This window comes from Streptomyces sp. A1136 (assembly GCF_004795055.1).
Classification (GTDB): domain Bacteria; phylum Actinomycetota; class Actinomycetes; order Streptomycetales; family Streptomycetaceae; genus Streptomyces.
Genome location: NZ_SSBJ01000042.1, coordinates 1 through 56415, shown reverse-complemented (window position 1 = coordinate 56415; position 56415 = coordinate 1). Strand labels below are relative to the sequence as shown.

Sequence of the window (56415 nt, the reverse complement as noted above, 5' to 3'; positions counted from 1 at the left end):
AACGGCTCGATGAACTTCCACTGGGCATTGGTGAGTTGCCTGCGCGTCACGACCACAGTCCTACCGGATTCCACCCCGCGCAGAGGACAGAACTCAGGAACTGATCACGACATCACACAGGCCCTAGCCGGGGCGACGGGTGCGGCCTTGAGTACCTCGCCGGTCGCCACGCGGACAACTTTGCCGAAGTGGTTGGCGGTGACCGGGGCATCGCTGACGTACCAGGTCGAAGGTACGCCGCCCGCCCCTTCGATGCCCAGAACGTTGGCCGGGGGCACGAGATGCGTCCACACCGTCCAGTAGCGGGCGGGCGCGGCCGGGGAGAGGGATATCCGGATCGCGGTTCGGGCCGGGTCACAGAGACCAGTGTCCGCTGGGGTCTCGCTGTCCGTGAGCCAGATCAGAGGCTTCGGGCCGTCGGCGTGATCGGCGGCATTGGACTTGGGCTCGATAGACTCGGCGGCCTCGATGGCCGTCCAGCCGTCCTCGCAAGTGAAGTGAAAGAACATGCTCAGCTCCGTCATGGAAGACACTCTGTCCCCCGTACGGCCGAAGCGGAGGGTCTGGCAGGAAGAACGGGGCCGTTTGGCATTCATGAGGGTTTGACCTCAACGCAGCTTGCTGGAAACACCTCTTGGTAGTCGCCCAGGCGCTTGCAGAGGATCTCGGCGGCCTGCTTCGGGCAGGTGCCGAGGAGGGCAGACCTCCTCGATGGGGTGGGGCTCGACATCGTGGTGGCGGAGGGCGCCGTAGCCGGTCAAGGCATCGAGGCGACGGAGTTGGGGCCGATCGACCTTGCTGAGCAGGTGGAAGGTGCCGATACCTGGGCGTCGTGGGCGCCGTGGGCGCCGACGCCCAGTTCGCCGGAGAACCTTGGTCGGCGTGCCAGCCACGGCGTGCCGGCGTGGTCCGGAAGGGGTTCTGGGAGCTGGTCGGCACCCAGATGGCCTCCAGCAGCCGACGTTATCCGAACGCCTGCTCGTCAGCGTGCCGCAATGGCAGACGGATGTGGAAGGAAGCGCCTCCGAGCTCCCCGTAGGCATCTACTGAGACGCCGCCCTCGTCAACGCCAGCCTGCATTTCGCGCATGTCGGCCACTGCATCCCGGACAACTGTCAGCCCGAGCCCAGCGCCCCTGGACCTTCCGCCACTCACGCCCGGACGCCACATCTGCACGATGTCGACGTCAACGATTCCGGGGCCCGAGTCCGAGAAGTCGACCAGTGCGTGGTCGTCATCCACCCGAGTGCGAACCAGTACCGCTCGCTCCCCCAAGAGGTCACCAGCATCTGCCAACGAGCTCATGGCGTTGGCAGCCAGGTTGAAAACGATCGCCTCCAGGTCCGAAACTGCACCCGCTACGCGGATCGGGTCGCCCCAGAGCTCCTCATTGAGGGCGATGCCACGCCGCTCTAGGTGGGGCCGCACGACGTTCAAGGCACTCCCGACCACGTCGTTCAGATCCAGAACCGTAACTAGGCAGCGTTCTGCCTGGGTGGCGCGAGCCGCGATTCCTGCAAGCTCGCCGGCCCTGAAACCAGCCTCGCCGCCCTCGCCTACGGCTGCTGTCTCATACGCGAAGGCGGTGGCAAGGATCCCGGTTGTGGCGAGCGCCCGGTAGAGAAGACGCTCCTTCGGCACCAACGGCAAGCTGGCTTCATGGCGCTGGGCGGGCAAACTAGTTGCCAAAGTCGGCAGTTCCGGCTGGGCCACTAGCTCGACGACCCCATCGTCGCCTGAGGGGTCGGGGTCCCTGGGTGCCTTGGCGGGTTCAACGGTAGGGACGGGTCCAGTGCGCCGAGTTGGTGCAGGCTTGACCAGTCGCTCGCCGTCGCGAATCCGCTTCCGTTCCCTCGCCGCCCAGTCTGTGGCGCTTCGGGCAAACTCTCGAAGTTCGATGAACGCGGCGTTCTCCTGGAACCCCATCCGGTCGGTCTTGGGGATGAGCAAGCCCTCCGGGTCCTCGACTGACACCCGCCCGACGCTTGTGTTGGTCGAAGGGCGCAGCTCCGGGCTCCGTGCTCGGAGGAGGTTCAGGTCTAGCCAATCGAAACCCTGGTCCCCATAAGGATGCACACGCAACCCCCGGTGGAACAGGTGAACTCCTCCGACTACGCGCAGCCAGGGCCGAAGGTCAGTAAACCTCCGCTTCGACTTGCGCAGTTCGAACGAACGCTTGTTCAGTAGGAACATGCACAGCTCGAAGGATGCAGCCGGCGCCTGATATCGGAGAGGGGATTGCAAGCGACCGCCGCGGTCATCTGGTGCTACGTCGATGTGATCGCCGCGCGTGATTACCTGACCCTTCCAGTCGTAGAGGACCGCGCTCGCATAGCCCTGTTCATCAAGGTGGGCTTCGAGCCTGTATTCGTACTCATCGAAGAAGCTCCGGTTCACCGCGTCGGAAACCTGCTCGAATTGCGGGGCGACAAGGGTCGCGGTGAAACCTGTGTCCTCGTCGTCGAAGAAGCCCGTGAGCAGTCGCATGGCCCGGGCGAGACGCTCCATCTGGTCCTTGTCGAAGCCCTGCTTCAAGCGGTGAACAGTCAACGACGTACCCGGGGTCTTTGTGGTTGGCCGGCTGACAATCGTGAGCTCGACCTCCTCAACGGACCGAACCGTGTCGTAGTCAGACCAGTCGATGACGAGCGTGTGCTCTACGCCGGGCTCGCTTCGAGGGCGCGACACCACCTCTACTCGGCGCCCGAGGCGTAGCGCCGCCAGCCGGCCCAGGCCCTTCTCTCCAATCCGACGGCGGTTGGACGTGCTATCCGGCGTTCCCGGCTTCGACGACCTCCCGATGAGGAGGAAACCCTCACGGATCTCCTCAGCCGTCATGCCGTCACCGTCATCCTCGACGACAAGGGTGCCACCGGGCTGTGTGGCGTTGTGTAGCCGGACGATGCTCTTCGTCGCGTCCGCGTCGTACGCGTTGCGGACCAGCTCGATCACTCCGAGGTCTGGATGGGGGATCAGCTCCTCACCCAGGCGGATCAGGATCTCCGGTGCAAGGCGCAGATGAGTGCTCAAGCGTCCTCCTTCGGGTCAGATCCGCCTGTGTCACAAGATCTCTGGAGGTCCGCCAGCGTAGCTACGCGCAAGAGCGGTACATGGCCAGTGGCTGGATGATTGCCTTCGTGGGGGGCAATCTTGGCTGGTTCGCACCCACGCACCTGCCGGTGCTGTGGCCTGGCTGGGCGACCTGCTGTGGCGCCCGGTGACTCGGCAAGTGGGTCGTACAGGTGTCGGAGCAGCAAGTTCGTGGCTCATGGCCTTTGCTCCCGTGACCATGACTCCCGCCGCCCGATACGTGGGCGGGCATCGCGGGTGGCTCTCCGTACCAGCGGGCTCGGTCAAACGTTGACCCTGTATGCTTGCTTCTCGAAAGCGCTTCTCCGCTAGGAGGCGCTCACCAGTTTTCGGTGACCATAGCGGTGGGGAAACGCCCGGCAACATTCCGAACCCGGAAGCTAAGCCTGCCAGCGCCGATGGTACTGCGAGGGGGACCTCGTGGGAGAGTAGGTCGTCGCCGATATCTTCTTTGAGGGCCGCCCCACCTTGTGGGGCGGCCCTCGTTGCTTATTCGGCCTTGTCGTATGGTCCGAGGAAGCGCTCGCCGTTGAAGTGCACCATGTGCGTCTCTTCTTCTGCGACCCAAGCCTCCGTCTCCCAGGCGATCTCGGAAGCGAACTTCCGGAACATCCTCTTTGTCTGGAAGGCGGTAACGAAGACCAGGCCCGGGCGCGCTCCCGCGAAGAGTTCCTTCAGCTGGGCGACCCGCAGGCCGTTGACCGGTCCGGTGGACGTGACCGCCTCCACGAGGACAAGCCAGTCCCGCTCGGTGTAGTGGATCACTACGTCAGGCATCTTGCCGTGAGCATCCACCACGACGCCGAGGTCAGCGAGGTACTTCGGCTTGTTCACGATCCACTTGGAGCCCGTGTCGCCCAGGTAGACGATGGTGCCCCCGGGCGTGAACTGCGATGCGAAGCGCTCGACGACAGCTCCGATAAGTTCGCTGTGTTCCCCAGGGCTGAGCTTGACCTCGGTCCCGTCGGGAAGCTTGACGGGGACTCGATGGACCGACCTTTCGGCGGCCCATACCTCGGTCAACTTTTCCCACTCGGCATGAAATTCGTCCAGGGAATTCTGCCACGCCGGCGTGTCGAAATTCGCCAGTGCCTTTATGGCCAACTCGCTGGGGTGGTATCGATTATTCTTGTCGTTCGTTGCTCGGCCTGGCGCGTCAGAGTTCTTGACGAGGATTCCGGCGTCGATGAGCTGGTGGACCGACTCCTTACGCACGGACTCGCGGCTGTTCGGGGCGTACCTGCTCGGGTCCTTCGTTCCCTTTGGGATGTCCGGGTAGTGGATGGCCATCCAATCCATGCACTCGGTGATCCCGAGGGTGTTCGAGCTCACCTCCGCCCATTCCTGCGTCGGGCCGAGGTTGCACATCGAGAGCAGCACGAGTGCGGTCCGGGTGTTCTGCTGCCTCGGGGGCATCCCTATCGCAGCGAGAATTTCCTTCGCCTCGTCGAGCTTCTTTTCTTGCTGTGCCTTCGTCACTCCCTGGGCCTCCCCAGCCACATCGATGCAGTGAGTGAGGGTCAGGCTACAGGGCGTCCGAGCGGGTGCTGTTGCCCTGCTGACCGGCGGCTTCTAACGGGATGCTTCCGCCAGGACGTCGGTAATCAGCCGGTCGGCAGCCGTGCTCGCCGAACTATGCCTCGCCGGGCGACGGGGGCTCGGCCGACTCCAGGTGGCGTTCGACTAGGTCATCGAGCTTCTCCTGGTCGGGCCATCCACCCTCTATCCACTCGCCGCCAATGGCTTGAAGCTGGTCCTTGCCTGGGTAGCGCAGGTTCCGCAGGTCTGTTGCGTTGACCTGGGTGTGGCCGCTGAATCGTCGGATGAGTCGGTCCAGCAACGTGGAGTTGAGCCAGAGGCAAAGACCGCGGGCGAGTTCCTTGGGGAGGCCGGCACCTGCGCTGTGGAACACGTTGACGTGGTTTTCGAAGCCGATTCGCGCGCAAGGTGTCACATCGGGGTCGAATACAGCGGCAACCACACGACGCTTTTCCTCCTTGGAGGACAGGCGCTTCACGACGACGTAGTACCCAGAGGGGAACGTCATCTTTTCGGTGTCTGGGTTAAGCGCGATTGCGTTGTTCTTCTTAGCGCCAGGAACTGGCCAGCGGATTCCGCCATCGCGCATGTGCAACGGGTAGATCAGTGGAACTGCACCTGCCTCCGGATCGGGCCGCAGGTGTTCCTTGGAGCGGAAGTCCACAACTCGGCCGGTCGAAACCTGGCACTCGATCGTGGCGAGGGTGGCCGGAAGGCTTGCATGAGTCGCCGCGAGCTGTGCGTCTTCCTCGTCGGCGCTGATGTGGATGAAATGCTCGCTGTCTTCTGGCTGCACCATCTCCCGGTACTCCACCGCACGGCTGCGTGTTTCGCCGCCGTAGCTGTGGCTGGAGGACATGACGATTGGCCCTCGGTCGGGAGCGTCGGTGCGTGTCGCGGAGAAGATCACGTTTTCCTGGAGCACGTCTGTGTCCGCGAACACCTTGTTCCGCGCCTCGAACAGGTGCACTCGGTCGATATGCATCCGGTCAAGGAGGTACTTGCGGAACGGTCGGAAGTAAGGGCCGTTCGCGAAGCTCCTCGGGGTGATTGCGACGAGCTGCCCACCGGGGGCGAGAAGGTGGATCCCAAGTGCCATGAACGCGGAGTACAGGTTGGAAGTTTCTGTGCATGCCGTTGTGACGGCCATGCGCTCGCGGGAGCCAGCGGCGAGCTTCTTGTACGGGGGGTTCATGATCACGATGTCGAACGGCCCACGTGCTTCGCCGAACAGCCCTTCCGCCTGTGTTGCCCAGGCGATGAAGTCGTCCTTAACCAGGGTGGTCTCCACCCGTCCGCCGAGCGCTTCGACCGTGCGCGCGCAGTCCTCCAGGGTCGCCGACAGGGTCTCGTGTAGCTGGGGGTCGTTCTCGCAGGCCGTCACGCTGAGGTGCACTTCTGGCTGGCCTTGGAGGATGCGCGACACGAGCGAGGCGGTCAGAGAGCCAGCCCCAGCGCCGGGGTCCAGGATCCGGATCGGGCCTGTGCTGGCCAGTCTCGCCAAGGAGGCAATGAAGTCAGCGGCAGGGGCAGGCGTGAAGTACTGGCCGCGCTTCGCGCGCTCCTTGGGGTCAAGGGCCGAAGACGACTCCTGACGCCGCACTTCCGTGCGCGCCACAAGGTCCGATACCGCTGCTGCTACCTCTGCTGCCATGGGCACAGCGTAGCCAGATTGCCCCCGAGCTGATGAGCCTGTGGAAAACGCTGTCGGTGAACTCTTCCAATGGGATCACCGGCTCCCGCCGAGAGCCGCGACGTGCAGCGCGAAGCTTTCCGTCAAACTGGCGAGCACAGCCTTCCCCTTCTCTGCTGTGCCGAGGGCTGGAAAGCCGATCACCCCGATTCGGTGTACGCCTCCATTCCCTGGACCAAGAGAAACGGGCGTGCGCCGCCCTCGTGGTCTGCCTCGTTGTATCCGTCGCGGACCAGCTCGGGGGCCGCATGGAGAAGTACGTGCACGGCGTTGCGGGCGCGTGAGCGTTCCTCCAGTTTCTGGGCTGCGGCCTTGGCTTCGATCCGGGCCGGAGCGAGGGTGAACTCCTCGACCTCCGGGGTGGAATAGACCTTGGTGAATCCGGCGACGAGCTGTCCCTTGACTCTCCAGAGGCCGACCTCGATGAGGTCGATGTCGAGGTTCATCTCCGACAGCCACACGACGGTGTGGGTGACTTGTTTGGGGAAGCCGGCCGCGATGATCACCTGCCGGGGGGGGCTGGAGCAGTTCCGGACTCCAGTCCCCGTCCACGTGGTTCGAGAGGCGCTGTCGGCACTCGTCGAGTTCGACGCTCTCGCCCCTGCCCTTCAGGAAGTCGCGGTGTGCCTGGGCCAGGGTGTCGAGGTCGAAGCGGGACACCAGGGCGGCGTAGGTGATCGGCTGGAGGTGTACGTCTCGGTTGGCCGTTCCCCGCTTCAGCTCGACCACCACGAGACGACCCGTGGCATCCAGGCCCAGGACGTCCAGTCGGTCCCGCGCCGGTACCCCGTCCGTGTCGGCCCACCGGTCGAACTCGGCGGTGATGACGAGCACCGACTCTCCGAGGACCTGGGGGTGCGCGATCACCCACTCCTGGAGGTGCTGTCGTTCGAGGAGCCCCTCCGCTGCGAGCGCGGTCGGTGCGACGGGTGCGGCCGAGGCCCCTTCGACGGTGAAGAGATGATCCACGCTGTCCCCCTTCCCCAGTCCGTCAGCCAGGCGCTCCCACGCCGACCGTCCCGAGCCTACGTGCGGGTTGTGACACGGGGCACTTGCTTTGCGGTAGATCACGGACGGCCTCGGAGGCGATTCCGACGTCGGTTCCCCGGCGAGATCTCGTTGATGGGCACCCGGCGGTGCCGTCGGCCTGGCTCAATGGAGGCATGGAGATCGGGGAGCGCTGGGCCTATCGGGCCAAGCCGAAGGAGTTGGGCGGCGCTCTGCGCCAGGTGGAGATCGTCCGGGTGGGCGCCTCCGGTAGGTCCGGCATCCACGTGCGGTTTCTGGACGGCGATGAGGCCGGACTGCAGGAGTGGGTCAGCGCCGGCTGTCTGGTCGCGCTCTGGGCTGATGTCGACGTCTTCCGTGCGCACGACACGGCGGAGCTCGCCCTGACCGAGGCGTCGAGGGAGGTACGGGGGAGCGCCGAGTTCGAGGCGGCGCGGATGATCCTGGGCTCCGTCCGCCCCAGGGGGCGACTGCGTCTACGCAAGGCGGTAGTGGACGCGGGCGTGCTGCGGAGGCGCGGAGCGGTCTGGATGCCCTGAGCCGACGCCTGGAAGAGAGCATCCAGGCGGTACCGCTGGTGTCGCCCGAGGCGGCGAGCCCCTTGGTTGTCGGCGCCCCGGCCACTACCGAGTCCGATGTGCAGCCGCCCGCTGGGCCGGACCCAGCCGAGCCCGAGGTACTCGGAGAGCCGGCCGAGCTGACCGAACGATCCGACGGGAAGGAACCCCGCGTGCTGGAAGAAGTCCGCAATGCCCACGGTCATGGGAACACGGCAGGAAAGCCGGAAACCGTGCCGCACCTGACACCCGTGGCGGAGCCGGTCCAGGAGCCCGCTCACGCTGACCAGGAGGACCAGCGCGCCCACCTGCAGTGCCTTCTGTCGGCTGCTGCGATCGCCTCCGCGACGCTGATCTGTCACCGGGAGACGTGGGACTTCATCGCAGAGCACACCAGCGGGCACACCCACTTCCGGCTCCCCGAGCGGATGCGAAGACGCGGATGGCGGCCGTGTCGAGATAGCCCTGTCGGGAAGGTCCCTGCTCGCCATGCTCACCACGATGTGGAAGGTGACCCGGGGGCACGAGGCAGGCGGGGCGCCCGGTGAGGAGCAGGACCTGGCCACGTGGGCGCTGGCTGCGGCGGTCTACCGCAGGACGGCGCTCGCTGTGGACCGTGTGACAGATCAGGCCGAGAAGGCGAACGGCTCAGCCTTGATCGTCCTCGACGACCGGAGCACGCGCACGACTGCCCCGGACCCCGGCGCCGCCGCTGCCTGACCGGCTCCCCGGGGAGCCGGATTCCGAAGTCGGCTCCCAGATGGCTCCCAGATGGCTCCCAAGACAGGGGCAAACGCCAAACAGGGGCCTGATCCGCGATGCGGATCAGGCCCCTGACCTGGTCTTACGAAGTCGGGGTGGCGGGATTTGAACCCACGACCTCTTCGTCCCGAACGAAGCGCGCTGCCAAGCTGCGCTACACCCCGATCGCCGCCTGTGCAGCGTGTGCTGTCCTGGCGACATCGATTACTTTAGCGGACCGTCGGCCGGAGACGAAATCCGGTTTTCGTGGGGCGCCCGCAGGGCGGTCAGGCGGGTTGCCGCGGGGTCAGCGTCAGGAGGGTGGCCTCCGGCGGGCAGGCGAAGCGGACCGGGGTGAAGCGGTTGGTGCCGCAGCCGGCCGAGACGTGGAGGTACGCGCGGTTGCCGTTCGCCGTGTGGGTCGACAGGCCCTTGACCCGGTCGGTGTCCAGGTCGCAGTTGGTCACCAGCGCCCCGTAGAACGGGACGCACAACTGCCCGCCGTGGGTGTGCCCGGCCAGGATCAGCGGGTAGCGGTCGGCGGTGAACGCCTCCAGGACGCGCAGGTAGGGGGCGTGGACCACCGCCATCGAGAAGTCGGCGTCCGCCTCCGGTCCGCCCGCCACCATCGCGTAGCGGTCCCGCTTGATGTGCGGGTCGTCCAGACCGGTGAAGGCGATCTCCAGTCCGTCCAGCTTCATCCGCGCCCGCGTGTTGGTCAGGTTGAGCCAGCCGGCCGCGTCGAAGGCGTCGCGCAGTTCCTCCCACGGGTTGTGGACGGCGCCGACGACCGGCTTGTTGCCGTTCAGCCCGTGCCGGCCCTGGGCCTTCTCGATCAGATAGCGCCCGGGGTTGCGCAGCCGCGGCCCGTAGTAGTCGTTCGAGCCGAATACGTACACGCCGGGGAAGGACATCAGCGGCCCGAGGGCGTCCAGCACCTCCGGCACGCCCTCCGTGTCGGAGAGGTTGTCGCCCGTGTTCACCACGAAGTCCGGGCGCAGCCCGGCGAGGGACTGGAGCCAGGCGCGCTTCTTGCGCTGACCGCCCACCATGTGGATGTCCGACACCTGCAGTATCCGCAGGGGCCGCATACCGGCGGGGAGGACGGGGACCGTCACCCGGCGCAGCCGGAAGGACCGGGCCTCGAACCCGGCCGCGTAGGCCACACCCGCGGCCCCCACCGCCGCGATCCCGGCGCCGACCTTCAGGGGAACTCCGTAACGCGCACGCATGACCCCATCGTCGCACCCCGGGTCGCCCCAGCGGAAAACCGGCGGGCGCCTATGGCGCCGCACCTGGCAGACTCGGGGCATGACCACGCTCAAGGCCAAGCTCCAGGAAGACCTCACCACTGCCATCAAGGCGCGCGACGAGCTCAGCTCGTCCACGCTGCGACTGACCCTCGCCGCCATCACCAAGGAGGAGGTCGCCGGCAAGGAAGCCCGGGTGCTCTCCGACGAGGAAGTCCTCAAGGTGATCGCCAAGGAGGCGAAGAAGCGCCGCGAGGCGGCGGAGGCGTTCAGCCAGGGTGGTCGCGCCGAGTCGGCCGCGCGGGAGCTCGCCGAGGGCGAGTTCCTCGACAGGTACCTGCCCAAGCAGCTCACGGACGATGAGCTCGGCGAGATCGTCGCGCAGGCCGTGGCGGAGGCGAAGGCGGCCGGGGCCGAGGGGCCGCGGGCGATGGGTGCCGTCATGAAGATCGTGAACCCGAAGGTCGCCGGGCTGGCCGACGGGGGCCGCGTCGCCGCCGCCGTTAAGCAGCGGCTCGCCTAGGGGTTCCGGACCGCGCGCAGGGGCTCCCGGACAGGGAAGGCCCGGACACGCGTAACGCCCGGACACGTGTAACGCCCGGACACGCGTGAAGAGGGAGGCCCCCGCCGGAATCCGGCGGGGGCCTCCCTCTTCACGTGCGGGCTACTGGACGTCGCCCCCGCCGCCGATCACGCCCGGCGGGATGGAGATCCCGGGGAAGGGGTCGACGGGTGCGCCGCCGCCGGTGGGCCCGGCGATCGTGGCCCCGCCCGGGTCGCCGTCGCCCGGCTTGCCGTCGCGTCCCGGCTTGCCCTTCCCCGGCTTGCCCGGGTTGGGGTTGCTCGGCTGGGTCGGGCGGTTGCCGCGGGCGCCCCCGGTCGGGGAGGCGGCGTCCCCGACGAACACCGTCTGGAAGCTCTGGTTCTCCCGGCCGGCCAGCGCGCCCGTCACCGCCTGCTTCCAGATCGGGCCGGGCAGCCCGCCGCCGTAGACCTTGTCGTAGAACTCGCCGCCGATGGTGATGTTCTCCATCGACACCTGCTTGAGTCCCGCCGAGCCGACCCACGTCGCGCCGGACATGTTCGGCGTGTACCCGACGAACCAGGCGTTGTAGCGGTTCTCGGTCGTACCCGTCTTGCCCGCGCTCTGCCGGTCGGTGAGACCCGCCTGGGCACCCGTACCGGAGTCGACCACGCCGAGCAGCAGGGTGTTGATGGTGTCGGCCGTCTTCTCCGACATCACCCGCTCGCACTGCGACTTGGGGACGGCGAGCGCCTTGCCGTGCGCGTCCGTGATGGACTCTATGGCGATCGGGGTGCAGCGCACGCCCCGGTTGGCGAAGGTGGCGTAGGCGGTGGCCATGGTCAGCGGGGACATGCCCTGGGTGCCGAGCGCGATGGCGGGGACCTCCGGCAGCTTGGCGCCGTCGGCCGGGACGACACCGAGCTTCGTGGTCATCTCGGTGACCGGGCACAGCCCGATGTCGCTGATCATCTCGACGAAGTAGGTGTTGACCGACTTGGCCATCGCCTCCCTCATCCCGTACGGGCCGCTCTCGGACTCCGACTCGTTCTCGACCCGGTCCTTGGGCTTGCTGTCGTTGACCCAGGGCTTGTCGCCGCAGGTCTGCACGCCGCTCGGGTACTCCATGTCGTGCGGGGAGGCGTACACCTTCGTGGGCGACATGCCCTGCTCGATGGCCGCGGCCGCGACGAAGGGCTTGAAGGTGGAGCCGGTCGGGAAGCCGAAGTTCGAGCCGCCCATCCGCTTGTCGACGGAGTAGTTGATCTGCGTCTCGTCCTTGCCGAAGCCGTACGGCTTGGACTGGCCCATCCCGAGCACCCGGCCGGTGCCGGGCTGGACGAGGGTGACGGCCGTCGCGACCTTGTCGTCTTGGTGGACGTGGTCCTTGATGGACTCGTTGACCGAGTCCTGCGACTGCGGGTCGAGCGTCGTACGGACCGTCAGGCCGCCGCGGTTCCAGAGCTTGGCGCGCTCCTCGCGGGTCTTGCCGAACACCGGGTCGGTCAGGAAGGTGTTGCGCACGTAGTCGCAGAAGAAGCCGGCGCCCTTCACGGCGGTGATGCAGCCGTTCTTGGGTCGGGTCACCTTGAGCGTGACCGGCTTCTGCTTCGCCTCGTCGGCCTCGGTCTGCGAGATGTCCTTCATGTCGGCCATCCGCTGGAGGACGACGTTGCGGCGCTTCATCGCCTCCTGGGAGTCGTTGACCGGGTCGAAGCGGGTCGGCGACTGCACCACGCCGGCCAGCAGCGCGGACTCCTCCAGCGTCAGGTCCTTGGCGGGCTTGCTGAAGTAGCGCTGGGAGGCGGATTCGATTCCGTACGCCTGCTGACCGAAGTAGGTGATGTTGAGGTAGTTCTCGAGGATCTTCTTCTTCCCGAGTTCCTCCTCGACCTGGATCGAGTACTTCAGTTCGCGGATCTTCCGCCCGAGGCTCTTCTCCTGCGCCTCGCGCACCTTCGACTCGTCGTCACCGGCTTCCTCGACGAAGACGTTCTTCACGTACTGCTGGGTCAACGTGGACGCGCCCTGAGCGGCTCCGCCCTCCTGCGCGTTGCGGTTCACCGCGCGCAGGATGCCCTTGAGGTCGACCGCGCCGTGCTCGTAGAAACGCGAGTCCTCGATGGCGACGATCGCCTTCTGCATGTACGGGGAGATGGCCGTCAGCGGGACCACTTGGCGGTCGCGCGAATAGACGGTGGCGATCAAGCCACCCTCCGCGTCCAGAATCGTGGTGCGCTGGCTCAACGGAGGTGTCTTGAGATTGGCCGGGATCTCGTCGAATCCCTCTACCGTTCCCTTGGCGGCGAGGCCCAGGGCGCCGGCGCCCGGGATCGCGATGCCGGCCAGTACGACTCCGGAGAGGACCGACACCCCGAGGAACTTGGCGGCCTGTTGCGGCCCCGTGAGCCCGCCGCCCGAGCGCTTCTTTCCCATGGAGGGCAGCCTACGTTCTCATTCACCGGACACGCGCGAATGCCTTGGCCTAAGCTGGCCCCAACTGTCACAGCAGTGCGGCGCGACATCAACCCCTCGGCTTGATTTTCACCCTTGCCGAATGCGGTGGACTGATGTCCGAATCCCGCCGTTCACTCGGATGGTGTCCGGTGGTGAATCTCCGATTTCACCCGAATCGCCGGAATGGTCGGGCATGTCGTCCGATCACTCCGTCGGGTGATCTGCCGCTTACCCATAGTCCGTTCGGACCATTCAAGATTGGGCCCGTCGGGGGTGTTGCGCTGTGCTCGCCTTCCGTAACGTCCTCAACTGGCAGCGGTGAATATGCCGCTGCCGCCGTGGGGGAGCCTCGATTCGGGAGAGGACGGCGCCGGGATGGGCTGGGTTACCGACTGGAGTGCGCAGGCAGCCTGCCGCACTACCGATCCGGATGAACTGTTCGTTCAAGGAGCGGCACAGAACAGGGCCAAGGCGGTGTGCACCGGGTGTCCGGTGCGGACCGAGTGCCTGGCCGACGCGCTCGACAACCGTGTCGAGTTCGGAGTATGGGGCGGAATGACCGAGCGGGAGCGTCGCGCGTTGCTGCGCCGGCGTCCCACCGTCACCTCGTGGCGACGGCTGCTCGAAACCGCCCGCACGGAGTACGAGCGCAGTACGGGCATCCTCACCATGGATGTCGACGCGGAGATCGACGTTCCGTACGAGACGTACGCGGCAGCCGGGTAAACCACCCGCACCGCACGTACGCGAACGTCTACGCTCCGGCCGGAACCCCGGTCGCGAGCCGTTCTCCGATGGCCCGTAGCCCGGCGAGGTCGTGCACATCGCCGGGCAGGGCGGCCACTTCGGCCACCGCCACCTCGGGATGCAGTGAGGTGAAGCGGTCACGCGTGCGTTGCTCGCGCGCGATCACCTGCATCCGCTCGGCATGCAGACGCAGCAGTCCCGCGGTGATCTCGTCCACGTCGGCGTCGACGGCGCTGGGGGAGCCGGTCTCGGGAGTGCCGGTGTCCGCGTCCGAGTCACGAAGTCCAGCTTTCCCGGACTCCTGATCGACAATGCCCGCCTCTTCAAGATTCTCTGCGGCGGCCAACGCCCGCTCCGCGGAGAGCTGTTCGGCGGCACTGTCATGGACCCGGTTCAGCACCAGGCCGGCCAGTGGCATCCGCTCCGCCGCCAGCCGCTCGACGAAGTACGCCGCCTCGCGCAGGGCGTCCGGCTCGGGCGCGGCGACCACCAGGAAGGCCGTGCCCGGGGCCTGGAGGAGTCGGAAGGTCGCGTCCGCGCGGGTGCGGAAGCCACCGAACATCGTGTCCATCGCGGCCACGAAGGTCTGTACGTCCTTCAACAGCGAGGCGCCCATCAACTTGCTCAGCGTGCCGGTCATCAGCGACATGCCGACGTTGAGGAACTTCATCCCGGCCCGCCCGCCGACCTTCGCCGGAGCCATCAGGACCCGGATGAACTTCCCGTCCAGGAACGATCCCAGGCGCTTCGGCGCGTCGAGGAAGTCCAGCGCGGACCGGCTCGGCGGGGTGTCGACCACGATCAGGTCCCAGTCGTCCCGCGCCCGCAGCTGTCCCAGCTTCTCCATCGCCATGTACTCCTGCGTGCCCGCGAAACCGGCCGACAGGGACTGGTAGAAAGGGTTCGCCAGGATGGCCCGGGCCCGCTCGCCGTCCGCGTGCGCCTCGACGATCTCGTCGAAGGTGCGCTTCATGTCGAGCATCATGGCGTGCAGTTCACCGCCGTCGCCCGATACGCCCGCGACCTTGCGCGGCGTGTTGTCCAGCGAGGCGATCCCCATCGACTGGGCCAGTCGGCGCGCCGGGTCGATGGTCAGCACGACCACCTTCCGGCCGCGCTCGGCCGCCCGTACTCCGAGCGCCGCCGCCGTGGTGGTCTTGCCGACGCCACCCGAGCCGCAGCACACGATGATCCGGGTCTTCGGGTCGTCCAGCAGCGTGTCGACCGCCAGCGCGGGCGGAGTGTCCAGGCCCATCTCGTCGGCCACCAGCTTCCCGGTCGTCTGCTTCTCGTCCGTCGGCTTCCGCGTCGTCGTCCCGCGCTCGGTCATGCGTCGACCGCCTGCTTGCGCAGTTCCGTCGCCAGCTCGTACAGGCCGGCCAGGTCCATGCCGGCGCCGCCGAGCAGGGGAAGTTCGTACGTCGGCACGTCCAGCCCCTCCAGCACCGTCCGCTGCTCCCGCTCCAGCCGTACCCGGCTCGTGTGTTCGGCGGCCTGCGCGAGCAGCGGGTCCACCAGCCGCTCGGCCAGACCGCCGCGGCGCGCGCCGCCCAGGCCCGCGCGGGACAGGGCCTTGGCCACATCGGCCCGGCGCTCGCCGGCCGCCGCGCCCAGGGCCTCCTCGTCCAAGTGGTGCGGGCGGACCATGTTCACGACGACCCGGCCCACGGGCAGCCCGGCCGCCTCCAGTTCGGCGATCCCGTCCGCCGTCTCCTGGACCGGCATCTCCTCCAGCAGCGTCACCAGGTGGACGGCCGTCTCCGGGGACTTCAGGACCTTCATGACGGCCTGCGCCTGGTTGTGGATGGGCCCGAACCGGGCCAGCCCGGCCACCTCGTCGTTGACGTTCAGGAAGCGCGTGATCCGCCCCGTCGGCGGCGCGTCCATGATCACGTGGTCGTAGACGTACCGCCCGGCCTTGTCCTTGCGCCGGACCGCCTCGCAGGCCTTGCCGGTCAGCAGGACGTCGCGCAGGCCCGGCGCGATGGTCGTCGCGAAGTCGATCGCGCCGAGCTTCTTGAGCGCGCGCCCGGCGGAACCGAGCTTGTAGAACATCTGGAGGTAGTCCAGCAGCGCGCGTTCGGCGTCGATGGCGAGCGCGTACACCTCACCGCCGCCGCCCGGCGCGACGGCGATCTTCCGTTCCTCGTACGGGAGCGCCTGCGCGCCGAAGAGCTGCGCGATGCCCTGCCTGCCCTCGACCTCCACCAACAGAGTCCGTCTGCCCTCGCGCGCGAGGGCGAGTGCGAGTGCGGCGGCGACCGTGGTCTTGCCGGTGCCGCCCTTGCCGCTGACCACCTGGAGCCTGCTCACAGCGTCCGAGCCTAACGAGTCGGCCGGACGGTTCGTGTTCCGGGCCGGGGAACGAGGCCGCGCGAGAGGCCCGGGCGACAGGCACTACCCTCGCTCCCATGACCAAGAAGTTCGAATACGCGACGGTCCCGCTGCTGGTCCACGCCACCAAGCAGATCCTGGACACCTGGGGCGAGGACGGCTGGGAGCTCGTCCAGGTCGTGCCCGGGCCGAACAACCCCGAGCAGCTCGTGGCCTACATGAAGCGGGAGAAGGCCGCATGAGCGGGGCCGTCGAGGCGAGGCTGGCCGAGCTCGGCCTGACCCTGCCGGACGTCGTGCCGCCGCTGGCCGCCTACCAGCCGGCCGTGCGGTCGGGCGTCTACGTGTACACCGCCGGTCAGCTGCCGATGGTCAAGGGCAGCATGCCGGTCACCGGCAAGGTCGGCGCCGAGGTGTCGGCGGAGCAGGCGAAGGAGCTGGCCGCGACCTGCGCGCTGAACGCGCTGGCGGCCGTCAAGTCGGTGATCGGCGACCTGGACAAGATCGCGCGGGTCGTGAAGGTCGTCGGCTTCGTGGCGTCCGCCCCGGACTTCACCGGGCAGCCGGGTGTGCTGAACGGCGCGAGCGAGCTGCTGGGTGAGGTGCTCGGCGAGAAGGGCGTCCACGCCCGCAGCGCGGTCGGCGTGGCGGTTCTGCCGCTGGACGCTCCGGTCGAGGTCGAGATCCAGGTCGAGCTCACCCCCGAGGCCTGACCCGCTCCCTCCCGGGCCCGTCCCCGCCCCTTGCCCCGCCGCGGTTGCTCGGCGGGGCGAGGCGGCGCACGGGCCGGGCCGGTTCGCCCGGACCGTGGCGGGCCGGCGGCTCGGCCGCCCCGCCGTATCCGGACCCTTGAGCCCCTCGGGCCGGCCCGTTGGCGCGGGGCCGGGCGGTGGCCGCGTGGCGGCGCTCGTAGCCCGGAGGCTGCCCGTCGCCGCGGCGCGGGGCGGTTGCGGTTCGGGCCCGCGAAGGCGAGGCCCGACCGGGCGGCGGGCCCTCGAACATCGGGCCGGATGGCCGTAGCATCCGGCCATGCCCAACGGTGAGCAGGGACAGCAGCAGTCGCACCCGGACGAGGCCACGCCCGCCGGGGGCCAGTGGTATCCCCCGGAGTGGCCCGACCGCATCCGCGCGCTCGCGGACGGTTCCCTCACTCCCGTCGAGCCCAGACGCGCCGCCACCGTGATGCTGCTGCGCGACACCGACTCCGGTCCGGCCGTGCACATGCTGCGCCGGCGCACCTCCATGGCCTTCGCCGGCGGCGCCTACGCCTACCCAGGCGGCGGGGTCGACCCCCGCGACGAGGACCACCGCATCGGCTGGGCGGGACCCGGTCTCGCGGACTGGGCGGACCGCCTCGGCACGGACCCCCGTACGGCCCAGGCCATCGTCTGCGGAGCCGTCCGCGAGACCTACGAGGAAGCCGGGGTCCTGCTCGCCGGTGAAGCCCCCGACACGATCGTCGGCGACACGACCGGCGACGACTGGGAGGCCGACCGGCTGGCCCTCGTCGCCCGCGAGCTGTCCTTCGCCGAGTTCCTCGACCGCCGCGGCCTCCTGCTGCGCTCGGACCTGCTCGGGGCCTGGGCCCGCTGGATCACCCCCGCGTTCGAGCCCCGCCGCTACGACACCTGGTTCTTCGTCGCCGCCCTCCCCGAGGGGCAGCGCACCCGCAACGCCTCCACCGAGGCCGACCGGACGGTGTGGATCCGCCCCGAGGATGCGGCCGCGGGCTATGACAAGGGCGAGCTGCTGATGATGCCGCCCACCATCTCCACGCTGCGCTCCCTGGAGCCGTACGAGAGCGCCGCCGACGCCCTGGCCGGGGCAGCGGCCCAGGACCTGACCCCGATCCTCGCGCAGGCGGCCCTGGAGGGCGGGGATGTGGTGCTCAGCTGGCCGGGGCACGATGAGTTCACCAAGCGCGTCCGCCTCGGACGCCCCGGAGGTGCCACCGCATGACCGACGCCGCAAGCCTGCCCGGCCAGCCCCGCGGAGTGGTCTCCTCGGGGCCCGCCACCGCCCGCGCGGTCAACGTCCTGGCTCCCAACGCCTCCGCGATGACCCTGGACGGGACCAACACCTGGCTCGTCTCCGAGCCCGACTCCGACCTGGCCGTCGTCATCGACCCCGGCCCGCTCGACGAGGGGCACCTCCGGGCCGTCATCCGCACCGCCGAGGAGGCCGGCAAGCGCGTCGCCCTGACCCTTCTCACCCACGGCCACCCCGACCACGCGGAGGGCGCCGGCCGCTTCGCCGAGCTCACCGGCACCAAGGTCCGCGCCTTGGACCCGGCCCTGCGGCTCGGCGACGAGGGCCTGTCGGCGGGCCAGGGCGTCCGGGTCGGCGGCCTGGAGCTGCGTGTGGTCGCGACGCCCGGTCACACCTCCGACTCCCTCTCGTTCCACCTGCCCGCCGACCGGGCCGTCCTGACCGGCGACACCATCCTCGGGCGCGGTACGACCGTCGTCGCGCACCCCGACGGGCGGCTCGGCGACTACCTGGACTCCCTGCGCCGCCTGCGCTCCCTCACGGTCGACGACGGGGTCCACACGGTGCTCCCGGGCCACGGCCCGGTCCTGGACGACGCGCAGGGGGCGGTCGAGTTCTACCTGGCCCACCGTGCCCATCGGCTGGCGCAGGTCGAGACCGCCGTGGAGAACGGTTTCCTCACCCCCGAGGCGGTCGTGGCCTACGTCTACGCCGATGTGGACCGGTCGCTTTGGCCGATCGCCGAATGGTCTGTCCGGGCCCAGCTGGAGTACCTTCAAGATCACGGACTGATCCCGGGGGGCCCTGAATGACGACACTTTTCCTGCTGTTGGCGCTGCTCGCCACGGCCTCGTGGATCACCTCGACCGTGACCTTGCGGATGAAGGCCCTCGAACGCCGGGCGGACGGCCTGGAGCGCCGCCTGGGCCTGGTGCTGGACCACTTCGGCATCGAGGAGCCCGAACCGGCGGCGATGGACGAGGTGCGGGCCCTGGCCCGCGACGGCCGCACCATCGAAGCCATTCGCGCCCACCGCCGCGCCACGGGTTCGGGACTCGCGGAGGCCAAGCACGCGGTCGAGGCGCTCACCGACCGAACCGAGGCCTAGGCCGGGTCTTTCCGGTCATGCCGGGCCTACCGAGGCCCGGGGCCCATGACGCTGCCGCCAAGGCCGGCCGGGCGGGAAGCCTCGGCCACGGTCCGGCTCCGGCCCCGCCCGGGGACGCCGTGGCGGGCGGTGTACTCCCGCGCGAGCCACGGCCCGAGGTCCTCCGTGTACGTGCGCAGGACCGCGGGGTCCGCGACCGGCTCCAGCGCCACCGCGGCCGCCGCCCGCATCTGCGCCGCACGGTCGGGGTAGTACCGGCCGAAGACCTCCGCCGACTCGACGAGGTCGCTGGTCCAGCCGCCCCACCAGGGCATGACCAAGGTGAACCCGCTGCGTACCAGGTGCCGCGCGTAGGACCGGCTCAGCTTCCGGTGCTCCTCGGGCGACGAGGCCTCCCGCACCCTGCTCCGCCAGGCGGGCAGCAGGGCGGCCAGGCCGCCGTTGGTCTCCCGGGCGAGCACGCCGTCCGGCCGGTACCGGGGCAACTGCTCGGCCAGGTCCTCGCCGAGCAGCGGCGTGCTCAGGCAGGCGAGGAACCAGCCCAGGTCGAAACGTTCCTCCTCGCTCAGCAACCGGTCCTTGCCGTAGAGCAGGACGCCCACCCCGTCGATCTCCGGGAAGTCCTCGTCAAGCCCCCGCCCGAGTACGTCGGCGGTGTCCCGGTCGTCGTCGGCGGGTTCCCGGTGCAGGGCGAGCAGCAAGTCGAGGTCCGAGCGCCCGGGGCGGGCCGTCCCGCGCGGCACGGAGCCGTACAGGTACGCGCTGTGCAGCCGCCGCCCGTACGCCTCGGCGATCCGCTCCCGCGCGGCGGCGACGACCGGCGCGAACGTCCGCGGCACCCGGCCGAGCGAGCCCTCGCGCTCGAAGTACCCCTGTGCGTCCAGACCCTTGTGCCCCATGCCACCACCCTGCCCGTTCCGGGGGAAGACGTCACCGGAGATGACGTCACCGGAGATGACGTCACGGGAACCGGCATCGCGGGGAAGCCGACGTCACGGCGGACGACGGAAGGGCCCCGCCCCCTGGGGGCAGGACCCTTGCGCGCACGCCTGAGGCGATGTGCCGGCTCGGCGTCAGCGCGAGCGCTTCGCCAGTCGCTCGACGTCCAGCAGGATCACCGCGCGCGCTTCGAGCCGCAGCCAGCCGCGGCCGGCGAAGTCGGCCAGCGCCTTGTTCACGGTCTCGCGGGAGGCGCCGACGAGCTGCGCCAGCTCCTCCTGGGTGAGGTCGTGCACGACGTGGATGCCCTCCTCCGACTGCACGCCGAAGCGGCGCGACAGGTCCAGGAGGGCGCGGGCCACGCGGCCCGGGACGTCGGAGAAGACCAGGTCGGACATCTGGTCGTTGGTCTTGCGCAGGCGGCGCGCCACGGCGCGCAGCAGCGCGGTCGCGACCTCCGGCCGGGCGTTGAGCCAGGGCTGGAGGTCGCCGTGACCCAGACCCAGGAGCTTGACCTCGGTCAGGGCGGTCGCGGTGGCGGTGCGCGGGCCCGGGTCGAACAGCGACAGCTCGCCGATCAGCTCGCCGGGACCGAGGACGGCCAGCATGTTCTCGCGGCCGTCGGGGGAGGTGCGGTGCAGCTTCACCTTGCCCTCGGTGACCACATACAGCCGGTCACCGGGGTCGCCCTCGTGGAACAGGGCGTCACCGCGTGCGAGGGTCACCTCGCCCATGGAGGCGCGGAGCTCCGCGGCCTGCTCGTCATCGAGCGCCGCGAAGAGCGGGGCGCGCCGCAGAACGTCGTCCACGAGTCTCTCTCCTATGTCGACCGGCTCAGGGGACCGCTCCCCATTTTGCCGGACGGCTGAAACAGTGCGATCAATCACAAGGATGCCGGACGTACGGGTGTGCTGTGTGGCGAGGGCCCCATCGGGGTGGTGTTACCAAAGGTCCGGGCGGGGTGTCAGCGGCCGGCCTTAGGCTGGCCGGGTGTCCAATAAGCCGGTGAGAGCACAGGCCATGGGGTCCGCGGGAGTGACGGCCGCCCGGAATTCAGCCGTGGGCGAACAAGGCCCCGGGGCGCCGCCCTCGGAGGTTCCTCCGAGCACGGAGGGCAAAGGTTCGACCAAGAAACAAGCTCCCGGGCGGGCCGCCGGGCAGCGGAAGACCATGCCCGCCAAGACCGCCCACTCCAAGACCGCCCACTCCAAGACCGCGCCGGCCGACGCCGCGCCGGCCGACGCCGCGCCCGCCGAGGCCACGCCGTCGCAGCCGTCCGAGACGGCCGAGGCCGCCAAGTCGGCCAAGAGCGCCAAGCCGGCCGAGACCGCCAAGCCGTCCAAGGCCGCCGCCCCCGCGAAGCCCGCCAGGACCCCGAAGCCGGAATCCCGCCTCGCGATGATCCGCAGGGCCCGCCGGATCAACCGGGAACTGGCGGAGGTGTACCCGTACGCCCACCCGGAGCTGGACTTCCGCAACCCGTTCGAGCTCCTGGTCGCCACCGTCCTCTCCGCGCAGACCACCGACCTGCGCGTGAACCAGACGACCCCGGCCCTCTTCGCCGCCTACCCGACCCCCGAGGCCATGGCCGCCGCCGCCCCGGAGGATCTGGAAGAGCTGATCCGGCCGACCGGGTTCTTCCGGGCGAAGTCGCGGTCGCTCCTCGGCCTTTCGCAGGCCCTGTGCGAGAACTTCGGCGGCGAGGTACCGGGCCGGATCGAAGACCTGGTGACCCTGCCCGGCGTGGGCCGCAAGACGGCCAACGTGGTGCTCGGCAACGCCTTCGGCGTCCCGGGCATCACCGTCGACACCCACTTCGGCCGGCTGGTGCGGCGCTTCAAGTGGACCGAGCAGGAGGACCCGGAAAGGGTCGAGGAGGAGATCTGCGCGATCTTCCCCAAGAGCGAGTGGACGATGCTCTCGCACCGCGTCGTCTTCCACGGCCGCCGGATCTGCCACGCCCGCAAGCCCGCCTGCGGCGCCTGCCCGATCGCCCCCCTCTGCCCGTCGTACGGGGAGGGCGAGACCGATCCGGACAAGGCGCGCAAGCTGCTCAAGTACGAGAAGGGCGGACAGCCGGGCCAGCGACTGAGCCCGCCGGCGGACTACCCGGGCCTGCCCGCACCGCCGCTGGGCGCCCGGACGCCCTGAGCGGCCCGCGGCGTCGCAGGGCGTCTCGCGGAGGAACGAAACCGGCGGCGGGCCGCGTTGAGCGGGTGACACCGTCGCCGGGGTGGACACGGATCAGGAGCCAGGGAGCAGGGGTGCCTATGACGCGGGGTACGAGGGACGAGAGTGTGACGGGCGGGCCGGTGGGCGCGGCGGGAGTCGAGGACGGTCAGTCGTACGTCGGCCCCCGCGGCGGCGTGACCCTGAGCACCCGGGGTCTTCCGGGCTGGTTGGATCCGGTGGTCGAGGCCGTGCGCACCGTGCGGCCCCACCAGCTGAGCCGGTTCCTGCCCCCCGAGGACGGGCGGGGCCGCCAGTCCGCGGTGCTCATCCTCTTCGGCGAGGGCCCCCGCGGCCCGGAGCTGCTGCTCCAGGAACGCGCGGGGAGCCTGCGCTCGCACGCCGGCCAGCCGTCCTTCCCGGGCGGCGCCCTCGACCCCGAGGACGGTGACCCGCAGACCACGGGCCCGCTGCGCGCGGCCCTGCGGGAGGCCGAGGAGGAGACGGGGCTCGATCCCGCCGGGGTCCAGCTCTTCGGGGCGCTGCCCCGTCTGTACATCCCGGTCAGCGAGTTCGTCGTGACCCCGGTGCTCGGCTGGTGGAGGGTGCCGACCCCGGTGGGCGCCGTGGACCCGGCGGAGACGGCCCGGGTGTTCACGGTGCCCATCGCGGACCTCGCGGATCCGGCGCACCGCGTGACAGCCGTACATCCGAGCGGGCTCCTGGGGCCCGCTTTCACCGTCGAATCGGCTCTGGTCTGGGGTTTCACAGCGGGGGTGATCGACCGGTTGCTGCACTTCGCGGGGTGGGAGCGCGAGTGGGACCGATCACGTGAGGTCACGATCGACTGGCGCGCATGAGACGGTGGCCCACGTGAACGTGCTGGACATCCTGTTGCTGCTCGCGGCCGTGTGGTTCGCGATCGTCGGCTACCGCCAGGGCTTCGTCGTCGGCATCCTGTCGGTGATCGGCTTCTTGGGCGGTGGTCTCATCGCCGTGTCCCTGCTTCCGCTGATCTGGGACCGGGTCACCGACAACGGCACTCAGGTGTCCACCACCGTCGTGGTCATCGCCGTCGTCGTGATCATCATCTGTGCCTCGATCGGCCAGGCCCTCACCACCCATCTGGGCAGCCGACTCAGACGGCACATCACCTGGTCCCCGGCGCGCGCGATCGACGCGACGGGCGGGGCACTGGTGAACGTCGTCGCGATGCTGCTGGTGGCGTGGCTGATCGGTTCCGCGCTCGCCGGGACCTCGCTGCCCACCCTGGGCAAGGAGGTCCGCAACTCCAAGGTGCTCCTCGGCGTGTCCCGGGTGATGCCGGCGCAGGCGAACACCTGGTTCTCGGATTTCAGTTCGACCTTGGCGCGCAACGGCTTCCCGCAGGTGTTCAGCCCCTTCTCCAACGAGCCGATCACCGAGGTGAAGGCGCCCGATCCGGCGCTCGCCCGCAGCGGCGTCGCCGACTCGGCCAAGCGCTCGATCGTGAAGGTCGTGGGCACCGCGCCCAGTTGCAGCAAGGTGCTGGAGGGCACGGGCTTCGTGTTCGCGCCCGGCAAGGTGATGACCAACGCGCACGTCGTCGGCGGGGTCGCCGAACCGACCGTGCAGGTGGGCGGCGAGGGCAAGCTGTACGACGGCAAGGTGGTGCTCTACGACTGGGAGCGTGACATCGCCGTCCTGGACGTGCCGAGGCTGAAGGCGCCCGCGCTGGAGTTCACCGAGAAGGACGCGGCGAGCGGCAGCGACGCGATCGTCGCCGGCTTCCCGGAGAACGGCGCGTACGACATCCGCTCGGCGCGCGTCCGCGGCCGGATCAACGCCAACGGCCCGGACATCTACCACCGCGGCACGGTCCGACGGGACGTGTACTCCCTGTTCGCGACGGTCCGCCAGGGCAACTCCGGCGGCCCGCTGCTGACGCCCGAGGGCAAGGTGTACGGGGTCGTCTTCGCCAAGTCGCTGGACGACCCCAACACCGGTTACGCCCTGACGGCGGACGAGATCCGCGACGACATCCGGAGCGGGAAGACCGCCGACCGGCGCGTCGACAGCCAGGGTTGCGCCCTCTAGGGCCTGTGCGAAGGGCAGCGCGCGGGCCCGGGGGCCCTACATCCGCGGATGGCGCAGCCGGGCCGATACCCAGCGGGCCCGGCGGCGCAGGATGCGCGGAATCCCGAGTCGAGGGTCGTGGCCGTCGCGGCCTTCCCCCTCGTGGGTGCCCGGCGCGGCGGCCGAGCGGCGTTCGTGTGCGGTGTCACGGTAGTCGTGCGTCCAGCCCATACTCCGAGCTTTGCCCGGGGCCAAAGGTCGGTAATCGCGTCCGTGGCGGCCAATTGGCCTATGCGGCAGGCAATTGAACGACCATCACACAACCGTATGAAGCGTGGACGGACCGTCGGCCCGGCTCCGTACTCCGGCAGCCCGCTTCCGGCGGGACGCGCGGACGCGCGGACGCACGGACGGACGCCGGTCGCCCGTCCGGCCCACTTCCGGTCGCGTGTCCGCCGGCGCCCGGTCGCGCGGCCGCTCAGCGGTCCGGTTCGGGGTCCTTGAGCCAGTTCACCAGTTCCGCCGAGAAGGCCGCGGGGTCCTCCTCGTGCGGGAAATGTCCCAGACCGTCGAACAGCCGCCACCGGTACGGGGCTTCGACGTACTGTCCGCTGCCCGCCGCACTCCGTATGCGCATCACCGGATCGAGCGAGCCGTGCAGGTGCAGCGTCGGCACCCGCACCGGTCGCTTCATGCGCCGGTTGAACTGGAGCCCGTCGGGCCGGGCCATCGAGCGCATCATCCAGCGGTACGGCTCGATCGAGCAGTGCGCGGTGGACGGAATGCACATCGCGCGCCGGTACACGTCGACATCGGCGTCCTCGGGCGGCACGGGACCGGACCAGTCCCGGATCAACCGGCCCACGAGCGCCCCGTCGTCGGCGACGAGCTGCCGTTCGGGGACGAACGGCCGTTGGAAGCCCCAAATGTGCGAACTCGCCCGGGTCTGCCCGAAGTCCGCCATCATCGCCGCGCGCCAACGGCGCGGGTGCGGCATCGAGGAGACCGCCAGTCGGCGGACCAGCTTCGGCCGCATCACCGCCGCGGTCCAGGCGAGGTAGCCACCCAGGTCGTGCCCGACCAGCGCGGCGTCCGGCTCGCCGAGGGACCGGATGACGCCGGTGATGTCCAGCGCCAGGTTCGCCGGGTCGTAGCCGCGGGGCGTGCGGTCGCTGCCGCCCACCCCGCGCAGGTCCATCGCGACGGCGCGGTAACCGGCGTCGGCGAGGGCGGTCAGTTGGTGCCGCCAGGTCCACCAGAACTGCGGGAAGCCGTGCAGCAGGAGCACCAACGGCCCGTCACCGAGTTCGGCGACGTGGAAGCGCGCCCCGTTGGCGGCGACGTCCCGGTGCGTCACCTCTTGCCCGCCGGGGATGTCGAGCCGTACCGCCGAGGCGGCGGTGGGCGGGGTGCCGGAAGCCGGCGAGGGCGCTGTCATGAGGACGAGCGTGCCACACCCACGGCGTTGTCACTGACCGCGCGGGGATGCGGCTTGACGGTCCCGACGACGGCCGCCGTCTGCTTCACCGAGGCGATGCTCCTCTCCGGCGGCTTGACCTTCTTGAACTTCGACACGGCCAGCAGCGCGAGCACGCCGGCGAGCAGCAGGAACGCGGCTCCGACGATGAGGAAGGACCAGGCCAGCCCCAGCCCGAGGTTGTGGATCCCGTACGCCGCGGCGAAGCTCAACACAGGCAGGGAGAACAGCGCGAACACCCCTGCGACCGAGATCGCGGCGCCGCCGACCCCCGCCCGCTTCGCGTCCTGGCGCAGCTCCGCCTTGGCGAGGGCGATCTCGTCGTGCACCAGGGCGGACATTTCCGCGGTCGCCGAGGCGACCAACTGGCCGAGCGTGCGCTCGGCTCCTTGTTCCCCTTGGTCCAACGCGCTCATCGCTCTCTCCTCATGTCGTCCGTCGTCGACGGCTGTCCTCCGTCAGTTCAGATCATGCCGGACGGTCGCGCTCTGCGCTGGACCCGGCCGCCGCTTCGCCGGTCGCGAGCGTCGCGGCCGCCGCCGCGAGACGGCGGTGTTCCGCCGCCTTCTCCTCGTGGATGCGCGCCATGCGCAGGTGGTACTCGGGGTTGTCCAGCTCGTACACGTCCGGGATGCCGTCGCGGTCCTCGTCGCGGTCCTCGGCCTCCGTCAGCGCCTTGTACTTGCGGTCGCGGAGCTTGAGCAGCACGCCGGCGACGACCGCGGCGATGAGCGAGCCGATCAGGACGGCGGCCTTGACCTCGTCGGTGAGGGTCTCGTCGCCCGCGAAGGCGAGTTCCCCGATGAGCAGGGACACCGTGAAGCCGATGCCGGCCAGCGAGGCGACCGCGAGGACGTCCGGCCAGGCGAGGTCCTCGTTCAGTTCGGCCTTGGTGAAGCGGGCGGCCAGCCAGGTGCCGCCGAAGATGCCGGTCGCCTTGCCGACGACCAGGCCGAGTACCACGCCGAGGGTCTCCGGCCGGGTGAAGACCTGGGCGAGGGCCTTGTCGGAGAGCGACACGCCGGCGGAGAGGAGGGCGAAGAGGGGGACGGCCAGGGCCGCGGAGAGGGGGCGTACGAGGTGTTCCACGTGCTCGCCCGGAGAGGTGTCCTCGCCTTCCCGGCGGGTGCAGCGCAGCATCAGGCCCATCGCGACGCCGGCGATCGTGGCGTGGACCCCGCTGTTGTACATCAGGCCCCAGATCACCAGGGCTAGCGGGACGTAGACGTACCAGCCGTGGACGCCGGCGCGCAGCAGGATACAGAAGAGCACCAGGCCGGCGACGGCGCCGCCGAGCGCCGCGAAGTCGATGTCGCTGGTGAAGAAGACCGCGATGATCAGGATGGCGAAGAGGTCGTCCACGACCGCGAGGGTCAGCAGGAACGCGCGCAGGGCAGACGGCAGGGAGGTGCCGATCACGGCGAGGACCGCGAGCGCGAAGGCGATGTCCGTGGCGGTCGGGACCGCCCAGCCGTCCGTCGAGCCGTTCCCGAGCAGATTGACCGCTACGTAGACCAGCGCGGGCATGGCCATGCCGCAGACGGCGGCGATCACCGGGAGGGCGGCCGCCTTGGGATCGCGCAGGTCGCCCGCGACCAGTTCGCGTTTGAGCTCGATGCCGGCGACGAAGAAGAAGACGGCGAGCAGGCCGTCCGCCGCCCAGTGCTGGAGGGAGAGGTCCAGGCCGAGCGAGGCGGGGCCGATGTGGAAGGACCGTACGGTGTCGTAGCTGCTCGCGAGAGGTGGGACGTTGGCCCACACGAGCGCGGCGATCGCGGCCACGAGGAGGAGCACACCGCCGACGGTTTCTGTCCGCAGGGCGTCGGCGACGTAGCGCCGCTCGGGCAGCGAGAGGCGGCCGAGCACTTTGCGGCTCTTGTGGTCGGTGGGGCTGGGCGCGGCCACGTGAGGCACCTCCGGGGCGGTTGGACGGCATGGCGAAGCTCGTTGCCGACCAGACTTCCCGGCGCACCCTGAGGATTTTTTACGTGGTCAATACCTTACAGGTGGTGCGCAAGGGCGTATCCGGCGATCTTCACTTTATGCGCGAAAGGGCCATCCGGCGCGTCGCACCGGATGGCCCTCGGGCCCTGTTCGGACCGCTGCGCCGGGCTCAGTCCTCGCTGCCCGCGGCGGGCAGCTTGCTCTGGATCAGGTCCATGACGGAGGAGTCGGCGAGCGTGGTGACGTCACCGACCGTCCGGTTCTCGGCCACGTCGCGCAGCAACCGGCGCATGATCTTGCCCGAGCGGGTCTTCGGCAGTTCCTGCACCGGCAGGATGCGCTTCGGCTTGGCGATCGGGCCGAGCGTGGCACCCACGTGGTCGCGCAGCTCCGCGACCAGGGTCTCCGTCTCGGACGCGCTGCCGCGCAGGATGACGAAGGCGACGATGGCCTGGCCGGTGGTCTCGTCGTTCGCGCCGACCACCGCGGCCTCGGCGACCGAGGCGTGTGAGACGAGCGCGGACTCGACCTCGGTGGTCGAGATGTTGTGACCGGATACCAGCATCACGTCATCGACGCGGCCGAGCAGCCAGATGTCGCCGTCCTCGTCCTTCTTCGCGCCGTCGCCCGCGAAGTACTTGCCCTCGAAGCGCGACCAGTAGGTGTCGAGGAACCGCTGGTCGTCGCCCCAGATGGTGCGCAGCATCGACGGCCACGGCTCGGTGAGCACCAGGTAGCCGCCCCCGCCGTCGGGGACCTCGCGGCCCTCGTCGTCGACGACCGTGGCGCCGATGCCGGGCAGCGCGCGCTGCGCCGAGCCGGGCTTCGTATCGGTGACGCCCGGCAGCGGGGAGATCATCATCGCGCCGGTCTCCGTCTGCCACCAGGTGTCCACGATCGGGCAGCGGTCGCCGCCGATGTGCTTGCGGTACCAGATCCAGGCCTCGGGGTTGATCGGCTCGCCGACCGAGCCGAGGACCCGCAGGCTCGACAGGTCGAACTTGGCGGGGATGTCGTCGCCCCACTTCATGAACGTCCGGATCGCCGTGGGTGCGGTGTAGAGGATGGTGACGCCGTACTTCTGGACGACCTCCCAGAACCGGCCCTGGTGCGGCGTGTCCGGGGTGCCCTCGTACATCACCTGGGTGGCACCGTTGGCGAGCGGGCCGTAGACGATGTAGGAGTGGCCGGTCACCCAGCCGATGTCGGCCGTGCACCAGTAGACGTCGGTCTCCGGCTTGAGGTCGAACACCGCGTGGTGGGTGTACGCGGCCTGCGTCAGGTAGCCGCCGGAGGTGTGCAGGATGCCCTTGGGCTTACCCGTGGTCCCCGAGGTGTACAGGATGAACAGCGGGTGCTCGGCGTCGAAGGCCTGCGGGGTGTGTTCCGCGGACTGGCGTCCGACGATGTCGTGCCACCACACGTCGCGGCCCTCGGTGAAGGCGGTGTCCTGGCCGGTGCGGCGGACGACGAGGACGTGCTCGACCTGCGGGCACTTGGCGACGGCCTCGTCGATGGCGGGCTTGAGCGCGCTGGGCTTGCCGCGGCGGTAGCCGCCGTCGGCGGTGATGACCAGTTTGGCGTCGGCGTCCTGGATGCGGGAGGCGACGGCGTCGGCGGAGAAGCCGCCGAAGACCACCGAGTGGGCGGCGCCGACGCGGGCGCAGGCGAGCATCGCGACGACGGCCTCGGGGATCATCGGCAGGTACACGGCGACCCGGTCGCCGGCCTGTACGCCCAGCTCGGTCAGGGCGTTGGCGGCCTTGGAGACCTCGTCCTTGAGCTCGGCGTAGGTGATGGCGCGGCTGTCGCCGGGCTCTCCCTCGAAGTGGAGGGCGACGCGGTCGCCGTTACCGGCCTCCACGTGCCGGTCGACGCAGTTGTACGCGACGTTCAGCTTGCCGTCCGCGAACCACTTCGCGAAGGGCGGGTTGCTCCAATCGAGCGTCTCGGTCGGCTCGGTGACCCAGGTCAGCCGCCGGGCCTGCTCGGCCCAGAAGCCCAGCCGGTCCGCGTCGGCCTGTGCGTACGCAGCCCCTGTCACGTTGGCGGCGGTGGCCAGATCGGCGGGCGGTGCGAACCGCCGCTCCTCCTTGAGCAGATTGGCCAGGCTTTCGTTGCTCACGACATCTCCCTTTCCCAGGGTGTCCGTTGTGTCCCCGGGCATAGCTCATCAGTCAGCGGCCCAGGTGACAAGGGGTAGCCGAAAATTGGTTTAGACCTATACCACGGCTGCGCCCATGCCAATGGCCCCTCCCCGCTGCGGGCTGCGGGAAGGGGCCACCGAGTGGGCACGGATATGGGAGGTTATCGGTTCGCGAGCGCTACCAGCCCTCGCATGGCCGGTTCCTTACCCCGCCGCCCGGTCAGACATGGCCGCCGACGCTGTCGAAGATCCGGCAGTCGAAGAAGTCGTCACCCTCGGAGAGCAGGTAGGCCTGTGCCTCGCCCACGTGGAAGTACATCCCGTGCAGCTCCAGCGTTCCCTCGGCCAGCCGGCGCGCCACCGACTCGTGCGCCCGCAGGTGCTCCAGCTGCTGGACGACATTGGTCAGGCACAGTTGCTCCACGGCGTCGGCCGGCAGCCGTCCCGCGATCCGGGCCCATGGGTGGTGGCGGCTCCTCATCCGCTCCAGGCTGGGCAGTCCGTGCCGCAGCCAGCGCCGCAACGGGGTCATCGGAGCACCCGGATGTGAGTTCAGCAGCGCCTGCATCGCGCCACAGCCGGAGTGTCCGCAGACGGTGATGCTGTCGACCTGCAGCACGTCCACGGCGTACTCGATCGCCGCCGCGACCGAGTCGTCCGTGGCCTCCGCCCCCGGCAACGGGACCAGGTTGCCGACATTGCGGACGGTGAACAGGTCGCCCGGGCCGCTTGCCGTGATCATGCTGGTCACCAGACGGGAATCGGCGCAGGTGAGGAACAGCTGGGAAGGTTGCTGCCCCTCGCGGGCGAGCCGGGCCAACTCGTCGCGCACGTGTGGCGCGGTGTCTCGCTGGAAGGCGATGATCCCGCTGGCCAGTTGGCCGGCTCCGCGCCGGCGGGGCTCGGACGCGGGGGCCGTGGCCGTCGGGCCGGGCAGCGCCCGACCCTCCCCGTCCCCGGCGGCGCGGTGGTCGCAGTGGTTCTTCCAGGGAGTCCAGGGGCGGCAGCAGTGGTGCGCGCCGCGCCGGGCCGGTTCACCGCCGGCGGCCCGGCCGCCCTCCGGGGCCCCGGCCCCGGCACGGCCCGTCACCTCGACGGAGCCGCCGTGTGCGACATGCGAGTCCTGCCAGTCCTGGAGCGTCTCGAAGGCGGCGTGGTCCATGAAGGAGCCGTCCAGCTCGATCACGGTCCGCGCGCCGTACGGGATCTGGTTCAGCACCCGGCTCAACCGCGGGACGGCGAGGAAGGTCAGCTGGCCGCGGGCCCGCACCCGGTGGACGCCGTCCCGCTCCTCCAGCGTGATCCTGGTCCGGGCGAGTCGGTGCAGCGCGACCGCCACGGCCACCGCGATGCCGATGGCCACCCCCTCCAGGACGCCGCCGAGGACCACGGCCGAGATCGTCGTCACGTAGACCAGGATCTCCCGGTGTCGGGTGACGGTGCGCACATGCGTCGCGCTCACCATCTGCACGCCCACCACCATCACCAGCGCGGCGAGCGAGGCGAGGGGGATCAGGTCGAGCACCGGGACCAGCAGCCCGGCCGCGAGGATGATCCAGAGGCCGTGCAGCATGGCCGCACGGCGGCTGACGGCGCCGGCCCTGACGTTCGCCCCACTGCGCACGGCCCCGCCCGCGACGGGCAACCCGCCCAGGGCCCCGGAGACGATGTTGGCCGCGCCCTGCCCCCGGAGCTCCCGGTCGAGGTCGGCGCGCGGCGGGCGGCTGCCCCGGTCCCGGCCGGTCGCGATCAGCTTGTCGGTGGCGACGGCGGACAGGAGGGACTCCACGCTGCCGACCAGGGTGACCGTCAGAACGGCGGCGACGATGCCGAGCACCGGCCCCTCGGGCCACTCCGGCAACGCGTGGCTGCGCCAGGAAGGAAGATCCACCCGGGGCAGACGGAGCCCGGTCAGGGCCGCGAAGGTGGTGGCCGCGGCCACTGCGGCGAGCGCGGCGGGCACTCTGCGCAGGGTCGTCCCGGCCCGACCGGGCAGGCGTGGCCAGCCGAGCAACACGATCAACGTCAGCACGCTGACGCCGAGCGCGGCCGGGTGCGGATCAGCCAACTGGGCAGGCAGGCCGAGGACGTTGGCGAGGGCGGAGCTCTGCGGGGTGCCGCCGAGCACGATGTGCAGTTGGGCCAGTGCGATGGTCACGCCGATGCCGGCGAGCATGCCGTGCACGACGGCGGGACTGACCATGAGTGCCGACCGGGCGGTGCGCAGGAACGCGAGCCCGAGCTGGCAGCAGCCCGCGAGCACGGTGATGGCGCAGGTGGTGCGCCACCCGTAGCGCTGGATCAACTCGGCGGTGACCACGGTGAGTCCGGTGGCCGCCCCGCTCACGAGGAGCGGTGCGCCGCCGAGCCGCCCGGCCACGATTCCGCCGGCCGCCGCCGCCACCAGCCCTGCCTGGAGCGGCGCACCGGTGGCCAGCGCGATGCCGAGGGACAGGGGCAAGGCGATCAGGAAGACGGCGACGGAGGCGGAGAGGTCGGCGGCCATGCCTGCGGGCAGGCGTCTGCCCGGCAGTGGATCAGGCCGCCGATCGGGCCGGGGGTCCGGCGGCCCGTCCGGGCGACCGGTGGGGCCGGTGTCGGGGAGGTGGTGTGGGGAGGGCTGGGTGGCGGAGGTGGTTGTCATGGGTTCCCGTCTCCTCTGAGGAGGGATGAAGCGGCGGGAGTCAACACTCGGTAAATGGATGGTAATGGAGAGTAAAGAGCAAGGGGAGGGAATGGGGGCAAACGGCCTAGGAATTAGCACTCAGGGGTGATTAAGCATTTTGTCCGGCTTGTCACATCTTCTTCAAAGCTGACCGCGTGGGACGGTGCGCCCGGAAGTGCACGTGGGAACTGCGAGGGAGAGGTGTGCGGATGATCGCCGCTACGAAGAAGATCGCCGGCGGCCTGGCCGCCACGGTCCTGGTCCTGGGCGCCGCCGGGTGCGGCGGCTCGGAACACGCCAAACCGCCCGCGCTCGGGGGCCCGAACGCCAAGAAGGGCGCCGGCGTGCCGGAGGCCGCGCCGGGCAGCGTCAATCGGCTGATCGGTGACGGCTCCACCGCGTACACCGGCCGACAGCCGAACGTGCAGCAGCCGCAGAAGCTGAAGCCCGGCGAAAAGCCCCCGCAGTTCGTCGTCTTCTCCTGGGACGGCGCCGGCGAGGACAGCCAGAAGCTCTTCTCCCACTTCCGTGAAGTCGGCAAGGAGTACAACGCGCGGATGACGTACTTCCTCAGCGGCCTGTACATGCTGCCGGAGGAGAAACGTTCCCTCTATACCGCCCCACAGCATGCCCCGGGCCGCTCCGACATCGGCTTCGGCGACCCGCAGAGCATCAAGGACACCGCCACCCAGGTCCGTTCGGCCTGGCTGGAGGGCAACGAGATCGGCACCCACTTCAACGGCCACTTCTGCGGGCCCGACGGCGGCGTGGGCACCTGGTCCGTCGAGGAGTGGAAGAGCGAGATCAACCAGGCCAAGTCCTTCGTCAAGAGCTGGAAGACCAACTCGCCCGAGCTCAAGGGCATGGAGGCGCTCCCCTTCGACTACGACAAGGAGCTCATCGGCGCCCGCACCCCCTGCCTCGAAGGCCAGAAGAACTTCATGCTGGCGGCGAAGGACATGGGCTTCCGGTACGACTCCAGCGGTATCAGCAAGCAGATCTGGCCGAAGAAGACGGACGGCCTCTGGGACATCCCCCTCCAGCTGGTGCCCATGCCGGGTCGGGCGTTCGAGACCCTGAGCATGGACTACAACTACCTGGTCAACCAGTCCGGGACGACCACGCAGGGCGACCCCTCGCAGCACGCGTACTGGGGAGAGCAGATGCGGGACGGCCTGCAGAAGGCCTTCGACCGCGTCTACCAGGGCAACCGCGCACCGCTGATCATCGGCAACCACTTCGAGTCCTGGAACGGCGGCACCTACATGAAGGCCGTCGAGGACTCGATCAAGTCGATGTGCACGCAGAAGGAGGTGCGCTGCGTCCCGTTCCGCGAGCTGGCCGACTGGCTGGACGCACAGGACCCCAAGGTCCTGGAGTGGATGCGCACCCTGGACGTCGGTGAGGCGCCCAAGGACGGCTGGTCGAAGTTCCTGACGGCGGGGCCGCCGGCCAAGCCGGCCGCCCCGGCCGAGGTCAAGCCGGCTGCGGAGCCGGCCGAGTCGGGTTCGGACGAGGGCTGACCAGCCCCTGTGATCCGGCGGGGCGTGCCTCGTCGAGGACGAAGCCGGGGTCGACCTGTTCCGCGAGGTCGGCCCCGGTCTTGGCGTTGCCCCAGCTCTCCGCGTTCTTCAGGTGGAAGTGGACCATCTGACGGGTGTACCGGGCCCAGTCGCGGTCGGCGTACGAGTCCTCGGCGGCGTCCTGGAGCACCTGGAGCGCGAGCCTGTTGCTCGCCTCCAGCAGCTCGAACGCGGCCGGGTGGCCCCGCTCCATCGCGCGCACCCAGTCGGAGTGCCCGACGGTGACCAAGAGGTCGTCGCCCACCTCGTCGCGGAGGAATTCGATGTCCTCGGGGCCTTGCACCTTGTTGCCGATCACCTTGAGGGCGATCCCGTAGTCCCGGGCGTACTCCTTGTACTGGCGGTAGACGGAGACGCCCTTACGGGTCGGCTCGGCCACCAGGAAGGTCATGTCGAAACGGGTGAACATTCCGGAGGCGAAGGAGTCGGAACCCGCGGTCATGTCGACGACGACGTACTCCTCGGGACCGTCCACCAGGTGGTTCAGGCACAGTTCGACCGCGCCCACCTTGGAGTGGTAGCAGGCCACGCCCAGATCGGCCTCGGTGAACGGGCCCGTGGCCATGAGCCGTACGGGCTCCCCGTCGAGCACCACCGTGCGGGCGCACGCGGCATAGACGGGATTGTCCTCGGTTACCCGCAGCAGCCGTGAGCCACTGCCGGGGGGAGTCGTCTTGATCATGGCCTCGGTGGACGTGATGCGCGGGTTCGACCCGCGCAGGTAGTCCTTGATCAACGAAAGGTGCGCGCCCATGGCGGGCAGCGCCGCGGCCTCGTCCTCGTCGAGCCCAAGGGCTACGCCGAGGTGTTGGTTGATGTCGGCGTCCACCGCGACGACGGGGGCCTCATTGGCGGCGAGGTGGCGGATGAAGAGGGAGGACAGCGTGGTCTTCCCGCTGCCGCCCTTTCCCACGAAAGCGATCTTCATGTTCACCAAGCGTAGTGGATCGGTCGCTTTGAGTGGCCTGGGTGAGTGAAGAAGACCACTCCAAGGAGGGGTCGGTGCCATGGGGCCGTAGTGCGTAGTCTCCTTACTTATGAGTAGCGCTGCTGACCCGCTGGCCCCCTTGGCCGGGCTTCCGGGTGTCGCCGATTCCGTGGATTCCGTACGCAAGGCCGTCGACCGGGTCTACGGGCACCGGGTGATGCGCCGGCGCGCCGGTGAGATCACCTCGGAGGCGGCCCTGCGCGGGGCCAGGGGCAGCGCGGCGCTGTCCGGGGCCGACTGGGCCCTGGAGGAGGTACGCCGCCGGACCGACTTCGGCGCGGAGGAGCAGGCGCGCACGGTGGGCGCGGCCCTGCGCCTGACGGCCGAGGCGGGGCAACTGCTCAGCATCTGGCGCCAGTCGCCGCTGCGGGTCCTCGCGCGCCTGCATCTGGTCGCCTCCGGTTCCACCCCGGCCGTGGGGGCCGGCGCGGGGGCGGGTGCCGGTGAGCGTGGCGGCGACACCGTGGGGCGGCCCCGGTTGGCGGGCGAGTCGGTGCACGAGCCGCTGATCGAGGCTCCGCTGCCCAGCGCCGAGGAGGTCGCGGGACGGCTCGACGGCCTGTCCCGGCTGGTCATCGCGGGTGGTTCGGCTCCGGCGCTGATCACGGCGGCGGTGGTGCACGGAGAGCTGCTGGCGCTGCGCCCCTTCGGTACCCACAACGGCCTGGTCGCGCGGGCGGCCGAGCGAATCGTGCTGATCAACAGCGGGCTCGACCCGAAGGCGATCTGCCCGGCGGAGGTGGGCCACGCGGAGCAGGGCAGGGAAGCGTACCTGGCGGCCTTCGACGGCTATGTCTCCGGGACCCCGGAGGGCATGGCGGCCTGGATCGCCCACTGCGGCCGGGCGGTCGAACTGGGCGTGCGGGAATCGACGGCCGTGTGCGAGGCGCTCCAGCGCGGCGCGGCCTGACCGCTCCTGGCGGACGCGGGGAAGCCCGCACAGGGTTGCGGCGACACCGTCTTGCTTTGGTGTCGCCGCTGGCATTCCCGCCGGGTTACCAAGCGTCCTCGATGATGCCCATCAGGCCGGGAACTTTGCCCGTGGCCTGGTGCGGCTGGCCCGTAATCGACGGGTCGACGTCGCGTGGGTGCTCGGCGTTCCTGCTTCGGTCCGTGGGCCTTACTGCGTTTTAAAGATGATCCTCTCGGATGTTCTTTGGTCTCGCGGGCCGTTGACTCCTTTGTACTCCGCTTCCGAGACGAGCGAAACCCCTGACCTCACTTCTTTACCTTTTTACGCATTACCGGATGATCCGGACATCGAATATCGCGGCGTGCCCGGCATTGCGGAGCGAGACGAGGAGTCGAGCGGACCTTCCGGGGACGCGCGGGCTCCCGCCCCCGCCCGCCGTGGTGGCGGAACCGGGGTCGGGGCGGGGGAGCGGGTCCGGAGGCGGGTCGGAAGCTCAGGCGGCGGCGGTGGTCCGGCGGCGGCTGGCGTACCAGACGAGGCCGGCGGTGGCCGCCGCCGCTCCGACCGCCGCAGCGGCCACCCACGCCGGTCGCGCGGCCATCGAGAACCCGGGCACCCGCTGCTTGAGGCGCACCGGCCGGTTGAACCCCAACACCGGCCACTCCCGCGCCACCGCCTCGCGCCTAAGGGCCCGGTCGGGGTTCACCGCGTGGGGGTGTCCGACCGCCTCCAGCATCGGGACGTCGGTGATCGAGTCGCTGTACGCGTAGCACCGGGCGAGGTCGTACCCCTCGGACTCGGCGAGCTCGCGCACGGCCTCCGCCTTCGTCGGTCCGTAGGCGTAGTAGTCGATCTCCCCGGTGAAGCAGCCGTCCTCGCCGACGACCATGCGGGTGGCCACGACACGGTCCGCGCCCAGCATCTCCCCGATGGGCTCGACCACTTCGGCGCCGGAGCTGGAGACGATCACCACGTCACGCCCGGCGGTGTGGTGGGCTTCGATCAACGACGCGGCCTCGTCGTAGATGATCGGGTCGATGAGGTCGTGCAGGGCTTCGGCGACGATCTCGCGCACCTGCTGGACGTTCCACCCCTTGCAGAGGGCGGACAGGTACTCCCGCATCCGCTCCATCTGGTCGTGGTCGGCGCCGCCGGCCAGGAAGATGAACTGGGTGTACGCGGTGCGCAGGACGGCCCGCCGGTTGATCAGGCCACCCCGGTAGAACGACTTGCTGAACGTCAAGGCGCTTGACTTCGCAATGACGGTCTTGTCCAGGTCGAAGAAGGCAGCGGTCCGAGGCGAGGGGTGCGGCAAGGGCTGATTTTCCACGCCCCGAGCATATGCGCCCACCATTCGGCGTAAGGTGTGGCGCGTGGGTTTGCCTGAGAGGGCTCTCGGGTACACCATGGAAGTCACGGATCGTTCGCGACCGTGCTAACCCGGTCTGGCTCCTCCCCCCCCGAGTCGGACCGTGGGGACGACCCCCGCTCTCCCCCCCGGCGGGGGTCGTCGCATGTCCGGGTGCGGTTCGCGCCCGTTGGCTTCGGCTCTCGATCGACATCTCCCCGGCCCCTTCTGTTGTGGGCCCGCGTGGCGAGGGCCCTCAGCATCCAGAACTCGTGACTCTGTGTGATGGTTCCGGCGCGCTCTGAACTCACCCGATGGGGTGGCGGGGATATCCACAAGCGCGTTCTTGTCCACAGATATCGAGCAAGATCCACTTCTTTTTCCGGATCGCTGCACCGTGATTCCAGCCGCGAAGTCCGCGGTTCACGGATTTGCAATGAGAAGGGGGCGGAGATCGTGGCTGGATCAAAGTCGTGTGACGTGCCGGAGTTCACGGTGTCGGGTGGGAGGAGGGCGCCGAGCCGGACGGGGGGACCCGTGCCCGGTGGCGGGCGGCCCCTGATCATCACCGAGGATCCCCTGCTGCTCGACGACCTGTTGCGGTTGTGCGCCGCGGCGGGCGCCGAACCGTACGTGCACCACGCGGTGCCCGAGCAAAGCGGAACGCTCGGCGATACGAGTGCCGCGCGGGTCGGGTGGGACCTCGCGGGTGTCAGTGGCGCGAGCGGCGATCGCTCGAACGGCGTCAACACCGGGGGCATCATCGGCGAGGACGTGGCTCCGTCCCGCGGCGGCACGGGGTGGGAATCCGCGCCCCTCGTCCTGGTCGGGGACGACGCTGCCCGGCGGGTGCGTGGAGCGCCGCGGCGGGACGGGGTGTTCCTCGTCGGAAGGGACCTGGACGACCCCGGGGTGTGGCAGCGGGCGGTGGAGATCGGTGCCGAGGAGGTGCTGCGGCTGCCCGACGCCGAGAGCAGGCTCGTCGACCGCATCGCCGATGTGGTGGAAGGGGCAGGTCGGCCCGCGCTCGCCGTGGGTGTGATCGGCGGCAGCGGCGGGGCCGGCGCCTCCACCCTGGCTTGCGCTCTCGCTGTCAGGGCGGCCCGGGCCGGAGAGCGGACCATCCTCATCGACGGAGACCCGCTCGGCGGTGGGATGGACGTGTTGCTGGGAGGCGAGGGCGCCGAGGGGCTGCGCTGGCCGGACTTCGCCGGGTCGCGGGGGCGGGTGGGCGCGGGCGCCCTGGAGGAATCCCTGCCCGAGTTGCACGCCCTCAGGGTGCTGAGTTGGGACCGCGGGGACCGGGTCGTCGTACCGCCCGCCGCGATGCGGTCGGTGGTGGCCGCGGCCCGGCGCCGTGGCGGGGTGGTCGTGGTCGACCTGCCGCGGAGGGTGGACGAGGCCGTAGCCGAGGTGTTGGCCCAGTTGGACCTGGTGTTGATGGTGGTGCCGGGTGAGCTGCGAGCCGTGGCGGCCGCGAGGCGGGTGGCTGCCGGGGTGCGGATGGTGGCCCGGGATGTGCGCGTCGTCGTACGGGGCCGCTGCCCCGACGGGCTCGACGCCGAAGCGGTCGCCGACCTGCTGGGGGCTCCGCTGGCGGGGGTGGTGCCGGTGGAGGTGGGGCTTCCCGGGCGGGTGGCCGAAGGGGAACCGCCGGGGGCGCGGGGGCGAAGCGCGCTCGCCCGGTTCTGTGACGGCTTCTGGCAGCGGGCGCTCTGCTCCGCCCAGGGGGTGCCGGCATGAGCGCGGTACTGCTGGACGCGGTGCGGCAGCGGCTCGCCGAGAGCGGGGCGGAGCCGACCCCGGCCGGGGTGGCGGCCGCACTTCGGGCGCAGGGCAGGCTGCTCGGGGACGCGGAAGTACTGGGCGTGGCGGCGGAGTTACGGTCGGAGTTGGTCGGAGCGGGCCCGCTGGAGACGTTGCTCTCCGATCCGGAGGTCACCGATGTGCTGGTGGCGGCCCCGGACCGGGTGTGGGTGGACCGCGGTGGCGGGCTGGAACTGACCGGGGTGACCTTCGCCGACGCGGAGGCGGTGCGCCGCCTGGCCCAGCGGCTGGCGGCGGTCGCGGGCAGGCGGCTGGACGACGCCCGGCCCTGGGTGGACGCCCGGATGCCGGACGGTACCCGGCTGCATGCCGTGCTGCCACCGGTGGCGGTCGGATCGGCGTGCCTGTCGCTGCGGGTGGTTCGACCCAAGGCGTTCACGCTGGACGAGTTGGTGGCCGCGGGCACGCTGCCGCCGGGCGGGCAGACGCTGTTGGCGGCGGTGATCGAGGCCCGGTTGTCGTTCCTCGTCTCCGGTGGGACGGGGACGGGCAAGACCACCCTGCTCAGTGCCTTGCTGGGGTTGGTCGGCCCGGGCGAGCGGATCGCGCTCGCCGAGGACTCGGCAGAACTGCGACCCGACCATCCGCATGTGGTGCGGTTGGAGACCCGCCCCGCCAATCAGGAGGGGGCGGGGCTGGTCACCCTGGCGGACCTGGTCCGGCAGGCGCTCCGGATGCGCCCCGACCGGTTGGTGGTCGGAGAGGTTCGGGGCGCCGAGGTGGCGGACCTGTTGGCCGCCCTGAACACGGGACACGAAGGCGGGTGCGGCACGGTCCACGCCAATGCCGCGGCGCACGTACCGGCCCGGCTGGAGGCGCTCGGGACGGCGGCGGGGCTCGACAGGGCCGCCCTGCACAGCCAGTTGGCGGCGGCCCTCGCCTTGGTGGTGCACCTGGTACGGGACCGGTCGGGGCGCCGCCGGGTCGCCGAGGTGCATGTGCTGGAGCGGAATCCGGCCGGTCTGGTGGTCACGGTACCCGCGCTGCGTTGGGGTGCCCGGGGCTTCGTACGGGAGCACGGCTGGGACCGGCTCGACGCGTTGCTGGGCGGTGTCCGGTGAGCGCCGGGGAGCTGACGGCGGCGGGCTCCGTGGCCTCCCTGCCCGTGTTCGCCGGGCTGCTGTGTGCCGGCACCGCGGCGTGGCTGCTGGCCGGGGGCGACCAGGTCTCGCGGCGGGCCCGGTTGGTGCTGGGCGGAGGCGGTCCGGTGGTGCCGGGGGGTCCGGTGAGCTGGGAGCGGCTGGCGATCGCGGTGCGGGTACGGGCCGCGCGGTGGCGGGAGTGGGCCGGTCTGGGAGTGGGCCTGCTGGTGGCACTGCTCGGCGGATCGGTGATCCCCCTGGTGCTGGGAGCGGTCTCGGTGCCGCTGGTGCGGAGATGGCTGCGGGTCCGGGAGCGGGAGCGGGCCCGGGCCGGGCGGGCCGCCGATGTGGTGGCGCTGTGCGGGGCCGCCGTGGGGGAACTACGGGCGGGCGCGCAGCCCGGGCAGGCCCTGACCGCGGCGATCCGGCGGACGGCGGCGGGGGAAGGCCGGGTCGGCGCGGCGGAACCCGGGGTGCTGGCGGCCGCCGCGTTCGGCGGTGATGTGGCGGCGGCGCTGCGCGAGGCGGCGCGGGAGCCGGGTGCGGAGGGGCTGGCCGGGATGGCGGCCTGCTGGCGCGTGTCGGTGGACGGCGGAGCCGGCCTCGCGGCCGGGTTGGAGCGGCTCGAAGGGGCGTTGCGGGCCGAACGGGACCGACAGGAGTCGCTGCGCGCGCAGTTGGCCGGAGCCCGGTCGACCGCGGTGGTGCTGGCGCTGCTGCCGCTGGTGGGGCTGCTGATGGGCACGGCGCTGGGCGCGGAGCCCCTGCGGGTGCTGCTGCACACCTCGATGGGGTGGGGCTGCCTGTTGGCCGGTGGGGTGCTGGAGGCGCTGGGGCTGCTGTGGTGCCGGCGGATCGTACGGATGGGGGAGCGGTGATGGGCGGTTCGGGGGTTCACCGGCTGGCGATGGCGCTCTGTCTCGGGGTGGTGGTGCTGTGCCTGGCGTCGGTGGTGGCGGCGCGGCTGCGAGAGCGTGCGGCCCGCCTTCGGATAGCGGCGCTGCTGGCGCTGCGGGCGCCCCGGCCGGGGCCTGTTCGGAGCGTGCGGATACGCGCCCTGGCCACGGCATGGGCCGGGCCGGCGGGGGCGGTGGTGGCGTGCTGGGTGCTGGTCGGGGGGTTGACGGGGGCGCTGCTCGGCTGTGGGGCCGCGTTCGGTGTACGGCGGGTGCTGCGGCGTCGCCCCGACGTCGGGGTGGACCCGGCCGAGGCGGACAGGCAGTTGCCGTTCGCGGCGGACCTGCTCGCCGCGTGTCTGGCGGCCGGGGCCGGGCCGGTGGAAGCGGCCGAGGTGGTCGGCGAGTCCCTGGGCGGCCCGGTCGGTGAGCGGTTGGCGTTGGCCGGGGCGGAGCTGCGGCTCGGCGGCGAACCGGGATCGGCGTGGGGGAGGTTGGCGGAGATACCGGGTGCCCGAACTCTGGCGGAGTGCCTGGAGCGGGCCGCCCGTACCGGGGCGCCGGCCGCCGAGCCGGTCTCTCGCCTGGCGGCGGCCCTGCGGGGCGACCGGGTCCGTCAGGCCGGTGCCAGGGCGCAGCGGGCGGCGGTGCTCATCACCGCACCGGTGGGGCTGTGTTTCCTCCCCGCGTTTCTCGCGCTGGGAGTGGCGCCCGTGGTGATCGGCATGGCCTCCGGTCTCCTTTCGGGCAGTTGAGATCACCAGCTGAAAACAGATCAAGAACGTAATCCAACAGGAGGCTGTAATGAAGATCATCTGGATTCGGGTACGGGCCGCGCTGAGTGGTCGTCACCGTGATGCCGGGATGTCGACTTCCGAATACGCCATGGGCACGATCGCGGCCTGTGCGTTCGCCGCCGTTCTGTACAAGGTGGTGACGAGCGACGTGGTGTCGACGGCGCTCCAGTCGACCATCGGGAAGGCGCTCGATGTGCCCTTCTGAGGGAATTTCGCGGCGAATCGGAGACCGCGGATATGTGACGGCGGAAGCTGCCCTGGTGATCCCGGCGCTCGTGCTGTTCGCGGCGTTGCTGGTGTGGGCGTTGATGGCGGCGGCCGCGCAGATCCGCTGCGTGGACGCGGCGCGGGCCGGGGCCCGCGCCGCGGCCCGGTCGGAACCGGCGGAGGTGACGGTGGCGGCGGTCAAGGCGGCCGCGCCGCCGGGGGCGGAGGTGGGGCTGGAGCGGGAGGGCGACCTCTGGCGGGTCCGCGTGTCGGCGCCCGCTCCCGGACCGGGCGGGCTGCCGGTCCGCCTGGGCGCCCAGGCGGTGGCCTTGGCGGAGGACAGCGTGGGGCCGCCGCCGTGAGCCGGGACCGGGGCTCGGCCACTGTGTGGGCCGCGCTGGTGACGACCGTGTTGGGGGCTGTGTTCGGGGGTGTGCTGCTGCTGGGCCAGGCGGTCGTGGCACGCCACCGCGCGGCGGCCGCGGCGGATCTGGCGTCCCTCGCGGCGGCGACCGCCTGGGCACACGGCCCGGAGGCCGCCTGCGCCGCGGCCGTTCGGGTGGCCCGGGCCCAGGGGGCGACCCTGGCGGAGTGCCGCCTAGGGGGCGAGGTGGCGGAAGTGGAGGCCCGCGTCCCATTGGGCCCCTTCACCCCCTCGTCCCTCGCCCGCGCGGGCCCGCCCGCGCCGGTCACAGCGCGAGCCGGGCCCTCCGGGCCGGTGACCGGCGATCCGGGCGGGCGGGGCGGGTGGCGGTCCGTGTGGGGCCAGCAGGGCGTGTGGCGTCCGTGCCGGGGCCGGCGGGGCGGGTCGCGGTCCGTGTGGGGTCGTCTGGATGGGGGGTGCGGTCCATGTGAGGGTGGCGGTTCGTGCGGGGCCGGCGGGGCGGGTGGCGGTTCGTGCGGGGCCGGCGGGGCGGGTGGCGGTCCGTGTGGGGCCAGCAGGGCGTGTGGCGTCCGTGCCGGGGCCGGCGGGGTGGGTGGCTCTCCATGTGGGCCGGCCGGACGGTGGCGGTCCGGTCTGGCGGGGTCGTCCGGTCCCGTCACGGTCCGAGCCGGTCCGTCCGGTGCGGTCGCCGTCCGGCTGGGGTCGCGGCTGTCCTGACCGCTCTCCGCGGCCCGGGTTCGGCCAGGGGTAGCCCCTACGAACGCACGCGAGCCTGTACGTGGGCACGGTGCCGGCCGGACCTGGGCGGGGCGCGGGCGGGCAGTCACGGGCCGGGCCGGTTCGGGCCGCCCCGAGCCGGGAGGATCCCGCCGGGCTCGGACGGGGTTTCCAACGGCCGACGCCCATCAGCCGAGGGCGGAGCGGGGGGCACCCGCGGTGCCCCGGGCACCGCTGCGGGTGGTCCTGGGACGCGCCGGTCCGCGCCCGGGCCCGCGCGGGGCCGGTCGGTGGCCGCCGGCCGGGCGGGGCACCCGGGCCGTGCCGCTCCGGCCAGGGATGTACGGGACCCGGGGGTGCCCGGGGCGCGCGCCGCGCGGGCTGTGGGCGTCCGGCGGCCGAGCCCCTCCGGTCACCGGGGTCCGAGGTCGTCCGGAGTCGTGGGGTCATTCCGCATAGCGGGGTCCGTGGGCTCCGGGGCTTCCGTCAGGAGGCGGGTGAGGAGGCGGATCGCGCCGCGCTTGTGGAGCGGGTCGTTGCCGTTGCCGCACTTGGGGGACTGGATGCAGGAGGGGCAGCCGGCCGTGCACTCGCAGGCGGCGATGGCGTCGCGGGTCGCCGTCAGCCAGGCGTGGGCGGTGTGGAAGGCCCGCTCCGCGAAGCCCGCGCCGCCGGGGTGGCCGTCGTAGACGAACACGGTCGGCAGCAGGGTGTCCGGATGGAGCGGGACGGATACCCCACCGATGTCCCAGCGGTCGCAGGTGGCGAACAGCGGGAGCAGCCCGATGGAGGCGTGCTCGGCGGCGTGCAGGGCGCCTCCGAGGATCTCCGGCGAGATCCGGGCCTCGTCCAACTGGTCCTCGGTGACCGTCCACCACACGGCCCGCGTGCGCAGGGTGCGCGGGGGAAGGTCCAGCTTGGCCTCCCCGAGCACCTCCCCGGACAGCAGCCTGCGCCGCAGGTAGGAGACGACCTGGTTGGTGACCTCGACGGAGCCGAAGCAGAGCCGTCCCCTCCCCCAGGGGATCTCGTGCTCGGTCTCCAGCACCGAGATGGCGGTCGTGTCCCGGGCGGTCGTCGAGAACGGCGGGCTGGCCTCCTCCACCAAGGCCACCGAGTCCTCCAGGTCCAGGTGCTTCACCAGGTAGGTACGGCCCTGGTGGAGGTGGACGGCGCCGTCGTGGACGGCGGTGTGGGAGGCGGACTCGTCCACCGTGCCGAGCAGCCGACCCGTGGCGGCCTCCACGATCTGCACCGGGCCCCCGCCCCCGCCCCGGATGTCGGTGAGGTCCGAGGCGCGCTCCCGCCGGGTCCAGTGCCAGGCCGTCGCCCGGCGCCGGAGCAGCTTCGCGGCCTCCAGCTGGGGGAGCAGCTCGCCCGCGGACGGGCCGAACAGGGCCAGGTCGGTCTCCGTCAACGGAAGCTCCGCCGCGGCGGCGCACAGGTGCGGTGCCAGTACGTACGGGTTGTCGGGGTCCAGGACGGTGGCTTCCACCGGTCGGCGGAACAGAGCCTCGGGGTGGTGGACGAGGTAGGTGTCCAGCGGGTCGTCCCGGGCGACGAGGATCGCCAGCGCCCCCTGCCCCGTGCGCCCGGCCCGGCCCGCCTGCTGCCACAGGGAGGCCCGGGTGCCCGGGTAGCCGGTGATCAGCACGGCGTCGAGGCCCGACACGTCCACGCCCAGTTCCAGCGCGGTGGTCGCGGCCAGCCCCAGCAGCTCCCCCGAGTGCAGGGCCCGCTCCAGGGCGCGCCGTTCCTCCGGCAGATATCCGCCCCGGTACGCGGCGACCCGCCCGGGCAGCGAACGGTCCACCGCCGCGAGCCGCTCCTGGGCGATCACCGAAATCAGCTCGGCGCCGCGCCGGGACCGGACGAAGGCGACCGTGCGGACCCCCTGGACCACCAGGTCGGTCAGCAGGTCGGCGGTCTCGGCCGTGGCGGTGCGGCGCACCGGCGCGCCCCGCTCGCCCTTGAGGTCGGTGAGCGGGGGCTCCCAGAGGGCGAAGACCACCTCGCCGCGCGGCGAGGCGTCGTCGGCGACCTCGGTGACCGCCATCCCCGTCAGTCTGGACGCCGCGGCCGCCGGGTCACTGGCGGTGGCGGAGGCCAGCAGGAAGACCGGCTCGGAGCCGTAGCGCGCGCACAGCCGGCGCAGCCGTCGCAGCACCTGCGCCACGTGGGACCCGAATACCCCCCGGTAGGTGTGGCACTCGTCGATCACCACGTAGCGCAGCGCCTTCAGGAACGAGGACCAGCGCGGGTGGGCCGGAAGGATGCCCCGGTGCAGCATGTCGGGGTTGGTGAGGACGTAGTTCGCGTACTGGCGGACCCATTCGCGTTCCTCCACCGGCGTGTCCCCGTCGTACACGGCGGGCCGGATCGCGTTGCCCAGCGGCGCGGCCAGTTCCCGGACCGCCCGCCGCTGATCGGCCGCCAGGGCCTTGGTCGGAGCCAGGTAGAGCGCGGTCGCCCCCCGGCCGTTGGGCGCCTGCGCGCCGTCTGCGAGGGCGGACAGGACGGGCGCCAGGTATGCCAGGGACTTGCCGGAGGCCGTGCCGGTGGCGACGACGACGGAGGTGCCGTCCAGGGCGTGCTCGGCGGCTTCTGCCTGGTGGGCCCAGGGATGCTCGATCCCGGCGGCCGCGATGGCCGCTACTACATCTGATCGAATACGGTCCGGCCAGACCGCATGACGACCCGCCCGAGGGGGCAAGTGCTCCGTATGGGTGATGCGCGCAGCCCGGGATGGCCCCGCTGCCAGCCGGTCCAAGACCGTGCCGGGGGTGGGTCGTGTGTCCGCGTGAGCCGTGGGCCGACCGGGACCGTGAGTATTGGCCATGTGGAACCGAGTGTGTCACTGGCGTGCGGGACAATGGTCCCAAGGCGTCGTGCGCGCCTGCCGGTAAGTGATTGAATGCCATCGCGGCAGCCAATCCCTCCTCTACCTTCGGGTAGGGAGGCCCCTGGGGGGCGCCGCTCGATAGCAAGGTGCTGGAGGATCCGTGGACCTGTCCCTGTCGACTCGCACTGTCGGCGACCGCACGGTCGTAGAGGTCGGTGGCGAGATTGATGTGTATACCGCGCCCAAGCTGCGCGAGCAGTTGGTGGAGTTGGTGAACGACGGCAGCTACCACTTGGTTGTCGACATGGAGCGAGTGGACTTCCTCGACTCCACCGGCCTCGGTGTGCTCGTGGGAGGCCTCAAGCGCGTTCGCGCGCACGAGGGCTCGCTGCGTCTGGTCTGCAACCAGGAGCGCATCCTGAAGATCTTCCGTATCACCGGTCTGACGAAGGTGTTCCCGATCCACACCACTGTGGACGACGCCGTCAACGCCACCGACTGACGCTCACTGGCGGCGACCAGCCGTCAGGGAGCCGACGACGGGCGGGGGTACCGGGCCATGGGCGGTCCGGGCCCCTGTAAGGCACGCCCGGGCCCCGTTCGGGCCCGAGCCCGCGCCCGTAGTTCGAGGCGCCGTAGTCCTAGGCGCCCGTAGTCCGAGGGGGACGCGCATGGCCACCGTTGAACTCCGCTTCAGCGCCCAGCCCGAACACGTCCGGACGGCCCGTTTGGTGGCCGCCGCCGTGGCGCGCCGGGCCGGTGTGGAGGAAGCAGTCCTCGACGAGGTTCGCCTCGCCGTCGGGGAGGCCTGCTCGCGTGCCGTCGGGTTGCACCGGAGCAACGGGCTCACCGCGCCCGTCCGCGTCGTGTTGACCGAGGAGGAGAAGCTGTTCTCCATCGAGGTCGGCGACGGGGTCCCCGGGCCGGCCGGTGGTCCGTCCGATGCCGTGCCGGGGATCGAAGCCGTCCTGGACCCCGACATCGAGGGCGAGGACGAGATGGGTCTGGCCGTCATCAGCGGGCTCGTGGACGACGTCGAGGTGACCAGCGGCGAAGCGGGCGGGACCATTCGGATGACCTGGCCGGTCGCGCCGGTCACCGCCCTGCCGTAGTCCCGTCGTAGCCCTGCCGGCGGCCTTGCTCCCGGCCTGCCGTTGCTCCGCCGGGGCGGCCTGCTCCCCGTCCTGGCCCAGGCCTGCCGACACCCGGCCCCCGCCCTGCTGTGGCCCCACCTCCGGCGCGGCGCGATGTCCCCTGCCCCGCGATGTCCCCTGCCCCGCGGTGTCGGCCTGCCGGGCGTGGCGCGGGTCTCGGCCTCGCCGTGGTGGGGTCGGGTGGGGTGGTGCGGTCCGGCCTTGGGCTCCGGGGCGGGGGGTGCCGACCCGCCGTGGTGGTGTCGGGTGCCCGTGTCATCGTATCTTCCGATCTTTATCAAAGCCCTGCCGAGCAGGGCTTTTTCCGTTTTCCGGAGCAGGTCGTCGGGAATGTCCGGCGAAATGATCAGCTCAATGATCCACCGTCAATGCCTTTGCCCCATTACCACTTTCGAGGGTAAAGGAGTGACGGGATCTATTGGTGAGGAGCAAGAGCAGGCCAATTCCGTTTCCCGCCCACTGTTTTGATCAGGTCGCGCTCCCTACAATCCGTCCACATCTTGAGCTCATCACGTCAAGGAGGACGAATGACGGGGCTCTTCACCCCCAACGCGCCGATCGGGAACTCCGATCTGGCCGCCGCAGTACTCACCGATGACAATCGCCTCATCGTCATGGTGATCGCCGCGGTCGCACTCGCCGCACTCGTCGTCGCGCAGATCCTGGTCCGCCAGGTGCTCGCCGCCGACGAGGGCACCGACAGCATGAAGAAGATCGCCGCCGCGGTTCAGGAAGGCGCCAACGCCTACCTCGGCCGACAACTGCGCACGCTCGGCGTTTTCGCCGTCGTCGTTTTCTTCCTGCTCTTCCTGCTCCCCGCCGACGACTGGTCCCAGCGGTCCGGCCGGTCCGCCTTCTTCCTCGTCGGCGCCCTCTTCTCGGCCGCAACCGGTTACATCGGCATGCGCCTGGCCGTGCGCGCGAACGTCCGTGTCGCCGCCGCCGCCCGCGAGGCGACCCCCGCCGCGGGCGGGCCCGCCAAGGACCTGACCGAGGTGTCCCACAAGGCGATGAGGATCGCCTTTCGCACGGGCGGTGTGGTCGGCATGTTCACCGTCGGCCTCGGCCTGCTCGGTGCCTCGTGCGTCGTGCTCGTGTACGCCGCCGACGCGCCCAAGGTCCTGGAGGGCTTCGGTCTCGGCGCGGCCCTCATCGCGATGTTCATGCGCGTGGGCGGCGGCATCTTCACCAAGGCCGCCGACGTGGGCGCCGACCTGGTCGGCAAGGTCGAGCAAGGCATTCCGGAGGACGACCCGCGTAATGCCGCGACCATCGCCGACAATGTGGGCGACAACGTCGGCGACTGCGCGGGGATGGCGGCCGACCTCTTCGAGTCGTACGCCGTCACCCTCGTGGCCGCGCTCATCCTCGGCAAGGCCGCCTTCGGCGACCTGGGCCTGGCCTTCCCGCTGATCGTCCCGGCCATCGGCGTGATCACCGCGATGATCGGCATCTTCGCGGTCTCGCCGCGCCGCTCGGACCGCAGCGGAATGGCCGCGATCAACCGCGGGTTCTTCATCTCCGCGGTGATCTCGCTGGTGCTCGTCGCGGTCGCCGTCTACGTGTACCTGCCGGCGACCTACAAGGAACTCGTCGGCGTCGAGAACCCCGCGATCACCAGCCACAGCGGCGACCCGCGCGTCCTCGCCGTCGTCGCCGTCGCCATCGGCATCGTGCTCGCGGCCCTGATCCAGCAGCTGACCGGCTACTTCACCGAGACCAACCGCCGTCCCGTCCGGGACATCGGCAAGTCCTCGCTGACCGGCGCGGCCACCGTCGTCCTCGCCGGCATCTCGGTCGGCCTGGAGTCCGCCGTCTACACCGCGCTGCTCATCGGGCTCGGCGTCTACGGGGCGTTCCTGCTCGGCGGCGCGTCGATCACGCTGGCGCTCTTCGCGGTGGCACTGGCCGGCACCGGTCTGCTGACCACGGTCGGCGTCATCGTCGCCATGGACACCTTCGGACCGGTCTCCGACAACGCCCAGGGCATCGCCGAGATGTCGGGCGACGTGCAGGGCGCGGGCGCACAGGTGCTCACCGACCTCGACGCCGTCGGCAACACCACCAAGGCCATCACCAAGGGCATCGCCATCGCCACCGCCGTCCTGGCGGCGGCCGCGTTGTTCGGCTCGTACAACGACGCCATCGCGACCGCCGTGAAGGAGGTCGGGGCCAAGGCCGGGGAGATGAACCTCAGCCTGGACATCGCCCAGCCCAACAACCTGGTCGGTCTGATCCTCGGCGCGGCCGTCGTGTTCCTGTTCTCCGGCCTGGCCATCAACGCCGTGTCCCGCTCCGCGGGCGCGGTCGTCTACGAGGTGCGCCGGCAGTTCCGCGAGCACCCCGGGATCATGGACTACTCGGAGAAGCCCGAGTACGGCCGCGTCGTCGACATCTGCACCAAGGACGCGCTGCGCGAGCTCGCCACGCCCGGTCTGCTCGCCGTCCTCACCCCGATCGCCGTCGGGTTCTCGCTCGGCGTGGGCGCGCTCGGTTCGTTCCTCGCGGGCGCCATCGGCACGGGCACGCTGATGGCCGTCTTCCTCGCCAACTCCGGTGGCGCGTGGGACAACGCGAAGAAGCTGGTCGAGGACGGTCACCACGGCGGCAAGGGCAGTGAGGCCCACGCCGCGACCGTGATCGGCGACACCGTCGGCGACCCGTTCAAGGACACCGCCGGTCCGGCGATCAACCCGCTGCTGAAGGTCATGAATCTGGTGGCGCTGCTGATCGCGCCGGCGGTCGTGCAGTTCAGCTACGGCGCGGACACCAGCGCCACGGTGCGGGCGATCGTCGCGGTCCTCGCGATTGTGGTCATCATCACCGCGGTGTACATCTCGAAGCGGCGCGGCATCGCCGTGGGCGACGACACGGAGGGCGGCACGGCCGAGCGGGTGGCCCAGCCTTCCGCCGACGCCGCGACCGTCTCCTGACGGGCTCTGACCGGGTCTTCGCGGGTCCCTGAGCGGCCGACCCGGTCACTCGACCGGGCTCCGGGTGCCCGGGCTCGAAGGTACGCCCGAACGGCGGACGGGCGGCGCGGACTCACGCGCCGTCCGTCCGCGTTTGCATGTCACCCGATGGCCGGCGTGTATCTTCCGGGCCGAGAGCCTTCGAAGGGACCAATCCGGTGAACAAGAAGTTTGCGACCGCGGTGTCCGGCGGTGCGGTACTGATGCTCGTGCTGTCCGGGTGCGGCGGGGACGACGGCGACAAGAAGGCCGACGCATGGGCCAAGAAGGTCTGTGACGCCTGGCAGCCCGAGCTGTCGAAGATCGAGGCCGGCAACGTCGACATCAAGCGGGTGGCCACGGAGAGCAGCAAGCCGGAGGACGTCCAGAAGACCGACTCGGCCGCCTTCCAGGTCATGTCCGACGCGTACAAGGCGATGGGGACCGCTCTGGCCGGCGCCGGGGTTCCGCCCGTCAAGGACGGTGCGCAGACCCAGAGCACGGCCGTGAAGGGCTTCGAGTCGACGTCGAAGGGCTACGCCGACCTGAAGGTCAAGATGGACGCCCTCGACGCCAAGGACCAGACGAAGTTCGCCGAGGGGCTCAAGGACGTCGCGGGTGGCCTGGAGACGGCGACCCAGGGCGGCAAGGAAGCCCTGGACAAGCTGAAGTCGGGCGGCCTGGACAAGGCGATGAACGGCCAGAAGGGCTGCCAGGTCCAGACGACGGCGAAGTAGCGCCCGCTGCCCGGGGCCGCCGCGCACCACTGCCGAGGTGCGTGCGGGGCGGGTCCGGATCGGCGAGCCGGCGGCCGATCCCCGGTTGACCGTCGTACGTCGACACGGGCGGCCGGGGTCGGAGGCGACCCCCGGCCACCCGCCTTGGCCCTCGCCTCCCGCGCCGGCCCACCGCCGCCGGCCGACGAGCGGTCGTCGGCCCACCACAACCGCCACCGTCGTCGTCGCCGCCACCGTCGTCGTCGCCACCGTTGTCGGCCGACGACCGCTCGTCGGTCTCGCGGCGCGGCCCACGATCACTCGTCGACCGCTCCCGCCGGGGCGGCACCCGACACCGTCCCTGCCCTGTGCGGCGGTGTCGCCGGCGGAACACGGCCGCGCGGCACACGCATTGTCGGAGTCACCGGCCACAATGGGCGGGTGAGTACCACCAGCCTTCCCTCGCCCGACCGCGCCGCCGAGCTCCGCACCGCCCTGCTGTCCGCCGGCTTCACCGCCGACGGGCTGCTCGACCTGCTCGGCGCCCCCGCCTACGCCGCGCTGGCCCGCAGCGAGACGGTTCCGGCCCTGCGCGCCACCCGGGACACCGCCGACTCCCCGCTCGCCACCCTGGTCCGGCTGTTCCTGCTCCAGCAGCCGGTGTCCTCGGTGCGGGCGGAGGCCGCGCTGCCCGTCGAGGCGGCGCTCGCCGACGGCTGGCTGCGCCGGGAGCAGACCACGGAGGGCGAGGACACCGTCCGCGCCACCGTCGACGTGCGCCCGTACGGCGGGCCCGACGGGGAGGACTGGTTCATCGTCTCCGACCTGGGCTGCGCCGTGGGCGGGGCCGGCGGGATCGGCAGCCGTGAGGAGGGCGTGGTGCTCGGCGTGGGCGGCGCGTCCACGACGCTGGCCGGGATCACCGTCCGCATCCCCGTCGGGTCGGCCCTGGACCTCGGCACGGGGTCGGGCATCCAGGCCCTGCACGCCGCCCAGCACGCGACGCGGGTCACCGCCACCGACGTCAACCCCAGGGCGCTGGACTTCACCCGGCTGACGCTGGCGCTCTCCGGGGCGCCGGAGGCCGAGCTGCTCGCGGGGTCGCTCTTCGAGCCGGTCGGGGACGCCACGTACGACCTGATCGTGTCGAACCCGCCCTTCGTGATCTCCCCGGGCGCGCGGTTGACGTACCGGGACGGCGGGATGGGCGGTGACGACCTGTGCCGGACCCTCGTCCGGGAGGCGGGCGCCCGCCTCAACCCGGGCGGCTACGCGCAGTTCCTCGGGAACTGGCAGCACGTCGAGGGCGAGGACTGGCGCGACCGGCTCCGCTCCTGGGTGCCGCGCGGCTGCGACGCGTGGATCGTGCAGCGGGACGTGCAGGACGTGACGCAGTACGCCGAGCTGTGGCTGCGGGACGCCGGCGACCACCGCACCGACCCCGCCGAGTACGCGCGACGGTACGAGGACTGGCTGGACGAGTTCGAGGCCCGCAAGACCAAGGCGGTCGGATTCGGCTGGATCACCCTGCGCCGCACGGACGCGGCCGAGCCGTCGATCGTCGTGGAGGAGTGGCCGCACTCGGTGGAGCAGCCGCTCGGCGAGACGGTCCTGGCCCACTTCGCCCGCCAGGACTTCCTGCGCGAGCACGATGACGCCGCCCTGCTGGCCGGGTACTTCGCGCTGGCCGAGGAGGTCGTCCAGGAGCAGGTCGGAGCGCCCGGGGCGGAGGACCCGGAGCACGTGGTGCTCCGGCAGAACCGCGGGATGCGGCGGGCGACCAAGGTGGACACGGTCGGCGCGGGGTTCGCGGGGGTGTGTGACGGCTCACTCAGCGCCGGTCGCATCCTGGACGCGATCGCGCAGCTCATGCAGGAGGACCCGGTCGTCCTGCGCGACCGCACCCCGGAGGCGATCCGGATGCTCGTGGAGCAGGGATTCCTGGAGCCCGTCGCGGCCCCGGGGCGGTAGGCCGGGGGGCCGCGCGGAGCGTGGCGGGGGGGCTCGTACCCCGCGCCGCGCGCCGGTGGTCGCGGGAGTGCGCCCCGGCCGGGCCGTGTCGGTGTCACGCCTGGTCCGTACCGCCGTGCGACCGCCCTCGTACCGGTGCCGGGTCGGCGGTCGGCGGGCCGTCGGCGCGGGCGGGCGAGGCGCCGCCGGGGCCCGGGGCCGGCGCTGGGGGCCGCTGCTCGGGGGCCGCCGGGAAACGCCCTGTGAGCAGGCTCTCCGCGAGCGGGATCGAGACCCCGTCGCGCCGGCCGGGAACCCTGTGACGGCGCAGGTCGGGAGGGGCGCGTGGAGCGGGGCCAGACGGCCCTCCGGCCACTCGGCCCGGTGATCGCCAAGGGTCCGGCGCGGTATCCGGGCGGCAGAACCGGCACTTGTCGGGTTACCGTTCGAGTGGCCGTTGCGGGCTTGTGCCGTTTGACACGGGTGCGGGTTGTACCGTCACACTCCGCAGCGTCGCCGTACCGCGACCGAGTGCCGACCGGAGAGAAGAGCCAAGTTGTCCCCGACTAGCGAGACCGCAAAGGGCGGCCGCCGACTCGTCATCGTCGAGTCCCCTGCCAAGGCGAAGACGATCAAGGGCTACCTCGGCCCGGGATACGTCGTCGAGGCGAGCGTCGGGCACATCCGCGACCTCCCCAGCGGCGCGGCCGAGGTTCCCGACAAGTACACCGGCGAGGTCCGCCGTCTCGGCGTCGACGTCGAGCACGATTTCCAGCCGATCTATGTCGTCAACGCGGACAAGAAGGCGCAGGTCCGCAAGCTCAAGGAACTGCTGGCCGAGTCCGACGAACTCTTCCTCGCCACCGATGAGGACCGCGAGGGCGAAGCCATCGCGTGGCACCTCCAGGAAGTCCTCAAGCCCAAGGTCCCCGTCCACCGGATGGTCTTCCACGAGATCACCAAGGACGCGATCCGCGACGCCGTCGCCAACCCGCGCGAACTGAACCAGCGCATGGTCGACGCCCAGGAGACCCGCCGCATCCTCGACCGCCTCTACGGCTACGAGGTCTCGCCGGTCCTGTGGAAGAAGGTCATGCCGAAGCTGTCGGCGGGCCGCGTCCAGTCGGTGGCCACCCGCCTCGTCGTCGAGCGGGAGCGCGAGCGCATCGCCTTCCGTTCCGCCGAGTACTGGGACCTGACCGGTACCTTCGGCACCGGCCGCGCCGGTGATTCCTCGGACCCCTCCACCCTCGTCGCCCGCCTGAACACGGTCGACGGCAAGCGGGTCGCCCAAGGCCGTGACTTCGGCTCGAACGGGCAGCTAAAGAGCGAGGTCCTGCACCTCGACGAGGCGAACGCGCGGGTCCTGGCCGCCGCGCTGGCCGAGACGTCGTTCGCCGTCCGCTCGGTCGAGTCCAAGCCGTACCGCCGCTCCCCGTACGCCCCGTTCCGTACGACGACGCTCCAGCAGGAGGCCTCGCGCAAGCTGGGCTTCGGCGCGAAGGCGACGATGCAGGTGGCGCAGAAGCTGTACGAGAACGGCTTCATCACCTACATGCGTACGGACTCCACCACGCTCTCCGACACCGCGGTGTCGGCGGCGCGGGCGCAGGTCACGCAGCTGTACGGGGCCGACTACCTGCCGGAGAAGCCGCGCACCTACGCGGGCAAGGTCAAGAACGCCCAGGAGGCGCACGAGGCGATTCGTCCTTCGGGTGATCGTTTCCGCACCCCTGCCGAGACGGGTCTGACCGGCGACCAGTTCCGCCTGTACGAGCTGATCTGGAAGCGGACCGTCGCCTCCCAGATGAAGGACGCGGTCGGCAACTCGGTGACCGTGAAGATCGGTGGGCGGGCCTCGGACGGCCGCGACGCCGAATTCAGCGCCTCGGGCAAGACGATCACCTTCCACGGCTTCATGAAGGCGTACGTCGAGGGCGCGGACGACCCGAACGCGGAGCTCGACGACCGCGAGAAGCGGCTGCCGCAGGTCGCCGAGGGCGACGCGCTGTCGGCCGAGGAGATCACGGCGGACGGGCACTCGACCAAGCCGCCGGCCCGCTACACCGAGGCCTCGCTGGTCAAGGAGCTGGAGGAGCGGGAGATCGGGCGGCCGTCGACGTACGCGTCGATCATCGGCACGATCCTGGACCGCGGCTACGTCTTCAAGAAGGGCACGGCGCTCGTGCCGTCCTTCCTGTCGTTCGCCGTCGTCAACCTGCTGGAGACGCACTTCGGACGGCTCGTCGACTACGACTTCACCGCGAAGATGGAGGACGACCTCGACCGCATCGCGCGGGGCGAGGCCCAGTCCGTGCCGTGGCTGAAGCGGTTCTACTTCGGCGCGGAGGACGCGTCGGAGGTCGTACCGGCCGACGGTGACCACCTCGGCGGTCTCAAGGAGCTCGTCACCGACCTCGGCGCGATCGACGCCCGGGAGATCTCCTCGTTCCCCGTGGGCGACGGCATCGTGCTGCGCGTCGGCCGCTACGGGCCGTACGTCGAGCGCGGTGAGAAGGACGCGGAGGGCCACCAGCGGGCGGACGTCCCCGACGACCTCGCGCCCGACGAGCTGACGACGGACTTCGCGGAGGAGCTCTTCGCGAAGCCGAGCGGCGAGTTCGAGCTGGGCGCCGACCCGGTGAGCGGGAACCAGATCGTCGCGAAGGACGGTCGCTACGGGCCGTACGTGACGGAGATCCTGCCCGAGGGCACGCCCAAGACGGGCAAGAACGCGGTGAAGCCGCGGACGGCCTCGCTGTTCAAGTCGATGTCCCTGGACACGGTGACGCTGGACGACGCGCTGAAGCTGATGTCCCTCCCGCGGGTCGTGGGCGTGGACGCGGAGGGCGTGGAGATCACGGCGCAGAACGGCCGCTACGGGCCCTACCTCAAGAAGGGCACGGACTCGCGGTCGCTGGAGACCGAGGACCAGCTGTTCTCGATCACCCTGGACGAGGCCCTCGCGATCTACGCGCAGCCGAAGCAGCGGGGGCGGGCGGCGGCCAAGCCGCCGCTCAAGGAACTGGGCACGGACCCGGTGAGCGAGAAGCCGGTGGTCGTCAAGGACGGCCGGTTCGGGCCGTACGTGACGGACGGCGAGACGAACGCGACGCTGCGGCGGGACGACGACGTCGAGACGATCACTCCGGAGCGGGGCTACGAGCTGCTCGCGGAGAAGCGGGCGAAGGGGCCGGCGAAGAAGACGGCGAAGAAGGCCCCGGCCAAGAAGGCGCCCGCGAAGAAGGCCGCGGCGACCAAGACCGCCGCGACCAAGACCGCTGCGGCGAAGAAGACCACGGCGAAGAAGACGACGACGGCGGTGAAGAAGACGGCCGCGAAGAAGGCCCCGGCCAAGAAGGCGGCCGTTACGGCGCCGGCGTCGACGGACGAGTAGCGTCCGCTCGGACCCGCGCAGCAGGCATGGTCGGACCCCGGCGCCACGGCGCCGGGGTCCGACCGTCTTCCGGGGTCGCGCGGGGCGCGGTCGCGGCACCGGCCCTGGTCGGACGGGTCGACGGAGGTTGTCCACAGGCCCCCGGCAGTCGCTTGGCGTAGCGGATAGGCTGGGCGGATGACGCGAGCCGAGCAACCACCGGTCGTGACCGCCCCCGAGGACCCCACCTACG

At 70.8% G+C, this 56415-nt stretch carries 46 protein-coding genes, 1 tRNA gene, 1 rRNA gene and 1 pseudogene; 28 read left to right on the top strand and 21 right to left on the bottom strand.

Annotated elements, in window-relative coordinates; all coding sequences use genetic code 11:
* Positions 1-104 precede the first annotated feature (104 nt).
* Positions 105-524 (bottom strand): hypothetical protein, encoded by a 420-nt coding sequence (locus E6R62_RS31040; RefSeq protein ID WP_136216803.1) that lies wholly within the window; start codon positions 522-524, stop codon positions 105-107.
* 439 nt (positions 525-963) lie between these two features.
* The gene (locus E6R62_RS31035; protein ID WP_136216802.1) at positions 964-3030 is read right to left on the bottom strand and encodes a sensor histidine kinase; all 2067 of its coding nucleotides are present in this window, start codon (positions 3028-3030) and stop codon (positions 964-966) included.
* Positions 3031-3418: 388 nt separating this feature from the next.
* Here E6R62_RS31035 and rrf point away from each other — a divergent pair.
* Positions 3419-3535, top strand: a 5S ribosomal RNA gene (gene rrf, locus E6R62_RS31030).
* Between the two features lie 44 nt (positions 3536-3579).
* On the opposite strand, the gene E6R62_RS31025 is transcribed toward rrf, so the two are convergent.
* The 3 genes from E6R62_RS31025 to E6R62_RS41365 all read right to left on the bottom strand — a co-directional run bounded on the left by E6R62_RS31025 (position 3580) and on the right by E6R62_RS41365 (position 6828).
* Positions 3580-4569 (bottom strand): BsuBI/PstI family type II restriction endonuclease, encoded by a 990-nt coding sequence (locus tag E6R62_RS31025; protein WP_136216801.1) that lies wholly within the window; start codon positions 4567-4569, stop codon positions 3580-3582.
* Between the two features lie 154 nt (positions 4570-4723).
* On the bottom strand, positions 4724-6283 hold the full coding sequence (locus E6R62_RS31020) for an Eco57I restriction-modification methylase domain-containing protein (protein WP_136216800.1): 1560 nt from the start codon (positions 6281-6283) through the stop codon (positions 4724-4726).
* Positions 6284-6462: 179 nt separating this feature from the next.
* Positions 6463-6828 carry a hypothetical protein gene (locus tag E6R62_RS41365; protein WP_240802012.1) on the bottom strand — a complete coding sequence of 122 codons (366 nt, stop codon included), beginning with the start codon at positions 6826-6828 and terminating at the stop codon, positions 6463-6465.
* Positions 6829-7485: 657 nt separating this feature from the next.
* Here E6R62_RS41365 and E6R62_RS31010 point away from each other — a divergent pair.
* A complete protein-coding gene (locus E6R62_RS31010) occupies positions 7486-7869 on the top strand; it encodes a hypothetical protein (RefSeq protein ID WP_240802011.1) in 384 nt (127 codons plus the stop codon).
* 507 nt (positions 7870-8376) lie between these two features.
* Positions 8377-8607 (top strand): hypothetical protein, encoded by a 231-nt coding sequence (locus tag E6R62_RS31005; protein ID WP_136216799.1) that lies wholly within the window; start codon positions 8377-8379, stop codon positions 8605-8607.
* A 132-nt stretch (positions 8608-8739) separates the two neighbouring features.
* Here E6R62_RS31005 and E6R62_RS31000 read toward each other — a convergent pair.
* Together E6R62_RS31000 and E6R62_RS30995 are read right to left on the bottom strand one after the other, a co-directional pair.
* Positions 8740-8813: transfer RNA gene (locus E6R62_RS31000), tRNA-Pro, on the bottom strand.
* 102 nt (positions 8814-8915) lie between these two features.
* Positions 8916-9860, bottom strand: coding sequence for a metallophosphoesterase (locus tag E6R62_RS30995; protein WP_136216798.1), 945 nt, complete (start codon positions 9858-9860; stop codon positions 8916-8918).
* 79 nt (positions 9861-9939) lie between these two features.
* On the opposite strand from E6R62_RS30995, the gene E6R62_RS30990 reads away from it, so the two are divergent.
* Positions 9940-10401, top strand: a complete 462-nt coding sequence (locus E6R62_RS30990) for a GatB/YqeY domain-containing protein (protein ID WP_136216797.1) — start codon at positions 9940-9942, stop codon at positions 10399-10401.
* A 141-nt stretch (positions 10402-10542) separates the two neighbouring features.
* On the opposite strand, the gene E6R62_RS30985 is transcribed toward E6R62_RS30990, so the two are convergent.
* On the bottom strand, positions 10543-12837 hold the full coding sequence (locus E6R62_RS30985) for a transglycosylase domain-containing protein (protein WP_136216796.1): 2295 nt from the start codon (positions 12835-12837) through the stop codon (positions 10543-10545).
* Between the two features lie 396 nt (positions 12838-13233).
* On the opposite strand from E6R62_RS30985, the gene E6R62_RS30975 reads away from it, so the two are divergent.
* On the top strand, positions 13234-13584 hold the full coding sequence (locus tag E6R62_RS30975; protein WP_053676911.1) for a WhiB family transcriptional regulator: 351 nt from the start codon (positions 13234-13236) through the stop codon (positions 13582-13584).
* 28 nt (positions 13585-13612) lie between these two features.
* Here E6R62_RS30975 and E6R62_RS30970 read toward each other — a convergent pair whose 3' ends face one another.
* Both E6R62_RS30970 and E6R62_RS30965 read right to left on the bottom strand, forming a co-directional pair.
* The gene (locus tag E6R62_RS30970) at positions 13613-14860 is read right to left on the bottom strand and encodes an ArsA family ATPase (RefSeq protein WP_136216806.1); all 1248 of its coding nucleotides are present in this window, start codon (positions 14858-14860) and stop codon (positions 13613-13615) included.
* Between the two features lie 71 nt (positions 14861-14931).
* Positions 14932-15918, bottom strand: a complete 987-nt coding sequence (locus E6R62_RS30965; protein WP_136216795.1) for an ArsA-related P-loop ATPase — start codon at positions 15916-15918, stop codon at positions 14932-14934.
* A 98-nt stretch (positions 15919-16016) separates the two neighbouring features.
* On the opposite strand from E6R62_RS30965, the gene E6R62_RS30960 reads away from it, so the two are divergent.
* The 5 genes from E6R62_RS30960 (at position 16017) to E6R62_RS30940 (ending at position 19035) form a co-directional block, all read left to right on the top strand.
* Entirely contained in the window at positions 16017-16181 is a 165-nt protein-coding gene (locus E6R62_RS30960; protein WP_136216794.1) for a DUF4177 domain-containing protein, read from the top strand.
* Positions 16178-16651 (top strand): RidA family protein, encoded by a 474-nt coding sequence (locus E6R62_RS30955; protein ID WP_136216793.1) that lies wholly within the window; start codon positions 16178-16180, stop codon positions 16649-16651. The genes E6R62_RS30960 and E6R62_RS30955 overlap by 4 nt, the downstream gene beginning before the upstream one ends.
* Positions 16652-16967: 316 nt before the next feature.
* Complete coding sequence (locus E6R62_RS30950) at positions 16968-17897, top strand: NUDIX hydrolase (RefSeq protein ID WP_136216792.1); 930 nt, start codon at positions 16968-16970, stop codon at positions 17895-17897.
* The gene (locus E6R62_RS30945) at positions 17894-18739 is read left to right on the top strand and encodes an MBL fold metallo-hydrolase (RefSeq protein ID WP_136216791.1); all 846 of its coding nucleotides are present in this window, start codon (positions 17894-17896) and stop codon (positions 18737-18739) included. Before E6R62_RS30950 ends, E6R62_RS30945 begins: the two co-directional genes overlap by 4 nt.
* Positions 18736-19035, top strand: coding sequence for a hypothetical protein (locus E6R62_RS30940; protein WP_136216790.1), 300 nt, complete (start codon positions 18736-18738; stop codon positions 19033-19035). The genes E6R62_RS30945 and E6R62_RS30940 overlap by 4 nt, the downstream gene beginning before the upstream one ends.
* A 26-nt stretch (positions 19036-19061) precedes the next feature.
* On the opposite strand, the gene E6R62_RS30935 is transcribed toward E6R62_RS30940, so the two are convergent.
* Entirely contained in the window at positions 19062-19934 is an 873-nt protein-coding gene (locus E6R62_RS30935; protein ID WP_136216789.1) for a nucleotidyltransferase domain-containing protein, read from the bottom strand.
* Between the two features lie 174 nt (positions 19935-20108).
* The gene (locus E6R62_RS30930) at positions 20109-20783 is read right to left on the bottom strand and encodes a Crp/Fnr family transcriptional regulator (protein WP_003981529.1); all 675 of its coding nucleotides are present in this window, start codon (positions 20781-20783) and stop codon (positions 20109-20111) included.
* 361 nt (positions 20784-21144) lie between these two features.
* On the opposite strand from E6R62_RS30930, the gene nth reads away from it, so the two are divergent.
* The 3 genes from nth (at position 21145) to E6R62_RS30915 (ending at position 24219) form a co-directional block, all read left to right on the top strand.
* Entirely contained in the window at positions 21145-22125 is a 981-nt protein-coding gene (gene nth / locus E6R62_RS30925) for an endonuclease III (RefSeq protein WP_136216788.1), read from the top strand.
* Positions 22126-22244: 119 nt separating this feature from the next.
* A complete protein-coding gene (locus tag E6R62_RS30920; protein ID WP_240802010.1) occupies positions 22245-23003 on the top strand; it encodes a CoA pyrophosphatase in 759 nt (252 codons plus the stop codon).
* Between the two features lie 13 nt (positions 23004-23016).
* A complete protein-coding gene (locus tag E6R62_RS30915; protein ID WP_136216787.1) occupies positions 23017-24219 on the top strand; it encodes a MarP family serine protease in 1203 nt (400 codons plus the stop codon).
* Between the two features lie 36 nt (positions 24220-24255).
* Here E6R62_RS30915 and E6R62_RS39900 read toward each other — a convergent pair whose 3' ends face one another.
* From E6R62_RS39900 to E6R62_RS30890, 6 genes are all read right to left on the bottom strand, one after another.
* Positions 24256-24429, bottom strand: coding sequence for a hypothetical protein (locus E6R62_RS39900; protein ID WP_168714234.1), 174 nt, complete (start codon positions 24427-24429; stop codon positions 24256-24258).
* Positions 24430-24676: 247 nt separating this feature from the next.
* The gene (locus E6R62_RS30910) at positions 24677-25636 is read right to left on the bottom strand and encodes an alpha/beta fold hydrolase (RefSeq protein WP_136216786.1); all 960 of its coding nucleotides are present in this window, start codon (positions 25634-25636) and stop codon (positions 24677-24679) included.
* Entirely contained in the window at positions 25633-26091 is a 459-nt protein-coding gene (locus tag E6R62_RS30905) for a phage holin family protein (RefSeq protein ID WP_136216785.1), read from the bottom strand. Before E6R62_RS30905 ends, E6R62_RS30910 begins: the two co-directional genes overlap by 4 nt.
* Before the next feature lie 52 nt (positions 26092-26143).
* On the bottom strand, positions 26144-27580 hold the full coding sequence (gene nhaA, locus E6R62_RS30900; RefSeq protein WP_136216784.1) for a Na+/H+ antiporter NhaA: 1437 nt from the start codon (positions 27578-27580) through the stop codon (positions 26144-26146).
* Between the two features lie 208 nt (positions 27581-27788).
* The gene (gene acs / locus E6R62_RS30895) at positions 27789-29786 is read right to left on the bottom strand and encodes an acetate--CoA ligase (RefSeq protein WP_206308899.1); all 1998 of its coding nucleotides are present in this window, start codon (positions 29784-29786) and stop codon (positions 27789-27791) included.
* A 199-nt stretch (positions 29787-29985) separates the two neighbouring features.
* A complete protein-coding gene (locus E6R62_RS30890; RefSeq protein ID WP_240802013.1) occupies positions 29986-32271 on the bottom strand; it encodes a SulP family inorganic anion transporter in 2286 nt (761 codons plus the stop codon).
* Positions 32272-32639: 368 nt separating this feature from the next.
* On the opposite strand from E6R62_RS30890, the gene E6R62_RS30885 reads away from it, so the two are divergent.
* Entirely contained in the window at positions 32640-33953 is a 1314-nt protein-coding gene (locus tag E6R62_RS30885; protein WP_136216781.1) for a hypothetical protein, read from the top strand.
* Here E6R62_RS30885 and E6R62_RS30880 read toward each other — a convergent pair.
* Positions 33907-34941, bottom strand: coding sequence for an ATP-binding protein (locus E6R62_RS30880; protein ID WP_136216780.1), 1035 nt, complete (start codon positions 34939-34941; stop codon positions 33907-33909). The genes E6R62_RS30885 and E6R62_RS30880 overlap by 47 nt on opposite strands.
* A gap of 109 nt (positions 34942-35050) precedes the next feature.
* Here E6R62_RS30880 and E6R62_RS30875 point away from each other — a divergent pair, with 109 nt between their 5' ends.
* The gene (locus tag E6R62_RS30875) at positions 35051-35911 is read left to right on the top strand and encodes an oxidoreductase (RefSeq protein WP_136216779.1); all 861 of its coding nucleotides are present in this window, start codon (positions 35051-35053) and stop codon (positions 35909-35911) included.
* 496 nt (positions 35912-36407) lie between these two features.
* Here E6R62_RS30875 and E6R62_RS30870 read toward each other — a convergent pair whose 3' ends face one another.
* Complete coding sequence (locus E6R62_RS30870; protein ID WP_136216778.1) at positions 36408-37268, bottom strand: HAD family phosphatase; 861 nt, start codon at positions 37266-37268, stop codon at positions 36408-36410.
* A gap of 531 nt (positions 37269-37799) precedes the next feature.
* Here E6R62_RS30870 and ssd point away from each other — a divergent pair.
* The 7 genes from ssd to E6R62_RS42090 are packed head-to-tail and all read left to right on the top strand — an operon-like array spanning position 37800 to position 43173.
* A complete protein-coding gene (gene ssd / locus E6R62_RS30865; protein WP_240802009.1) occupies positions 37800-39005 on the top strand; it encodes a septum site-determining protein Ssd in 1206 nt (401 codons plus the stop codon).
* Positions 39002-40150: a TadA family conjugal transfer-associated ATPase gene (locus tag E6R62_RS30860; RefSeq protein ID WP_136216776.1), complete on the top strand. Its 1149-nt coding sequence runs from the start codon at positions 39002-39004 to the stop codon at positions 40148-40150. The genes ssd and E6R62_RS30860 overlap by 4 nt, the downstream gene beginning before the upstream one ends.
* Positions 40147-41049: a type II secretion system F family protein gene (locus tag E6R62_RS30855; RefSeq protein WP_240802008.1), complete on the top strand. Its 903-nt coding sequence runs from the start codon at positions 40147-40149 to the stop codon at positions 41047-41049. Before E6R62_RS30860 ends, E6R62_RS30855 begins: the two co-directional genes overlap by 4 nt.
* Positions 41049-41822: a type II secretion system F family protein gene (locus tag E6R62_RS30850; protein WP_136216775.1), complete on the top strand. Its 774-nt coding sequence runs from the start codon at positions 41049-41051 to the stop codon at positions 41820-41822. Before E6R62_RS30855 ends, E6R62_RS30850 begins: the two co-directional genes overlap by 1 nt.
* A gap of 49 nt (positions 41823-41871) precedes the next feature.
* Entirely contained in the window at positions 41872-42069 is a 198-nt protein-coding gene (locus E6R62_RS30845) for a DUF4244 domain-containing protein (RefSeq protein ID WP_136216774.1), read from the top strand.
* The gene (locus tag E6R62_RS30840; RefSeq protein WP_136216773.1) at positions 42056-42433 is read left to right on the top strand and encodes a TadE family type IV pilus minor pilin; all 378 of its coding nucleotides are present in this window, start codon (positions 42056-42058) and stop codon (positions 42431-42433) included. The genes E6R62_RS30845 and E6R62_RS30840 overlap by 14 nt, the downstream gene beginning before the upstream one ends.
* The gene (locus E6R62_RS42090; protein WP_306432488.1) at positions 42430-43173 is read left to right on the top strand and encodes an Rv3654c family TadE-like protein; all 744 of its coding nucleotides are present in this window, start codon (positions 42430-42432) and stop codon (positions 43171-43173) included. Before E6R62_RS30840 ends, E6R62_RS42090 begins: the two co-directional genes overlap by 4 nt.
* Before the next feature lie 412 nt (positions 43174-43585).
* Here the strand turns inward: E6R62_RS42090 and E6R62_RS30830 are convergent.
* Positions 43586-46094, bottom strand: a pseudogene (locus tag E6R62_RS30830) (DEAD/DEAH box helicase).
* An 81-nt stretch (positions 46095-46175) separates the two neighbouring features.
* Between E6R62_RS30830 and bldG the strand changes: the two are divergent.
* The 6 genes from bldG (at position 46176) to topA (ending at position 56183) form a co-directional block, all read left to right on the top strand.
* On the top strand, positions 46176-46517 hold the full coding sequence (gene bldG / locus E6R62_RS30825; protein WP_030028781.1) for an anti-sigma factor antagonist BldG: 342 nt from the start codon (positions 46176-46178) through the stop codon (positions 46515-46517).
* Positions 46518-46686: 169 nt separating this feature from the next.
* The gene (locus tag E6R62_RS30820; protein WP_136216771.1) at positions 46687-47127 is read left to right on the top strand and encodes an ATP-binding protein; all 441 of its coding nucleotides are present in this window, start codon (positions 46687-46689) and stop codon (positions 47125-47127) included.
* Positions 47128-47696: 569 nt separating this feature from the next.
* Complete coding sequence (locus tag E6R62_RS30815; RefSeq protein WP_136216770.1) at positions 47697-50102, top strand: sodium-translocating pyrophosphatase; 2406 nt, start codon at positions 47697-47699, stop codon at positions 50100-50102.
* Between the two features lie 197 nt (positions 50103-50299).
* On the top strand, positions 50300-50857 hold the full coding sequence (locus E6R62_RS30810; protein WP_136216769.1) for a small secreted protein: 558 nt from the start codon (positions 50300-50302) through the stop codon (positions 50855-50857).
* A 420-nt stretch (positions 50858-51277) separates the two neighbouring features.
* Positions 51278-52807 (top strand): methyltransferase, encoded by a 1530-nt coding sequence (locus tag E6R62_RS30805; protein WP_136216768.1) that lies wholly within the window; start codon positions 51278-51280, stop codon positions 52805-52807.
* Between the two features lie 535 nt (positions 52808-53342).
* Positions 53343-56183 (top strand): type I DNA topoisomerase, encoded by a 2841-nt coding sequence (gene topA, locus E6R62_RS30800; RefSeq protein ID WP_136216767.1) that lies wholly within the window; start codon positions 53343-53345, stop codon positions 56181-56183.
* The last annotated feature ends 232 nt before the right edge of the window (positions 56184-56415 follow it).

What these genes read in the sequence shown, in the direction of transcription:
- E6R62_RS30845 (WP_136216774.1), top strand. Translation starts at nt 41,872, where the DNA reads ATGAAGATCATCTGGATTCGGGTACGGGCCGCGCTGAGTGGTCGTCAC.
- E6R62_RS30940 (WP_136216790.1), top strand. Translation starts at nt 18,736, where the DNA reads ATGACGACACTTTTCCTGCTGTTGGCGCTGCTCGCCACGGCCTCGTGG.
- E6R62_RS31020 (WP_136216800.1), bottom strand. Translation starts at nt 6,283, where the DNA reads ATGGCAGCAGAGGTAGCAGCAGCGGTATCGGACCTTGTGGCGCGCACG.
- E6R62_RS30955 (WP_136216793.1), top strand. Translation starts at nt 16,178, where the DNA reads ATGAGCGGGGCCGTCGAGGCGAGGCTGGCCGAGCTCGGCCTGACCCTG.
- E6R62_RS30935 (WP_136216789.1), bottom strand. Translation starts at nt 19,934, where the DNA reads ATGGGGCACAAGGGTCTGGACGCACAGGGGTACTTCGAGCGCGAGGGC.
- E6R62_RS31040 (WP_136216803.1), bottom strand. Translation starts at nt 524, where the DNA reads ATGACGGAGCTGAGCATGTTCTTTCACTTCACTTGCGAGGACGGCTGG.
- E6R62_RS30820 (WP_136216771.1), top strand. Translation starts at nt 46,687, where the DNA reads ATGGCCACCGTTGAACTCCGCTTCAGCGCCCAGCCCGAACACGTCCGG.
- E6R62_RS30815 (WP_136216770.1), top strand. Translation starts at nt 47,697, where the DNA reads ATGACGGGGCTCTTCACCCCCAACGCGCCGATCGGGAACTCCGATCTG.
- acs (WP_206308899.1), bottom strand. Translation starts at nt 29,786, where the DNA reads ATGCCCGGGGACACAACGGACACCCTGGGAAAGGGAGATGTCGTGAGC.
- E6R62_RS30970 (WP_136216806.1), bottom strand. Translation starts at nt 14,860, where the DNA reads ATGGGCCTGGACACTCCGCCCGCGCTGGCGGTCGACACGCTGCTGGAC.
- E6R62_RS31010 (WP_240802011.1), top strand. Translation starts at nt 7,486, where the DNA reads ATGGAGATCGGGGAGCGCTGGGCCTATCGGGCCAAGCCGAAGGAGTTG.
- E6R62_RS30985 (WP_136216796.1), bottom strand. Translation starts at nt 12,837, where the DNA reads ATGGGAAAGAAGCGCTCGGGCGGCGGGCTCACGGGGCCGCAACAGGCC.
- E6R62_RS31005 (WP_136216799.1), top strand. Translation starts at nt 8,377, where the DNA reads ATGCTCACCACGATGTGGAAGGTGACCCGGGGGCACGAGGCAGGCGGG.
- E6R62_RS30860 (WP_136216776.1), top strand. Translation starts at nt 39,002, where the DNA reads ATGAGCGCGGTACTGCTGGACGCGGTGCGGCAGCGGCTCGCCGAGAGC.
- E6R62_RS30905 (WP_136216785.1), bottom strand. Translation starts at nt 26,091, where the DNA reads ATGAGCGCGTTGGACCAAGGGGAACAAGGAGCCGAGCGCACGCTCGGC.
- E6R62_RS30920 (WP_240802010.1), top strand. Translation starts at nt 22,245, where the DNA reads ATGACGCGGGGTACGAGGGACGAGAGTGTGACGGGCGGGCCGGTGGGC.
- E6R62_RS30960 (WP_136216794.1), top strand. Translation starts at nt 16,017, where the DNA reads ATGACCAAGAAGTTCGAATACGCGACGGTCCCGCTGCTGGTCCACGCC.
- E6R62_RS30840 (WP_136216773.1), top strand. Translation starts at nt 42,056, where the DNA reads ATGTGCCCTTCTGAGGGAATTTCGCGGCGAATCGGAGACCGCGGATAT.
- E6R62_RS39900 (WP_168714234.1), bottom strand. Translation starts at nt 24,429, where the DNA reads ATGGGCTGGACGCACGACTACCGTGACACCGCACACGAACGCCGCTCG.
- E6R62_RS30850 (WP_136216775.1), top strand. Translation starts at nt 41,049, where the DNA reads ATGGGCGGTTCGGGGGTTCACCGGCTGGCGATGGCGCTCTGTCTCGGG.
- E6R62_RS30995 (WP_136216798.1), bottom strand. Translation starts at nt 9,860, where the DNA reads ATGCGTGCGCGTTACGGAGTTCCCCTGAAGGTCGGCGCCGGGATCGCG.
- E6R62_RS30945 (WP_136216791.1), top strand. Translation starts at nt 17,894, where the DNA reads ATGACCGACGCCGCAAGCCTGCCCGGCCAGCCCCGCGGAGTGGTCTCC.
- E6R62_RS30975 (WP_053676911.1), top strand. Translation starts at nt 13,234, where the DNA reads ATGGGCTGGGTTACCGACTGGAGTGCGCAGGCAGCCTGCCGCACTACC.
- E6R62_RS30890 (WP_240802013.1), bottom strand. Translation starts at nt 32,271, where the DNA reads ATGGCCGCCGACCTCTCCGCCTCCGTCGCCGTCTTCCTGATCGCCTTG.
- E6R62_RS30910 (WP_136216786.1), bottom strand. Translation starts at nt 25,636, where the DNA reads ATGACAGCGCCCTCGCCGGCTTCCGGCACCCCGCCCACCGCCGCCTCG.
- nth (WP_136216788.1), top strand. Translation starts at nt 21,145, where the DNA reads ATGCCCGCCAAGACCGCCCACTCCAAGACCGCCCACTCCAAGACCGCG.
- E6R62_RS30870 (WP_136216778.1), bottom strand. Translation starts at nt 37,268, where the DNA reads ATGGTGGGCGCATATGCTCGGGGCGTGGAAAATCAGCCCTTGCCGCAC.
- E6R62_RS30875 (WP_136216779.1), top strand. Translation starts at nt 35,051, where the DNA reads ATGAGTAGCGCTGCTGACCCGCTGGCCCCCTTGGCCGGGCTTCCGGGT.
- E6R62_RS30950 (WP_136216792.1), top strand. Translation starts at nt 16,968, where the DNA reads ATGCCCAACGGTGAGCAGGGACAGCAGCAGTCGCACCCGGACGAGGCC.
- E6R62_RS30880 (WP_136216780.1), bottom strand. Translation starts at nt 34,941, where the DNA reads ATGAAGATCGCTTTCGTGGGAAAGGGCGGCAGCGGGAAGACCACGCTG.
- E6R62_RS30885 (WP_136216781.1), top strand. Translation starts at nt 32,640, where the DNA reads ATGATCGCCGCTACGAAGAAGATCGCCGGCGGCCTGGCCGCCACGGTC.
- E6R62_RS30990 (WP_136216797.1), top strand. Translation starts at nt 9,940, where the DNA reads ATGACCACGCTCAAGGCCAAGCTCCAGGAAGACCTCACCACTGCCATC.